Here is a 56,548-nt window from a genome sequence, read left to right as displayed (position 1 = left end):
GGCGTCCCGGTCGGCGTCCCACTCGCGGGGCCGGATGGTCACGTACGGGCCGACGGGGAGGCCGAAGGAGGTGAAGACCCGCTTCATGTACTCCTTGTCCTGGCCGACGGCCGAGGCGAGGACGCCCGAGCCGACGTACGGGATGCCGGAGAGCTCCAGGAGGCCCTGCAGGGTGCCGTCCTCGCCGTACGGGCCGTGCAGCATCGGGAAGACGACGTCGACCTCGCCCAGCGCCTTGGGGACGGCGCCCGGCTCGGTGTAGACGACCTCGCGGTTGGCCGGGTCGACGGAGAGCACGACGGCGCCGTCCTCGGAGTCCGCGAGCTCCTCGACGCTCGGGAGCTTGCGGTCGGCGATGGCCATCCGCGCGGGCTCGTCGGCGGTCAGCGCCCACCGGCCGTCCGTGGTGATGCCGATGGGCAGCACCTCGTACTTGGACCGGTCGATGGAGCGCAGCACGGCGCCCGCGGTGACGACCGAGATGGCGTGTTCCGAGCTGCGGCCGCCGAACACGACGGCCACGCGGGGCTTGCGGCCCTGCTGCTCAGGGGTCTGGGGGAGGTTCTCGCTGCTCATATCGCCACGACGATACCCGGTCATGCGTCCGGAAAGGAGTCAGCGGCGTTCCGGTTTGGCGCTGCGCCCCATGAGTTCCTTCAGCGCGACCAGCGGCGGCTTGCCGTGGTGGACGATGTCGACGACGGTGTCGGTGATCGGCATGTCCACCCCGTGGCGGCGGGCCAGATCGGCCACCGACTCGCAGGACTTGACGCCCTCGGCGGTCTGCTTGGTGACCGCGATGGTCTCCTCCAGCGTCATTCCGCGGCCGAGGTTGGTGCCGAAGGTGTGGTTGCGGGAGAGCGGCGAGGAGCAGGTGGCGACGAGGTCGCCGAGGCCCGCCAGGCCGGAGAAGGTGAGCGGGTCGGCGCCCATCGCCAGGCCCAGCCGGGTCGCTTCGGCCAGACCGCGGGTGATGAGGGAGCCCTTGGTGTTGTCGCCCAGGCCCATCCCGTCCGCGATGCCGACGGCGAGGCCGATGACGTTCTTGACGGCGCCGCCCAGCTCGCAGCCGATGACGTCGGTGCTCGTGTACGGGCGGAAGTACGGGGTGTGGCAGGCGGCCTGGAGGCGCTGCGCGACGGCCTCGTCGGAACAGGCGACGACGGCGGCGGCCGGCTGCCGGGCGGCGATCTCACGGGCCAGGTTGGGGCCGGTGACGACGGCGACGCGCTCGGCGGGGACCTTGGCCACCTCCTCGATGACCTCGCTCATGCGCTTGGCGCTGCCGAGTTCGATGCCCTTCATGAGGGAGACGAGCACGGCGTCGGCGGGCAGGAGCGGGGCCCATTCGGCGAGGTTGCCGCGCAGGGTCTGGGAGGGGATGGCGAGGACCGCGAAGTCGGCGCCGGCCGCGGCCTCGGCCGGGTCGGTGGTGGCGCGCATGTTCGCGGGGAGTTCGACGTCCGGGAAGTAGTCCGGGTTGGTCCGGCCGGTGTTGATGGCGTCGACGACCTCGCTGCGGCGGCCCCACAGGGTCACCTCGCAGCCTGCGTCGGCGAGCACCATGCCGAAGGCCGTGCCCCAGGAGCCGGTTCCGAAGACGGCTGCCTTCACGGGACGTGTCACTTCTGGTCCTCCCCCGCGGCCTTGCGCCGCTGTTCCAGCCTGGCCTTGCGATGGTCGTACAGCTGCTCGGGCGCCTTCTCGCCGCGCAGCTCCTCCAGCAGCTCCGTGATGGCCGCCATGATGGTCTCGGTGACCTCCTTGAGCACGTCCGGGGTGGGCTCCCGGTCGTGGAACTCGGAGAGGTCCACGGGGGGTCCGGCCAGCACCTGGAGGGTCTTGCGCGGGAACAGCCGGACCTTGTTCTCCCTGGCGTACGGCGGCATGGCGAGGTTCGCGCCCCACTGGGCCACCGGGATGACGGGCGCCTTGGTCATCAGCGCCACCCGCGCCGCGCCGGTCTTGCCGGCCATCGGCCACATGTCCGGATCGCGGGTGAGGGTGCCTTCCGGATAAAAGGCCACGCATTCGCCGCGCTCGATCGCGTCCACGGCGGCCCGGAATGCGTCCAGGGCGTTGGTGGTCTCGCGGTAGACGGGGATCTGGCCGGAGCCGCGCAGGATCGCGCCGACAATGGGGACCTTGAAGAGGGCCGCCTTCGCGAGCAATCGGGGCACCCGGCCGGTGTTGTACTGGAAGTGCGCGTAGGAGAGCGGGTCCAGATACGAGTTGTGATTGACGGCCGTGATAAACCCGCCGTCGGCCGGAATGTGATCCATTCCCCGCCAGTCCCGCTTGAAGAGCACCACCAGCGGCGGTTTTGCGATGACCGCCGCCAGGCGGTACCAGAAGCCGATTCTGCGGCGGGACACTCGGACACCTTCCTCTAGGACCGGTGCGCGGCTTGGGCACCCCTGGGCGGACAAGTGTGGCCTCAGGTCCGGTCTCTGTCGAGAACACCGTACGCCCCGCCCGGAGCACCGGACCTCCGGGTCGACCGGGCGGAGGCGACAATGGGCCGACGCATGACCGGGCCATGACCCGGCCGTGGTCGACGCATGGACGGACGCGCACCGGAGGGAAGGGGGCCGCCACGAACGCGGTCTGGAGTCTGGTGGTCCCGCTGAAGCCCCTGGCGGTGGCCAAGAGCCGTCTGGCGGCGGCCGTGGGCGCGTCCCGCGCCGGTCTCGCGCTGGCGTTCGCGCAGGACACCGTGGCGGGGGCGCTGGCCTGCGCAGCGGTCGCGGATGTGGTGGTCGTCACGGACGACGCCGAGGCCGGAAAGGAACTGGCGCGGCTGGGGGCGCGGATCGTGCCGGACATCCCGGCCGCCGGGCTGAACGCGGCGCTGGCCCACGGGGCGCGCGAGATACGCCGGGCCCGGCCCGGGGCGGCGGTGGCCGCTATGAACGCGGATCTGCCCGCGCTGCGGCCGCCGGAATTGCTACGCGTGCTCGAAGCCGCATCCGTATTTCCGCGGGCATTTCTGGCGGACGCCGCGGGAATCGGCACGACCCTGCTTTCCGCTGCGCCGGACGTGGAATTGGCACCCTCGTTCGGGGGCCCGTCACGGGCTCGGCATTCGGCCTCGGGAGCCGCGGAAATAGCCCTCACGGGCGTCGAGAGCGTACGCCGGGACGTGGACACGGGAGCGGATCTGCGGACGGCCCTCGTCCTCGGTGTGGGCCGTCACACGGCCCGATACAGTGCCCGTATGCAGGCGACCGCGTACACGTACGACTCCCAGACCCGCAGCGGCAGTGTGCTGCTGGACGACGGCACCCCGGTGCCCTTCGAGGCCCCGGCCTTCGACGCGGGCGGCCTGAGGCTGCTGCGGCCCGGCCAGCGGGTCCGGATCGAGACGGACGGCGAGGGGCCGGCCCTGCGGATCACGCTGGTCACCCTGCAGACCTTCTGACCTGCACGAACAGCACCGCGGGCCGGCTTCCCCAGGAGGGGGAAGCCGGCCCGGCGTGTGTGACTCGTGGCCTTACTTCTTACGGGCCGTGGTCTTCTTCGCGGTGGTCTTGCGCGCCGTCGTCTTCTTGGCGGGCGCCGTGGTCTTCGCGGTGGCCTTCTTGGCCGCCGGAGCCGTCTTCTTGGCGGTGGTGGTGGTCTTCTTCGCCGTCGCCGCGGCCTTCTTGGCCGTGGCGGTGGCCTTCTTCGCCGTCGCCGTGGTCTTCTTCACGGCGGTCTTGGCGACCACCTTCTTCGCCACGACCTTCTTCGCGGTGGTCTTCTTGGCTACCGCGGTCTTCGCCGCCGCCTTCTTGGCGGTGGTGGCCTTCCTGGCCACGGCCTTCTTGACCGTCGCGGAAGCGCCGCCGGAAAGGCTGCCCTTGGGCGCCTTCTTCACCGACACCTCGCCGCCCTTGGGCAGCTTCTTGGTGCCCGCGACCAGGTCCTTGAAGCCCTGGCCCGCGCGGAAGCGGGGAACAGAGGTCTTCTTGACCCGGACGCGCTCACCCGTCTGCGGGTTGCGGGCGTAGCGGGCCGGGCGGTCGACCTTCTCGAACGAGCCGAAGCCCGTGACCGAGACCCGGTCGCCCGCGACCACGGCGCGGACCATCGCGTCCAGTACCGCGTCGACAGCGTCCGCGGCCTGCTGGCGGCCGCCCAGCTTGTCGGCAATCGCTTCTACGAGCTGCGCCTTGTTCACGTCTTCCCCTTCGGAGACTTCGCCAGAACGAATGTGTTCAAGCTTATTTCGCACGTTAGGCGGATATATACCGCAAATCAAACACGAAACGGGCTAATCACCCTAGTGCCGCAACGGTGTAGGTCGTTACGGAGTTCCTTCGCATCAGTCGCCTTCAGGGAATCGACCCTCGTCGAGGTCCTTCATCAACCTGTCCAGGCGCCTTGCCGCATCGGCGAGATCGTGCTTCGCCGCGGCCGTGACGACCAACAGCTTCCGGGACAGCGCCATCCTTACGCCCTCCGGGACTTGCAGTGTGCGCACCCTTGTGTGTGCTTCTTTCAGCCGGTCCGCGACGAGTTCGTAGAGCTCAAGTTGACTGTCGCGTTCCATGCACAGATTGTGCCATCTGGGGCGAGTTGTCGCCTCACGGGGCCTCAACACACGGCTGTGCCCCCCGCCGGAGGGCGGGGGGCACAGTGTTGTCGATGTGATCACCCGGAGGTGAATAAGCGCTGATCAGGCCGGAATCAGACCCTAATCGTGCGCGGCTTGAAGCTCGGTCGGGCGCTTTCGTACGTGTCGATGTCCGCTTCGTTCTGAAGGGTGAGCGAGATGTCGTCCAGACCCTCCAGCAGGCGCCAGCGGGCGTTGTCGTCAAGTTCGAACTCCGCCTCGATTCCCGCCGCGCGGACCTGGCGGGCGACCAGGTCGACCGTCACCTCGGCGGTCGGGTCGGCCTCGGTCAGCTCCCACAGCCGGTCGACGGCCTCCTGCGGCAGGACCACCGTCAGCAGACCGTTCTTCAGCGAGTTGCCGCGGAAGATGTCGGCGAAGCGGGAGGAGATGACCGTCTTGAACCCGAAGTTCTGCAGGGCCCAGACGGCGTGCTCGCGGGAGGAGCCGGTGCCGAAGTCGGGACCGGCGATCAGCACGGTCGCGCCCTGGCGCTCGGGGCGGTTCGTGACGAACTCGGGGTCCTTGCGCCAGGCCTCGAAGAGCCCGTCCTCGAACCCGTCGCGGGTGATCTTCTTCAGCCAGTGGGCCGGGATGATCTGGTCCGTGTCGACGTTGGAGCGGCGCAGCGGGACGGCCCGGCCGGTGTGGGTGGTGAAGGCTTCCATGGTTCAGACTCCGGCGGTCGCGGTGGCGTCGGACAGGTCGGCGGGCGAGGCCAGATGGCCCAGCACCGCGGTGGCGGCGGCCACCTGCGGGGAGACCAGGTGGGTCCGCCCGCCCTTGCCCTGCCGGCCCTCGAAGTTGCGGTTGGAGGTGGACGCGGAGCGCTCGCCGGGGGCCAGTTGGTCGGGGTTCATGCCCAGGCACATCGAGCAGCCCGCGTGCCGCCATTCGGCGCCGGCCTCCTTGAAGACCTTGTCCAGGCCCTCCTCCACGGCCTGCAGGGCGACCCGGACGGAGCCCGGGACGACCAGCATCCGTACGCCGTCGGCGACTTTGCGGCCCTCGACGATGGAGGCGACGGCACGCAGGTCCTCGATGCGGCCGTTGGTGCACGAACCTACGAAGACGGTGTCGACCTTGATCTCGCGCAGCGGCTGCCCGGCCGTCAACCCCATGTACTCCAGGGCCTTTTCGGCGGCGTGGCGCTCCGAAGCGTCCTCGTACGAAGCAGGGTCGGGGACGTTGGCCGACAGGGGCGCGCCCTGGCCCGGGTTGGTGCCCCAGGTGACGAACGGCGACAGCGTGGTGCCGTCGATGACGACCTCGGCGTCGAAGACCGCGTCCTCGTCGGTGCGCAGGGTCTGCCAGTACGCGACCGCCGCGTCCCAGTCCGCGCCCTCGGGGGCGTGGTCGCGGCCCTCCAGGTAGTCGAAGGTGGTCCGGTCGGGGGCGATCATGCCCGCGCGGGCGCCGGCCTCGATCGACATGTTGCAGATGGTCATGCGCGCTTCCATCGAGAGCTGCTCGATGGCCTCGCCGCGGTATTCCAGGATGTAGCCCTGCCCGCCGCCGGTGCCGATCTTCGCGATGATCGCCAGGATCAGGTCCTTGGCGGTGACGCCGTCGGCCAGCGCGCCGGTGACGGTGATCGCCATCGTCTTCGGGCGGGCCAGCGGCAGCGTCTGCGTGGCCAGCACGTGCTCGACCTGGCTGGTGCCGATGCCGAAGGCCAGAGCGCCGAAGGCGCCGTGCGTGGAGGTGTGCGAGTCGCCGCAGACCACGGTGGTGCCCGGCTGGGTCAGGCCCAGCTGCGGTCCCACCACGTGGACGACGCCCTGCTCGACATCGCCCAGGGAGTGCAGGCGCACGCCGAACTCGGCGCAGTTCGCCCGCAGCGTCTCCAGCTGGGCCCGGGAGACCGGGTCCGCGATCGGCTTGTCGATGTCGATGGTGGGGGTGTTGTGGTCCTCGGTGGCGATGGTGAGGTCCAGCCGCCGGACCTTGCGGCCGGCCTGGCGCAGGCCCTCGAAGGCCTGGGGGCTGGTCACCTCGTGCAGCAGGTGCAGATCAATGAAGAGGAGGTCGGGCTCGCCCTCGGCGCGCCGGACGACGTGGTCGTCCCAGACCTTCTCCGCGAGTGTCCTACCCATCGCTTTCCCTCCGGCTCACCGTCCCGGATCCAGTGGTTCGTGGACCCGTACATACAGACTCGCTGGTTCTTGGAAAAATTGAACTTGCGTTTCACAGTGTGAGACGCGAATATCGTTTCATGGACAACTCTAGCGGCGTCGGCGTTCTCGACAAGGCAGCTCTGGTACTGAGCGCACTGGAGTCCGGTCCGGCCACCCTCGCCGGGCTGGTCGCGGCGACAGGGCTCGCACGACCCACGGCACATCGCCTGGCCGTGGCACTGGAACACCACCGGATGGTGGCGAGGGACATGCAGGGCCGGTTCATCCTCGGACCGCGGCTGGCGGAGCTCGCCGCCGCGGCCGGCGAGGACCGCCTGCTGGCCACGGCGGGACCGGTACTCACCCACCTACGTGACGTGACGGGCGAGAGCGCGCAGCTCTACCGCCGTCAGGGAGACATGCGCATCTGCGTGGCGGCCGCCGAGCGGCTGTCGGGTCTGCGGGACACCGTCCCGGTGGGCTCGACGCTCCCGATGAAGGCGGGCTCGGCCGCGCAGATCCTGATGGCCTGGGAGGAGCCCGAGCGGCTTCACCGCGGGCTGCAGGGCGCGCGCTTCACGGCCACGGCCCTGTCGGGTGTACGGCGCCGCGGCTGGGCGCAGTCGATCGGCGAGCGGGAGCCCGGCGTGGCGTCCGTCTCCGCGCCGGTGCGCGGGCCGTCGAACCGCGTGGTGGCCTCCGTGTCGGTCTCCGGGCCGATCGAGCGCCTGACCCGCCACCCGGGCCGGATGCACGCCCAGGCCGTCATCGACGCGGCCGCCCGCCTGTCGGAGGCCCTGCGCCGCTCCGGCTGACGCCCTCCCGGCCGCAGGCCCCTCCCCCATCCCCCGGGTCCGGGGGCGCGTACGACGCCGCACACGTCCGAACACGCGCCTCCGGGCCCGCACTTGTACGGGGGCCCGGCGCCGACGCCGGAGGGGGTGCGGGAACAGCGAAGAGGCCCTCCGCGATGAACGCGGAGGGCCTCTTCCGTGCGTACCCCCGACCGGATTCGAACCGGCGCTACCGCCTTGAGAGGGCGGCGTGCTAGGCCGCTACACAACGGGGGCTTGCTCTGTACTGCGCTGGGCTACCAGGACTCGAACCTAGAACAAAGGAACCAGAAACCTTCGTGTTGCCAATTACACCATAGCCCAATGTGGTCTATACCAGACCAGTACCCCCGACCGGATTCGAACCGGCGCTACCGCCTTGAGAGGGCGGCGTGCTAGGCCGCTACACAACGGGGGCAAAGCACTGCGTTACTACTGCACTGCGCTGGGGTACCAGGACTCGAACCTAGAATAAGGGAACCAGAAACCCTCGTGTTGCCAATTACACTATACCCCACCGAAAGTCAACCCCTGAGGGGCTTTTCTTTCGAGTGGCGCCTCCGTCCGGCCTTTCGGCCCGCTCCGGCGGCGCAGAAAGAACATTACCGGATGCCTGACCGTGCTCCAAAACGGGTATCCGAGGCCAGCAGCTCCGGGAGCCGGACGAGACCGTCGATCCGGTGCACGCCGCCGGGGCCCGGCCCGCGCGCGCCGTCCCGGTCGAGCCAGACCGCGGTCAGCCCGGCGTCGCGGGCCCCGCGCGCATCGATCTCCGGCTGGTCCCCCACGTACGCGACCTCGCCCGGCGGCAGTCCGAGCGCCTCGCAGGCGGCGAGGAAGGCCTGGGCCTCGGGCTTGCTGACACCCAGTTCCGCGGCGCAGAGGAGCACCTCGAAGCGCTCGCGCAGGCCGAGATGGCGAAGCTTCGGGTCCTGGTTGGCCGTGGAGGAGTTGGAGAGCACCCCGTGCCGGTAGCCGCCCGCGAGGGCGTCCAGTACGGGCACGACGTCGGGGAACAGCGTCCAGGCGGCCTTGTAGTGCTCGACGTACCGGTCGAACCAGCCGTCGGCCTCGGCGGAGCTCATCCCGGGCTCGCGGAGGAAGTCCCGTACGCGGTCCCGGCGCTGCTCCTGGAAGCCCACCTCCCCGGCGGCGAAGCGGTCCCAGTGGCGGGTCGTGATCTCCCGCCACAGCGCAAGCGCCTGCGCGGGGGATCCGTAGCGCTGTGCGATGCCCTCCTCGGCGAGCCGGCGCGCGAGGCCGGCGCTGTCCGCCCCGGTGTAGTCGAACAGGGTGTCGTCGATGTCCCACAGCACGGCGCGGATCGGCATGCCTCCGACGCTACGACATCCGCGGGCGCCGTCTGAAGGGTTTGCCCAAGTCCGCGGCTCCGGCAGCGGGCGCCGGCGGACGTCCGCAGGCGCCCGGACAACGCGTCAGGGGGCGGCTGCCGGGATGTCCGGCTGCCGCCCCCTGGGGGACCTGCGTACGGGCTGCGCCTACGCGGCGAGCTTCGCCAGGGCCGCGTCGATGCGCGACAGCGAGCGCTCCTTGCCCAGGATCTGGAGGGACTCGAAGAGCGGCAGGCCGACCGTACGGCCGGTGACCGCCACGCGGACCGGGGCCTGCGCCTTGCCGAGCTTGAGGCCGTGGGCCTCGCCGGCGGTCAGGACGGCCTGCTTGAGGGACTCGGGGTCGCTCCAGTCGGCGGCGTCCAGGTTGGCGCGGGCGGTGGTCAGGAGGGCCGCGGGCTCGCCCTTCATCGCCTTGTCCCACGACGGCTGGTCCTCGACCGGCTCCTTCAGGAACAGGAAGTCGACGTTGGCCGTGATGTCGGACAGGACCGTCACGCGGGTCTGGGCGTACGGCGCGATGGCCGCCCAGGCCTCGGCGTCGAACTCCTCGGGCGCCCAGTTGGCGTGCGGGGCCCGGAGCCACGGGGTGCAGGCGTCCGCGAAGGCCTTCGGGTCGAGGAGGCGGATGTGGTCGCCGTTGATCGACTCGGCCTTCTTGAGGTCGAAGCGCGCCGGGTTGGCGTTCACGCCGTCGATGTCGAACTTGGCCACCATCTCCTCGATCGAGAAGACGTCCTGGTCCTTGGAGAAGGACCAGCCGAGGAGCGAGAGGTAGTTCAGCAGGCCCTCGGGGAGGAAGCCGCGCTCGCGGTACAGGTTGAGCGAGGACTCGGGGTCGCGCTTGGAGAGCTTCTTGTTGCCCTCGCCCATCACGTACGGCAGGTGGCCGAACCGCGGGACGTCCGTGGCGACGCCGATCTCGATCAGCGCCTTGTACAGCGCGATCTGGCGCGGGGTGGAGGACAGCAGGTCCTCGCCGCGGAGCACGTGCGTGATCTGCATCAGCGCGTCGTCGACCGGGTTGACGAGCGTGTAGAGCGGCGCGCCGTTGGCCCGCAGGATGCCGAAGTCCGGCACGTTCTCCGGGGTGAAGGTCAGCTCGCCGCGGACCAGGTCGGTGAAGGTGATCGGCTCGTCGGGCATCCGGAAGCGGACGATCGAGGGGCGGTGCTCGCCCTGGTACGCCTCCAGCTGCACCTGGGTCAGCTCGCGGCAGTGGCCGTCGTAGCCGGAGGGCTTGCCGGCGGCGCGGGCTGCGGCGCGGCGCGCGTCCAGCTCCTCGGTCGTGCAGTAGCAGTCGTACGCGTACCCGCCCTCGCGCAGGCGCTGGGCCACGTCCGCGTAGACGTCCATGCGCTCGGACTGGCGGTACGGGGCGTGCGGGCCGCCGACCTCGGGGCCCTCGTCCCAGGTGAAGCCGAGCCAGCGCAGCGAGTCGAGCAGCTGCTCGTACGACTCCTCGGAGTCGCGGGCCGCGTCGGTGTCCTCGATGCGGAAGACGAACGTACCGCCGTGGTGGCGGGCGAACGCCCAGTTGAAGAGGGCGGTCCGGACCAGGCCCACGTGGGGGTTGCCGGTCGGGGAGGGACAGAAACGTACGCGGACGTTCGCGTTAGCCACGCTTGATCACCTTGTTGGTGAGAGTGCCGATGCCTTCGATGGTGACGGCGACCTCGTCGCCGACGTTGAGGGGGCCGACTCCGGCCGGGGTCCCCGTGAGGATGACGTCGCCGGGGAGCAGCGTCATGGCCTCGGTGATGTGGACGATCAGGTCCTCGATGGAGCGGACCATGTCGCTGGTGCGGCCGAGCTGGCGCTGTTCGCCGTTGACGGTGCACTGGATGGTCAGGTCGGTCGGGTCGAGGTCGGTCTCGATCCAGGGGCCGAGGGGGCAGGAGCTGTCGAAGCCCTTGGCCCGGGCCCACTGCTTCTCGCGCTGCTGGACGTCGCGCGCGGTGACGTCGTTGGCGCAGGTGTAGCCGAGGATCACGTCCTTGACGCGCTCCTTCGGGACCTCGCGGCACATGCGGCCGATGACCACGGCGAGCTCCGCCTCGTGGTGGAGGTCCTGGGAGAAGGAGGGGTACGCGATCGGGTCGCCCGGGCCGACCACCGAGGTGGAGGGCTTGAAGAAGGTGATCGGCGCCTCGGGACGGCCTTGATCGTCGAAGATGGCGTTTCCGAGCTCTGCCGCGTGCTCCGCGTAGTTGCGGCCGATGGCCACGACCTTGTTCGGGAGCACGGGCGGCAGCAGCCGGACCTTGCTCAGCGGGACCTTCGTGCCCGAGAGCTCGAAGTCCGCGAACGGAATGCCCTTGATGATGTCGAGGACGAGCTCACCCTCGGCGCCGGGGGCAGTGCTGCCCTCGACCGCGCCGAACGCGACATTGCCGTCGATGGAGAACCTGGCGATGCGCACGTGTTGCGTCTGCCCCTCTGTATTTCCGCTGGCTGGAGTCTGCGTGTCCAGGCTAACGCGGCGGGCAGCGGCGCTTCGCGCTCCTTTTCCCGAGTGGCTTACCGCGCGGCGGCGACCGGCGCGTCCATCAGGATCGTGCGGCGCGGGTTCGCGGTCTGGGCGGGCAGCTCGACGGCGTGCTCCGGAGCCTCGATCGCCTGCAGCTCTTCGGCGTCCTTGAGGTGCGCGAGGGTGGTGCGGCGGGGGTTGGCTATGTTGCGGAACATCATCGTCGTCTTCACGGTGTTTCGGGCCCTCGGCTCGTGTTGTCGGGTGGGGGTTGTCGGATCCTTCAACCCTGTAAAGGGCAAGGCTAAACATCCGATTCCCCGGCCCAACCGGGAAGTAATGGCCACGGCTGTGTGAGTTTGCTCACCTGTGACCCGACAATACGGTCATACCAGGCAGTCAATTTCGGGTGGCGAAACGGACATTGCGCCACTGAATCAGCCATTCCGCTCCTGATCATCTCGACTGGGACACCTTGCCAGCCACTGCGTTTGGTCGGCGTAAGTCCGGTTCGCCCCGAAACGCGGCCCACACGGCGTGACATTCCCACTGCGGAACGTCACCACCACCCCAGGCCGACACGCGCACCTTGTTGGAGATCCGCCACTGTGCTGGAATTCGCGGGACCGCCGCGGGAACAGCCGGCGCGCAGGTGGCGCGACACAGCGCCGCGCGCGGCGGCAAGGAGAGGGAGACGCGCCGGTCACCGACGACCACCATGGGGCCGAAACGCCCCACGACTCGACACCGTCCCACCGGTCGCCCGGCGGGACGCCTGGTCCAGAGGTTGCGACGCTAGTGCAGGGACGATTCAAGAGGGATGGCAGCGCTGCGGCGGAGCAGGAGCCGCGCGGCGGGATCGACCGTGGCTCCTCGCCCCAGCACGCCCAGAACCGCGGGCCGGCTGCCGATGGCGCAGGCCCCGACTCCTCCACCACGGTGAACGCGGTGAAGGCGAAGGCGCGCCTCAAGCCCCGGGGCAAGACGAAGAGCGAAGAGCCGGCCGACAAGGACGTGGCGATACCGAAGGCCCCCAGCGGGCCCGGTTCGCGATTCGCCATGCAGAACTGGCGCATCAGCACGCGACTCGTGTCGCTGCTGACCCTGCCGGTCGTCGCCGCCACCACGCTCGGTGGCTTCCGCATCAACGACTCGCTGAACGACATCGCCCAGCTGGAGCACATGCAGCTGCTCACGACGATGACCCGGCAGGCCACCAACCTGGCCGCCATGCTTCAGGAGGAGCGGGACAAGTCGGCGGGTCCGCTGTCGGTCGACAGGTCGGGCAGGCCCAACAGCCTCGTCGCGGGCGTACGCGACCAGACCGACGCCGCCGCGAAGGCCTTCCAGGCCGCGACCGACAAGGTCGACACCGCGGAGGACAAGGACGAGACCCTCAAGTCGATCCGCAACAACATCCTGCAGATCGGCCGCCAGCTCACCGGCATCGAGGAAATCCGCAAGAAGGCGTACCAGAACGGCGCCCAGCAGACCGTCACCGAGTACAACGCGCTGATCGTCTCGCTGCTCTCGCTCTCCCAGGACATGGCGCAGGCCACCTCCAGCCCGGAGATGATCAAGCGTACGCGTGCCCTGGCGGCCTTCTCCTCCGCCAAGGAATACGCCTCGATCCAGCGCGCCGTCATCGCCGCCTCTCTCCCCGAGAGCAGCGAGAAGCCGGGCACGCTCACCGAGAACGACCGCCTGTACGCCCTCTCCGCGCTCCGCGGCGAGAGCCAGGCGAAGAAGACCTTCGAACTCGTCTACCAGGGCAAGCCCGAGGAACTCCTCGCGGCGCTCGGCGACGGCAACACGGAGATCGGCACCGCCGACCACTACGCGCGCCGCGTCCTGAGCACCCAGGGGCAGTTCGGCAAGGAGAAGAACCGGTCCTGGATGGACTGGTACGACGCGGACGACACCAAGCTCCAGGCCATGAAGGTCATCGAGCTGACCCTGCTCGAGGACATGGAGCAGAAGGCCCGCGAGCTGAAGAACTCCTCGCAGCAGGACGCCATCATCAACGGTGCCCTGATCCTGCTCGTCCTCGGCGTCTCCCTCGTCGGCGCGTTCGTCATGGCGCGGTCGATGATCCGCTCGCTGCGCCGCCTGCAGGACACCGCGACCCGGGTCGCCCAGGACCGACTGCCCGAGCTCGTCAAGCAGCTGTCCGAGTCCGACCCGCAGGACGTGGACACGTCCGTGGAGTCGGTCGGCCTGCACACCCGCGACGAGATCGGCCAGGTGGCCGCGGCCTTCGACGACGTGCACCGCGAGGCCGTCCGCCTCGCCGCCGAACAGGCCCTCCTCCGGGGCAACGTCAACGCGATGTTCACCAACCTCTCGCGCCGTTCGCAGGGCCTCATCCAGCGCCAGCTCTCGCTCATCTCCGAGCTGGAGTCGCGCGAGGCCGACCCGGACCAGCTGTCCTCGCTCTTCAAGCTCGACCACCTCGCGACCCGTATGCGCCGTAACGGCGAAAACCTCCTCGTCCTCGCGGGCGAGGAGCCGGGCCGCCGGTGGACCCGCCCCGTCCCGCTCGTCGACGTGCTCCGTGCCGCCGCGTCCGAGGTGGAGCAGTACGAGCGCATCGAACTGTCGTCGGTGCCCGGCACCGACGTCGCCGGCCGAGTCGTCAACGACCTCGTGCACCTCCTCGCCGAGCTGCTGGAGAACGCCACCTCGTTCTCCTCCCCGCAGACGAAGGTCAAGGTCACCGGTCACGCGCTGCCCGACGGGCGCGTGCTCGTCGAGATCCACGACACCGGCATCGGCCTCTCCCCCGAGGACCTCGCCGCGATCAACGAGCGGCTCGCCTCGCCGCCGACCGTGGACGTCTCCGTCTCCCGCCGCATGGGCCTGTTCGTGGTCGGCCGCCTGTCCCTGCGACACGGCATCCGCATCCAGCTCCGCCCGTCCGACTCGGGCGGTACGACGGCCCTCGTCATGCTGCCGGTGGACGTCGCCCAGGGCGGCAAGAAGCCGGGTCCGATGCCGGGCCAGGGCGGCCAGGGCGGTCCCGGCGGTGCGGGCTCCGGTGCCCCGCAGGGCATGCCGGGTGCTTCGGCTCAGGGTTCGGTCCCGGGCGGCGGCGCACGCCAGCCCGTCGGCACCGGCCAGCAGCGCGGCCAGGTCTCCGGCGGCGCCCAGCGTGCCGCGCTGCCGGGCCGCGACGGCGGTCCGGGCCAGCAGGGCCCGCAGGGCGGTCCCGGTACGCGTCCGCAGCAGGGCGGCCCGAGCGGCCGTCCGCAGGGCGGTCCGGGCATGACCGGCATGCCGGGTGCCCCGACCTCCCAGGGCCAGGGTGGCTTCCCTGACGGCGCGTTCGGCGGCGGTGCCCCGCTGCCGGGCCGCGGTCCGGCCGGCGGTCCCGGCTCCCGTCCGATGCCCGCGCCCGCGGCCCCCGGCCAGGGCGGGTTCCCGCAGGGCAACGGCTTCGAGCGTCCGCAGCCCCCGCAGCAGCAGCCCGCTCCGACGGGCCCGGTCCCCTCGGCCCCGGCGCCCGCCGCCCCGGCTCCGCGCGGCTCCCGGCCGCAGCTGCCGCCGCGCGGTGGCGCCTCGCGTCCGGAGCTTCCGGGTGCGGGCGGCGGTCCCGCCGGGATACCGCAGACCACCAGCTGGGGCGCCGACCAGGCGCGCCACGCCGGCCACGAGGTCCCGCGCGGCCACGACGAGCTCTCGGGCCCGGGTTCGACGGCGGAGTTCCCCCGTCCGGACTTCAACGCCCCGCGCCCGCCGGCCGGCAACAGCACCACCGGGCAGTTCGAGCGCCCGGACTTCCAGGCCCCGCGGCCCGGCGGTCCCGGTGTCGGCGGATTCGCCCCCCAGCAGCCGCAGGCTCCGCAGCTGCCGCAGGCTCACCAGCCGGAGGCGCTGCCGCCGGCCGCGAGCACCGGCAATGAGCGCAGCCCGATCTTCGATACGCTGGAGTCGAACTGGTTCCACCAGGAGGGCCCCCAGGCCCCCGGTCAGGCGCCCGTTCCCCAGCAGCCGCAGCAGTCCGCCCCGGCTCCGGCTCCCCAGCAGCGCCTGCAGCAGCCGCTGCCGCAGCGCGGCCAGGAGCCCGCGGCCGAGCCCGCGCCGACGACGGCCGGCAGCTCGCCGACCGTCAGCTGGCGGTCCTCGCCCAACGACGAGCTGATGCGGCAGGCCGAGCGCGTGCGCCAGCCCGCCGCCGGCGGCATCACCACCTCGGGGCTGCCCCGCCGAGTACCGCGGGCGAACCTCGTGGCCGGCACCGCGCAGCAGCAGTCCGACGAACAGTCGGGCCCGCAGGTCTCGCGATCACCGGACGACGTCCGCGGCCGTCTGACCAACCTCCGACGGGGTATCCAGCAGGGCCGTCAGGCCGGCAACAACGGCCCGGCGACCGGCAGTTACCACATCGACCCCACTTACCAGCAGGAGCGTTAGTTGAGTTCGATGAGCCAGGCGGCACAGAACCTGAACTGGTTGATCACCAACTTCGTGGACAACACCCCCGGGGTGTCCCACACGGTGGTGGTCTCCGCCGACGGCCTCCTTCTGGCGATGTCCGAAGGCTTTCCCCGGGACCGCGCCGATCAGCTGGCGGCCGTGGCCTCCGGTCTGACGTCGCTGACCGCAGGAGCCTCCCGCATCTTCGAGGGCGGCGCCGTCAACCAGACCGTGGTCGAGATGGACCGGGGATTCCTCTTCCTCATGTCCGTCTCGGACGGTTCCTCCCTGGCCGTGCTCGCGCACCCCGAGTGCGACATCGGCCTTGTCGGCTACGAGATGGCCCTCCTCGTGGACCGCGCCGGCAGCGTCCTCACCCCGGACCTGCGCGCGGAGCTGCAGGGAAGCCTGCTCATCTGACGCCACATCTCCCGGCCGGACGGTACTTCCGGCCGGGGGACCGGGGGCCAGCCCCGGAACCCAGTACCACCGTCAGGCCGTCATACCGTCCCCCCACCGGCCGCCCCGTCAGACGGCACGCTGACCACTGCTGTCCAGCCCGGAGGATCAATGACCCCGCCCCCCGCCTACTCCGATTCGTACGGTGATTCGTACTCGGAAGGCGACCAGCCGCTTGTTCGCCCGTACGCGATGACCGGCGGACGGACCCGGCCCCGCTACCAGCTCGCCATCGAGGCGCTGGTCAGCACCACGGCCGATCCGATGCACCTGTCCGGCCTGCTTCCCGAGCACCAGCGCATATGCACGCTGTGCCGTGAGGTCAAGTCGGTCGCGGAGGTCTCCGCACTGCTGTCGATGCCGCTCGGTGTCGCCCGGATCCTCGTCGCCGACCTGGCCGAGGCCGGAATGGTGGCCATCCACCAGCCGGGCAATGGAGAGGCCGGCGGCACGCCGGATGTAACGCTGCTCGAAAGGGTGCTCAGTGGACTTCGCAAGCTCTAATGGCGGAACCGCCCGCTCCACCACCTCCGCGAAGATCGTGGTGGCGGGCGGGTTCGGCGTGGGCAAGACCACGTTCGTCGGGGCCGTCTCGGAGATCAATCCGCTGCGCACCGAGGCCGTCATGACGTCCGCGTCCGCCGGCATCGACGATCTGACCCACACCGGGGACAAGACGACCACCACGGTCGCCATGGACTTCGGCCGCATCACCCTGGACCAGGACCTCATCCTGTACCTGTTCGGCACCCCCGGACAGGACCGCTTCTGGTTCATGTGGGACGACCTCGTCCGCGGCGCCATCGGTGCGATCGTGCTGGTCGACACCCGCCGGCTCGCCGACTGCTTCCCCGCGGTCGACTACTTCGAGAACAGCGGGCTGCCGTTCGTCGTGGCCCTCAACGGCTTCGAGGGACACCAGCCCTACACCCCCGAAGAAGTCCGCGAGGCCCTGCAGATCGGCCCGGACGCCCCGATCATCACCACCGACGCCCGCCACCGCGCGGACGCCAAGAGCGCGCTCATCACGCTCGTCGAGCACGCCCTCATGGCCCGACTCAAGTAACACGGTTCGGGGAACGGCGCTCAAGGGGCACCACTCAAGTACCACGGGTTCTTCACAACGTGAGAGGGCGGGCTGTGTCATAGGACACGGCCCGCCCTCTCTGTTCATAACGTTTCGACAGTGAATTGCCGCCACTTGGACACAGGGCGCGGTCGGGCGGTGCCGCTGCGCTCACAACTGGCTCCATTTTTGCCGCAGCTCGCTCTTTATGTCCGTTTTATGCGTGACATAAGGCTCTTGGAATGGCTGATTCCAACTGTTTGGAACACGGCCGTTAACCGTGCTGGAATTCAACTAACTAGCTAGTAGCACCGCCGGAAGGTTGTTGGTCGAGTGAGGCGAAGCAACTCAAGCCCCGCGGATGAACCCGCGCGCGGCAACTTCACCCCGCCGCAGCGTGCGGGTGCGTCGCCGGTCGACGTACCCGTCGACCCGCCGGCGAAGAGCGGCAGCACCAGCAGGTTCTCCCCCCGCAACTGGCGCGTGCCGACCAAGCTGAACGCCATCCTGCTCGTCCCCGTCCTCGTCGGACTGGTGATGGGCGGCTTCCAGGTGAAGGGCTCGGTCGACCGCTGGAACGAGGCCAAGGACGCCGAGAAGACGGCCCGCATCGTCCAGGCGGCGGCCGAATACGGCCAGGCCCTCCTCAACGAGCGCGACCTCACGGCCGAGCCGCTCCTCAGGGGCGACCGGAACAACGAGGCCGTCGCGAAGGCATGGGCGGCCACCGACGCGGCCAAGGAGAAGTTCGCCCAGGCCTCGAAGGACCTCCCCTCGAACTCGGGGCTGGAACGCCGCCTGGAGCTCTTCCACCAGGAGGAGCCCAAGCTCGCGGCCGTCCGGCAGACGGCGTACTCCTCGCAGGAGACGGCGAAGAAGAACCCGCCGAGCGCCAACGGCCCGATCCCGACCGAAGAGGGGTACGTGCTGGTCCAGCACTACCTCATGACGTTCTCCAACGAACTCGGTCTGGGCACCGGCAACGTCACCAGCTACGGCCGCATGGTCTACGCGGTCGAGCTGGCCAAGGCCGCCAACTCGCTCCAGCGTTCCGTCGGCACCCACCTGCTGGTGCGCCCGAACGAGAACGAGGACATACGCAAGGCCCAGCTCGTCGCCTTCTCCTCGTACGCCTACCTCGAGGACATCGCGATCGGCGAGTACGTCGCGGCCGGCACCGAGGAGGACGTGAAGCGCCTCCAGGACGTCATGGGCAAGAAGTCCCAGGAGGGCGCCGAGAAGCTCGCGCTGGCCAAGCGGGCGGCCGAGCAGGCCGGCACCCCCTTCAAGGCGCCGCCGATCGTGAACAACTCCGCCCTCACCGGTATGACCGAGGCGATCGCCAGCGGCGAGGGCAAGAGCAAGGTCATCGCGGGCGGCACCACGCCCCAGGCCTGGCAGGCCGGCGCCACCGCCAAGTTCGAGGGCTACGCCGAGATCGAGAAGGAACTCCTCGGCAAGGCCGTGACCGACTCGGTCGCCGTCTCCGACGAGGCGCGCAACGACGCCATCTTGACCGGCGCCATCGTGGTCGTGGCCCTGCTCGCCGCCTTCATCCTGGCCGCGATGATGGCCCGCCAGATGAGCAACTCGATGCGCCGTCTGCGCACCGCCGCCTTCGACGTCGCCGAGCAGCGCCTGCCGATGCTCGTCGACCAGCTCTCGCGCACCGACCCGGGCAAGGTCGACACCCGTGTCGCGCCGATCCCGATCAACTCCCAGGACGAGATCGGCGAGGTCGCCCGCGCCTTCGACCAGGTCCACCGGGAAGCGGTCCGGCTCGCCGCCGAGCAGGCGCTCCTGCGAGGGAACGTCAACGCGATCTTCACCAACCTCTCCATACGCAACCAGTCGCTGATCGAGGGCCAGCTGACCCTCATCACCGACCTGGAGAACAACGAGGCCGACCCGGACCAGCTGGAGAACCTCTTCCGCCTGGACCACCTGGCCACCCGTATGCGTCGCAACGGCGAGAACCTCCTCATCCTCGCGGGTGAGGAACCGGGCCGCCGCTGGGACCAGCCGGTCCCCCTCGTCGACGTCCTGCGCGCCGCCTCCTCCGAGGTGGAGCAGTACGAGCGCATCGAGCTCTCGGGCGTCTCCGAGGCCGAGATCCACGGCCAGGCCGTGACCGACCTCGTGCACCTGCTCGCCGAGCTCCTGGAGAACGCCACGACGTTCTCCTCCCCGCAGACCAAGGTCCGCGTCAACGCGACGCGTCTGCCCGACGGCCGCGTGATGGTCGAGATCCACGACAAGGGCATCGGCCTCACCGCCGAGGACTTCGCGGACATCAACCACAAGCTGGCGAACCCGCCCACCGTGGACGCCGCGATCTCCCAGCGCATGGGTCTGTTCGTGGTCGGCCGGCTGGCGGACCGCCACAGCATCCGCGTCCAGCTGCGCCCCTCGGGCGAGGCCGCCGGCACCACGTCGCTGGTCATGCTCCCGGACGCGATCACCCATGGTGGTGGTGGCGAGGGGATCCCGGACGACGACTTCACGGTGTCGTCGATGATCCCGCAGCAGCATTCGCAGCAGGCCGTCCCGATGCGTACGGCCGCCGAGCTGGGCTTCGACGACTCCCGTTACGAGGCCGGAGGCGCCGAGGAGCAGGGCGACGGCACCGGGCTCGACCCGGTCGGCCGCTCCCTGGCCCACCAGGAGCGCCGGGCCGCGCTCGAGGCCCAGGTGGGCTACGGGCAGGAGCAGCAGGGCGAGTTCGCCGAGCAGGAGTATGCGGAACCCCAGCCGGAGCACGGGTACCAGCCGTACCAAGGTTACGAGCAGCAGCCCGAACAGGGGTACGACACCTCGTACGACTCCCGGCAGGCTCAGGTGGCCCCGCAGGGCTACGAGGCCTACCCGCAGCAGGACTACGGATATCCGGAAGCCGGATACCAAGATCGCCAGCAGGACGCCCCGGCGTACGACGGCGGCTACGCATCCCAGTCCCCGCAGACGGAGTGGCCTGATCAGAACACCTACTCCGGCGGCTACCAGCAGGGCTACGGGACCGAATCGGAACCCCCGGCCGCTCCCGAACCCGCCCCGGACCGCGTAGGCTTCGACCGTCCGGGCGCCGCTGCCGACACCGGCCACGAAGTGACCGGAGCGGGCCTGCCGCGCCGCGGCAGCCAGCAGCAGTGGCAGCCGGCACAGAAGGAAGCGGAGTCCACCGGATCCCTCTTCGAGCAGCGGCCGCAGCGACAGCAGCAGCCCGCCGCCCCGGAGCGGGACGAGGATGGCGGTACCGACTGGCGCTCGAACAACGACGAGCGCTGGCAGCAGGCCTCCAAGCTCCGTGAGCCGAAGGCCGGCGGGGTCACCCCGTCCGGTCTCCCTCGGCGCGTGCCCAAGGCCAACCTGGTCGAGGGCGCGGCGGAGACGACCCCGCAGGGCGGCCCCCAGGTCTCCCGCGCACCGGAGGACGTCCGCGGCAGGTTGAGCAACCTGCGGCGCGGTGTCCAGCAGGGACGCAGCGCGGGTTCTGAGCAGTCAAGTAACAGCTATGACCAGGAGCGTTAGTGTGAGCCCGATGAGCCAGGCGGCACAGAACCTGAACTGGTTGATCACCAACTTCGTGGACAACACCCCCGGGGTGTCCCACACGGTGGTGGTCTCCGCCGACGGCCTTCTTCTGGCGATGTCCGACGGATTCCCGCGCGACCGCGCCGATCAGCTGGCGGCCGTGGCCTCCGGTCTGACGTCGCTGACCGCAGGAGCCTCCCGCATCTTCGAGGGTGGCGCCGTCAACCAGACCGTTGTGGAGATGGACCGCGGGTTCCTTTTCCTCATGTCCGTGTCCGATGGATCGTCCCTCGCGGTGCTCGCGCACCCCGAGTGCGACATCGGCCTCGTGGGCTACGAGATGGCCCTCCTCGTGGACCGAGCAGGCAGTGTTCTCACGCCGGAACTGCGTTCGGAGCTGCAGGGAAGTCTTCTCAACTAGCAGACAGGCAGTGCGTTTCGCGTCATCGCACCATAGGGTGCGGTGGCGCGGTTCCACAGGGAGTACTGCGTTCTTGGAGTCGGAGGAGGAAACGTGACAACACCCGGAGGACATCCTTATGGCGGCGCGCAGCAGCCGCAGGGTGGGCAGCACGACCAGAACCGCTTCAACTTCCCCTCCGCTCCCAGCCGGCAGGTTCCGGAGCACAATCCCTACCAGCAGCAGCCGTACGGCCAGCCCCAGCAGGCCCAGCCGCCCCACCGGCCCTCGCAGCAGCCCCTCCGGGGTCACCAGCAGCAGGCCCCCAAGGCGCACAACCCGCTGGTGCGCCCGTACGCGATGACCGGCGGCCGTACCCGGCCGCGCTACCAGCTCGCCATCGAGGCGCTGGTCAGTACCACGGCGGATCCCGCGCGGTTGCAAGGGCAGTTGCCCGAGCACCAGCGCATCTGCCGCCTGTGCCAGGAGATCAAATCCGTCGCGGAGATCTCGGCACTTCTCTCCATTCCTCTTGGTGTCGCCCGCATCCTCGTCGCCGACCTGGCGGAGGCGGGCCTTGTCGCCATTCACCAGCCCGGCGGCGACGAGTCTGCCGGCGGCCAGCCAGATGTGACACTGCTCGAAAGGGTGCTCAGTGGACTTCGCAAGCTCTAACGGCGGAGCGGCTCGCTCCACCACCTCCGCGAAGATCGTGGTGGCGGGCGGGTTCGGCGTGGGCAAGACCACGTTCGTCGGCGCGGTCTCCGAGATCAACCCGCTGCGCACCGAAGCCGTGATGACGTCCGCGTCCGCCGGCATCGACGATCTGACCCACACCGGGGACAAGACGACCACCACGGTCGCCATGGACTTCGGCCGCATCACCCTGGACCAGGACCTCATCCTGTACCTGTTCGGCACCCCCGGACAGGACCGCTTCTGGTTCATGTGGGACGACCTCGTCCGCGGCGCCATCGGTGCCGTCGTCCTCGTCGACACGCGGCGCCTGGCGGACTGCTTCCCGGCCGTGGACTACTTCGAGAACAGCGGGCTGCCGTTCGTCGTGGCCCTCAACGGCTTCGAGGGGCACCAGCCCTACACCCCCGAAGAAGTCCGCGAGGCCCTGCAGATCGGCCCGGACGCCCCGATCATCACCACCGACGCCCGCCACCGCGCGGACGCCAAGAGCGCGCTCATCACACTCGTCGAGCACGCCCTCATGGCCCGCCTGCGGTAGGCACCGCGGCAAGCAACGGCAAGCACGCGAAAGGCCCCCGCACTCCGAGGAGTGCGGGGGCCTTTCGGTGTGTTCCGGGAAGTGCCGGTGACTGCTAGCCCTGCCAGCTGTGCGGGGCGCGGAAGCCGGGGGTGCGCTCCAGGCGCCGCCAGCGGGCCTGGGAGCCGATGCGGTGCACCGTACGGCCCTCGGGGGCGGACGCGGCGCGGGCCAGCAGGATCGCGGTGATCGCGGCCAGCTCCTCGGGGGCGGCGTTGCCCTTTTCGACGCGCAGCAGGGTGTCGGCGGTCTTGGTCATGGGTGGCAGGTCTCCTTCGCTCTACTGCGGCGGGTTGCCGTGCTTGCGCGACGGCAGGTCGGCGTGCTTGCTGCGGAGCATCGCCAGCGAGCTGATCAGGGTTTCGCGGGTCTCCGCCGGGTCGATGACGTCGTCCACGAGACCGCGCTCGGCCGCGTAGTACGGGTGCATCAGCTCGGCCTTGTACTCCTTGACCATGCGCGCGCGCATCGCCTCGGGGTCCTCGGCCTCCGCGATCTGCTTGCGGAAGATGACGTTGGCGGCGCCCTCGGCGCCCATGACCGCGATCTCGTTCGTCGGCCAGGCGTACGTGATGTCCGCGCCGATGGACTGCGAGTCCATGACGATGTACGCGCCGCCGTAGGCCTTGCGCAGGATCAGCGAGATCCGCGGGACGGTGGCGTTGCAGTACGCGTACAGCAGCTTGGCGCCGTGGCGGATGATGCCGCCGTGCTCCTGGTCGACACCCGGCAGGAAGCCGGGGACGTCCAGCAGCGTGATGATCGGGATGTTGAAGGCGTCGCACATCTGGACGAAGCGCGCGGCCTTCTCGGAGGCCTCGATGTCGAGGACGCCGGCGAGGTGGGCGGGCTGGTTGGCGACGATGCCGACGACCTGGCCGTCGAGCCGGGCCAGGGCGCAGATGATGTTGCGGGCCCAGCGCTCGTGGATCTCCAGGAAGTCGCCTTCGTCGACGAGCTCCTCGATCACCTTGTGCATGTCGTACGGGCGGTTGCCGTCCGCGGGGACCAGGTCCAGCAGGACGTCCGAGCGCCGGTCGGCGGGGTCGGAGGTCTCGTGGACCGGCGGGTTCTCCCGGTTGTTGGAGGGCAGCATCGAGATGAGGTAGCGCACCTCGGAGATGCAGGTCTCCTCGTCGTCGTACGCGAAGTGCGCGACTCCGGAGGTCTCGGCGTGCACGTCGGCGCCGCCGAGGCCGTTCTGGGAGATCTCCTCGCCGGTGACGGCGCGGACGACGTCGGGGCCGGTGATGAACATCTGCGAGGTCTCGCGGACCATGAAGACGAAGTCCGTCAGGGCCGGGGAGTACGCGGCGCCGCCGGCGCACGGGCCCAGCATGACCGAGATCTGCGGGATGACGCCCGAGGCCCTGGTGTTGCGCTGGAAGATGCCGCCGTAGCCGGCGAGGGCGGAGACGCCCTCCTGGATACGGGCGCCGGCGCCGTCGTTCAGGGAGACCAGCGGGGCACCGGCCGCGATGGCCATGTCCATGATCTTGTGGATCTTCGTGGCGTGGGCCTCGCCCAGGGCGCCGCCGAAGATGCGGAAGTCGTGCGCGTAGACGAAGACCGTGCGGCCCTCGACCGTGCCCCAGCCGGTGATGACACCGTCGGTGTACGGCTTCTTGCTCTCGAGGCCGAAGCCGGTCGCGCGGTGGCGGCGCAGCTGCTCGACCTCCTTGAAGGAACCCTCGTCGAGCAGCAGCGCGATGCGCTCGCGCGCTGTCAGCTTGCCCTTGGCGTGCTGCGCCTCGGTCGCCCGGTCACTGGGTCCACGCCGCGCCTGCTCTCGCAGGGAATGCAGCTCGGCCACGCGCCCGCGGGCGTCCGTCGGCTCGCTCGGAGTCTGGTCCACAACGGTCATGTATCGACCTTACGAAGCGGTCGAAGAAAAACCTCCGTTGATTTCACACAGTCTCGGAAGTGTTCCGCTGTCCGGGCCAAACAGAACCGCCACGTGATGCGCGGACACCACCAGGCCGGACCCCCCTCCTTTGTGGGGGTCCAACAAAACGGCGACTCGCCGCCCCTAGATGTTGAAATTTGAACGGAATAGGTCTAGCGTCGTTCTCGTTGAAAGTTCAACCAATGCGGGGCGCTACAGCCCCACCAGCACCAGGGAGCACATCATGGGTCTCTTCAACCGCCGCAGCCAGGACACCACGGCCACCGCCGTCGCCACCCTCGACGTGGACCCGGCCCTCGCCGCCCTCACCGGCGACTACGTCATCGACGCCGCCCACAGCAGCATCGGCTTCACCGTCCGCCACGCGATGGTGACCAACGTCCGCGGCAGCTTCGCCGACTACTCGGGCACCCTGCAGCTCGACGGCGCCGACCCGGCCCGCTCCGCCGCCTCCATCGAGGTGAAGATCGCCTCCGTGGACACCGGCATCGACGACCGCGACGGCCACCTGCGCAGCGGCGACTTCTTCGACGCCGAGGCCTTCCCGCTGATGACCTTCCGCTCCACCGAGGCGGCCCAGCTCGGCGGCGAGGGGTACCGCATCACCGGCGAGCTGACGATCAAGGACGTCACCCGCCCGCTCTCCATCGACCTGGAGTTCAACGGCTCGGCCACCGACGTCTACGGCAACGAGCGCGTCGGCTTCGAGGGCTCCGCCGAGATCCTGCGCTCCGACTGGGGCCTGACGTGGAACGCCGCGCTGGAGGCCGGCGGCGTCATGGTCAGCGACAAGGTGAAGCTGACCTTCGACATCTCGGCCATCAAGCAGGCCTGAACCGCCTGACGCCGCCGGGTCCCGGGGGCGGTGCCGGGGGGTGACACCCCCTAGAAGCCGCCCCCGCCGTCGAACCCGCCGCCACCGTCGAACCCACCGCCGCCGCCGAAGTCCCCTCCCCCGAAGTCGGAGGAGTTGAAGTCGGCGCCGGAGTAGTCCCCGCCGTCGTAGCCGCCCATGTCGGAGGCGTAGGCGGGGCTCGACATCATCGAACCGAGCACCGTGCCCACGAGCAGGCCGGGCAGGATGCCGCCGCCGAAGTATCCGCCCGCCCAGGGGCCGTACGCCGGGCCCGCGTCGTAGTACGGACGCGGCCCGTACTCGGTGTCGACCGTACGGACCATCGGGTCCTTTCCGTCACGCAGCCGGACGGCGTCCGCCGCGCACACGGGGACGGTACGCGCCGCCCCGCCGGCCGGCGCCCACGCGGCGTCCTCCGTGCTCGGACCGTGCCGCGGGTCGAAGAAACAGGGCGAGCGGCGTTCCGGCAGCGGCCTGCCCTGACGGCGGGCGTCGAGGCCGGCCAGCGCGAACCGGCCGTCCTCCAGAGCCTGGGTGACGCCCTTGACCTCTTCGGGGTGCCGGACCGAGGCCATGATGTCCTTGGCCTTCTCGTACGAGTCGAGGCCCTTCTCGTAGTCCCCGCGCATCGCGTCGTCCGCGCCGGGCTCACCGGGGTGGAAGTCCAGCCGGTCGAGCTCCTCGCCGAAGGCCGTGATGTCCTCGTCCACGACCACGCGCAGCTTCTCGATGGCCTCGCGCTCCGCCTCTTCCTTCTTCTTCCGGTTCCTGCGCACCAGCGCGTACGCACCACCGCCGCCGATCACGGCCACCGCGCCGAGCGCGACCAGACCGCCGACCGGGACGCCGCCGTCGGCGCCGGTGTCACCCCAGGAGGCCGGGGCCCTGCCCTTGACCTGTGTCAGCGCCTGGTCCACGAAGTTGTTCAGCTCCGTGCTCGCGTTCACGGGCCCGCCGGCCTTCACGGCGTCCGTCAGGTTGCGGACGGCGCCCGGGGGCATGACCGCCCGGTCGGCGCCGGCGTTGAATCCGTCGCCGAGCCGGATCGCGTAGAGCCCGGTGATGCCGGTCTCGGTCCGGACCGTACGCAGCACGCTGTCGGCGGGGAACTCGGCGCCGGCCGGCAGCACGGCGACGAACACCGGCTTCCCGGCATCCTTGATCTTCTTCGCGAGCGCGTCCGCCTGGTCCTTCGGCAGCTGCGCCGCGGCGCGTGGATCCACATAGACGGGGCCCTGCTTGAGGGCCTCCGCCACGGCAGCGGGCCCGGTGGCCGCCGATGCCTGCGGGGCGGCCACGAGTGCGGTCGCGGACAGGGCCAGCAGCAGAGCGGCCAGCAGCCGGCCGGGTCGTACGGATATCAGCCTGGTCCTCATGCTCCAGACGCTACCGGAACCGGCACTTTTCTGTGTGAGCTGGACATAAACCCCGCCACCCCGGCCACGAGGGCGCGGGGCGGCGGGGCTCGCCCGCTATTCGGCGGGCTCGACGCCCACGTGCAGGAGGCCGTACGTGAAGGCGTCCTCCAGGGCCTGCCAGGACGCGGCGATCACATTGGGGGCGACGCCCACCGTCGACCACTCGCGGGTGCCGTCCGTCGTGGCGATCAGGACGCGCGTCGTGGACTCCGTGCCGTGCTTGCCCTCCAGGATGCGGACCTTGTAGTCCACCAGCTCGAACTTGGCCAGCTGGGGGTAGAAGCGCTCCAGGGCCACCCGCAGCGCCCGGTCCAGGGCGTTGACCGGGCCGTTGCCCTCCGCCGTCGCGACGATCCGCTCGCCCTTGGCCCACAGCTTGACCGTGGCCTCGTTGGCGTGGGTGCCGTCGGGGCGGTCCTCGACGATGGCCCGCCAGGACTCCGTACGGAAGTACTTGCGGGCGCGGCCCTCGACCTCGGCGCGCAGCAGCAGCTCGAAGGAGGCGTCGGCGGCCTCGTACGTGTAGCCCTGGAGCTCACGCTCCTTGACCCGCTCGACCACCCGCGAGATCAGCGCGCGGTCCCCGCCGAGGTCGACGCCGAGCTCCTTGCCCTTGAGCTCGATCGAGGCGCGGCCGGCCATGTCGGAGACCAGCATCCGCATCGTGTTGCCGACCCGCTCGGGGTCGATGTGCTGGTAGAGGTCCGGGTCGACCTTGATGGCCGAGGCGTGCAGGCCCGCCTTGTGCGCGAAGGCGGAGACGCCGACGTACGGCTGGTGCGTGGACGGCGTCAGGTTGACGACCTCGGCGATGGCGTGCGAGATGCGGGTCATCTCGGCGAGCGCGCCCTCGGGCAGGACCTGGCGCCCGTACTTGATCTCCAGCGCGGCGACGACCGGGAAGAGGTTGGCGTTGCCGACGCGCTCGCCGTAGCCGTTCGCGGTGCACTGGACGTGCGTGGCGCCCGCGTCGACGGCGGCCAGGGTGTTGGCGACGGCGCAGCCGGTGTCGTCCTGCGCGTGGATGCCCAGGCGGGCGCCGGTGTCGGCGAGCACGGTCGCGACGACCGCGGTCACCTGGGCGGGCAGCATGCCGCCGTTGGTGTCGCAGAGGATGACGACGTCGGCGCCGGCCTCGTGGGCCGCGCGCACGACCGACTTCGCGTACTCGGCGTTGGCCCGGTAGCCGTCGAAGAAGTGCTCGCAGTCGACGAAGACGCGGCGGCCTTGGGCGACCAGGTGGGAGACGGTGTCGCGGACCATCTCCAGGTTCTCGTCGAGCGTGGTGCGCAGGGCGAGCTCGACGTGCCGGTCGTGGGACTTGGCGACCAGGGTGATCACCGGGGCGCCCGACTCCAGCAGCGCCCGTACCTGCGGGTCCTCGGCGGCCGAGCCGCCCGCCCGCCGGGTGGCGCCGAAGGCGACCAGCTTGGCGTGCTTGAAGTCGATCTCGGCGCGGGCGCGGGAGAAGAACTCGGTGTCGCGGGGGTTGGCGCCCGGCCAGCCACCCTCGATGAAGCCCACTCCGAAGTCGTCCAGGTGCCGGGCGATCGCCAGCTTGTCGGCGACGGTGAGGTTGATGCCCTCACGCTGGGCGCCGTCGCGCAGGGTGGTGTCGAAGACGTGGAAGCCGTCCGCGTCGGCGGCGGGGTCCTGAGCCGCCGGCCCTGTCGCCTCTGTCGTCGTCATGCTGATCTGACTCCTGTCGGATGAGTGGATCCGGATACCCGCCCGAGGGCAGGCTGCCGCCACTGCCCCCATCATCGCGCGCGGCCCGCTCCCGGCAGGAATGGAGCCGGGAAACGAAAAGACCTCTCGCGGGTGCGAGAGGTCTGCGCGCGGGTCTGGGGCACTGTGGCCGCTTCCGCGAAGTTCTTCCACGGTTCAGCGGCCACTGCGGACCGGCGCGCTGCTGTCCATAATCATGAGCTGAGCAGGCACGCTCGCAGTGTGCCATAACGTCTCAGTGCAAGAGCAGCGCGTCTCACGATACGAGAGCCTCGTCGAGGAATTCCGAGACGTGGGCCAGGATGTCCGCCCGCCCTATGCCGGGCAGGCCGACGGCGACCTGGATGCTGAACCCGTCGAGCAGGGCCCGCAGCCGGGCGCCGAAGCGGTCGGGGTCCACGCGCCGGAACTCCCCGCGCGAGATGCCCTCGGCGAGCAGGGCCACCAGGTCGCGGTGCCAGGCGCCCTCGATGGCGGCCTGGCGCTCGCGTTCCTGCGGGCCGGCGTTCTGCGAGCGGTTCCAGACCTCCAGCCACAGGGTCCAGTGCGGATCCCGGGCCTCCTCGGGGACGTACAGGTCCACGTACGCCTGGAGCCGCTCGCGCGCCGAGCCGCTGCGGGCCAGCAGGGCACGGCGCCGGGTGCCCAGTGCCGCCTCGCTCCACTCCAGCGTCTGCAGCAGGAGCTCGTCCTTGCTGCCGAAGTAGTAGAGGAGGTGGCCGCTGCTCATGCCGACCTGGCGGCCGAGCCCGGCCATGGTCAGGCCCTCCAGGCCGCGCTCGGCGATCGTGGCCATGGCGGCGACGAGTACGTCCTCGCGCGGCGGCGCGTTCTTCCGCACCGCACGTACTCCACCCGCCGCCATGGGCCACTCCTTCGTAGATCCGCCGCAGGTCAGACCTTCGGCTGCTGCTGGGTGATGCAGTGGATGCCGCCACCCCCGGCGAAAATCGTACGTGCGTCGACCAGCGTCACGGTCCGCTCGGGGAACAGGCCGCGGAAGATCTCGGCGGCCTCCTCGTCGCGCGGGTCGTCGAAGGAGCACAGCACCACGCCGCCGTTGCACAGGTAGTGGTTGATGTAGGAGTAGTCCACCCACTCCCCGTCCTCTTCCAGCACGGTCGGCGCCGGGATCTCCACGACCTCCAGCTGCCGGCCCCGCGCGTCCGTGGAGGAGCGCAGGATGGCGGCGATGGTCTTGCAGCGCTCGTGGTCCGGGTGGGCCGGGTCGGGCTGGGTGTGGACCATCACCACGCCGGGGCGGGCGAAGGCGGCCACGATGTCCACGTGGCCCTGGGTGCCGTAGGTGCCGTAGTCGCCGGCCAGGCCGTACGGCAGCCAGATCGCCTCGGTGGTGCCGAGGTGGGCGTGGATCTCCTCCTCGACCTGCCGGCGGGTCCACTCGGGGTTGCGCCCGGCGCCCAGCTGCACGGTGTCGGTGAGGAGCACGGTGCCCTCGCCGTCCACGTGGATCGCGCCGCCCTCGTTGACCAGCGGGGTGCTGTACGTACGGGTGCCGGCCAGGTCCGAGACGTGCCGGGCGATCTTGGAGTCGTGCTCCCAGCGGGCCCACTCCTGGGCGCCCCAGCCGTTGAAGGTCCAGTCCACGGCGGCGATCTCGCCCGCTTCGTTCGTCACGAAGGTCGGGCCGATGTCGCGCATCCAGGCGTCGTCGAGCTCGCGCTCCACCAGCTGCACGTCCTCGCCGACGACCGCTCGGGCGCTCTCGGCGTCGCCGGGCGACACGACCAGGGTCACGGGCTCGTACGCGCGCACCGCGCGGGCGACGGCGCCCCAGGCCTCGCGGGCCTCGGCGAGCTCCTGCGCGTTGGTGAAGGTCGGGTTGGGGCTGGGCCAGGCCATCCAGGTGCGCTCGTGGGGCGTCCACTCGGCGGGCATCCTGAAGCCGTGGTCCGTGGGCTTTGCAGTCATGGCAGGGGTCCTTAAGAGCCGTGCGCCGTACGCGAAGTACGGGCGTTACAAGAAGTACAGGCGGTTGAGGGAGACCGAGTCGGCCGCTTCGGAGCGCAGCGGGTCGCCGTCGAGGGTGACGAGACCGCTGCGCGCGTCCACATCGACCGCGCCCACCCGGGAGTTGAGGAGGAGGTTCCCGGGGCCGATGCCGCGGGTGCCGCGGACGGCGACGCGGCGGCGGCGGGTCGGCATCTCGTCGCTGCCGAGGGTGGCGGCCGCGGCGGAGACGAAGGCGACGGAGATGTCGGCGGCGGTGGCCCCGTACGAGCCGAACTGCGGGCCGAGGACCAGTGGTTCGCAGGTGTCGGTGGCCGCGTTGGGATCGCCGGTGACCCCGTACGCGGGGAAGCCGGACTTGAGGACCAGCTGGGGCTTGGCGCCGAAGAACTGGGGGCGCCACAGCACGATGTCGGCGAGTTTGCCGACCTCGATGGAGCCGATCTCGTGGGCCAGGCCGTGGGCGATGGCCGGGTTGATGGTCAGTTTGGCCATGTAGCGCAGGACGCGGGCGTTGTCGTCGCCCTCGCCGTCGCCTTCGAGCGGGCCGAGCTCGCCCTTCATCTTGGCGGCCATGGCGAACGTGCGGCGGACGGTCTCGCCGGCGCGGCCCATGCCCTGGGCGTCGGAGGAGGTGATGCCGATCGCGCCCAGGTCGTGCAGGACGTCCTCGGCGCCCATGGTGCCCGCGCGGATCCGGTCGCGGGCCATGGCGGCGTCGCCGGGGAGGTCCGGCTTGAGGTCGTGGACGGAGACGATCATGCCGTAGTGCTCGGCGACCGCGTCCCGGCCGAAGGGGAGGGTGGGGTTGGTGGAGGAGCCGATGACGTTCGGCACGCCCGCCATCTTGAGCACGTTGGGCACGTGGCCGCCGCCGCACCCCTCGATGTGGAAGGCGTGGATCGTACGCCCGTCCAGAACGCGCAGGGTGTCCTCCACGGACAGGCACTCGTTGAGGCCGTCGCTGTGCAGGGCGACCTGGACGTCGTGCTCCTCGGCCACCCGCAGCGCGGTGTCCAGGGCGCGGGTGTGCGCGCCCATGTCCTCGTGCACCTTGAAGCCGGAGGCGCCGCCCTCGGCCAGGGCCTCGATCAGGGGCGCGGCGTCCGAGGACGAGCCGCGGGCCAGGAAGCCGATGTTGACGGGCCACGCGTCGAAGGCGTTGAAGGCGTGCTTGAGGGCCCATGGGGAGTTGACGCCGACGCCCCAGACCGGGCCGAACTCCTGGCCGATGATCGTGGTGACGCCCGCGGCGAGCGAGGCCTCCATGACGCGCGGGGACAGCAGGTGGACGTGGGTGTCGACGGCGCCGGCGGTGGCGATCATTCCCTCGCCGGAGACGATGCTCGTCCCGGTGCCGACGACGACGTCCACCCCGTCGAGGGTGTCCGGGTTGCCGGCCCGGCCGATCGCGTGGATCCGGCCCTCGCGGATGCCGACGGAGACCTTGCGGATGCCGAGGACGGCGTCGATGACCAGCACGTTGCTGATGACGACGTCGCAGGTCTCGCGGACGGCGGCGGCCTTCAGGTGCAGTCCGTCGCGGGCGGTCTTGCCGAAGCCGGCCAGGAACTCGTCGCCCGGCTTCTGGGAGTCGGACTCGACCCGGACGGTGAGCCCTGAGTCCCCGAGCCGGACCCGGTCGCCGGCGCGGGGGCCGAAGACGGAGGCGTACTCGTGGGGGTCGATGTGCCGGCTGCCCGGCGCACAGTGGTCGCTGTGCCTGGTCTGCTTGCTCACGCCTGCTCTCCCTCTGCCTCTGCCTCTGCCCCGTCGCCGGCGTCGCCGATTCCGGTGCCCAGGTAGCCACAGGCGGCGGCGCGGCGCAGGGCCTCGTCCTTCGCCCCCGGGGCGTCCAGGGGGCCGTCGACCAGTCCGGCGAAGCCGATCGCGATGCGGTCGCCGCCGATGGGGACGAGGCCGATCTCGGCCTCGCCGTGCGGGTCGAACCGTACGGAGGAGCCCGCGGGCACGCACAGCCGCATGCCGTAGGCCGCTGCGCGGTCGAAGTCGAGGCGGGGGTTCGCCTCGAAGAAGTGGAAGTGGGAGGTGACGCTCACCGGCACGGAGGCCGTGTTGCGCACGTGCAGGTGCAGCGCCGGCTCCGGCTGGGGGGCGCCGGGGCCCGGCACGACCGCGCCCGGGGCGCTCTCGCCGAGCGGCACCGCGCCCCGGATCGGGGCCGAGACCACCGCGAGGCGGGAGCCGTCGTCGAAGACGGCCTCCACGTGCACCTCGGTGACCACGTCGGAGACGCCGGGCAGCACATCGGCCGGGCCCAGCACGCTGCGGGCCTCCTCGATGGCCTCCGCGAGCCGCTTGCCGTCGCGCGCGGCCTCGCAGACCGTGTCCGCGATGAGCGCGGTGGCCTCCGGGACGTTGAGCTTGAGTCCGCGGGCCCTCCGGGCCCTGGCCAGTTCCGCCGCGCTGCGCAGCAGCAGCCGGTCGCGCTCCGTAGGGGTCAGCCGCACGCCGATCCACCACCTTTTGAGTCGATGGGTTAGAGCATCACTCTAACTCTTCATTTCCCAGCAATGAAGCATTGACCTGGGACCAGGGGTTAGGTCACATTGAGTGTCGCTCAAACACATGCGAACCACCCCCCGCCCTGCCAAGGGAGTCCCCCATGCCCATAGAACAGCGCGGAGTCGACACCATCCCCGAGGAGGAGCGGACGAGCGGTCCCCGTGACCTGATCTCGATCCTGCTCGGCTCCAACCTCTGCCTCGGCGTGATCGTGTTCGGCTGGCTGCCCCCGTCCTTCGGACTGGGTCTGTGGCCGTCGGTCACCGCCATCGTGACCGGCACGCTCGTCGGCATCGCCTTCACCGCGCCGCTGGCACTGGTCTCCCTGCGCACGGCGACCAACCTGTCCACCTCCAGCGGCGCCCAGTTCGGCGTCCGCGGCCGGCTCGTCGGTTCGGTGGTCGGCCTGCTGCTCTCGCTCGGCTACACCGCCCTCACCCTGTGGATCGGCGGCGACGTCATGGTCGGCGTCCTGTCCCGGCTGACCGGACTGCCGGACACCGGCGTCTCGCGGGCCGTGATGTACGGGGTGCTGGCCGCCTGTGCCGTCGTCGGGGCCGTCTTCGGCTACCGGCTGCTGCTGCGGATGAGCAAGGTGCTCTCCATCGGCATGGTGATCCTGCTCGCCGTCGGCTTCTTCGCCTACGCCCCCGACTTCACCACCGCCGCCCCGCCGCAGACCTCGTACCTGCTCGGCTCCTTCTGGCCGACCTGGCTGCTGGCCGCCGTCGCCGCCGGGCTCAGCGGGCCCGTCGCCTTCATCACCCTGCTCGGCGACTACACCCGCTACATCTCCCCCCGCGCGCACAGCTCCCGCAAGGTGTTCTGGTCCACGGCACTCGGCCTGCTGATCGGCCTGCTGATCCCGCAGCTGTTCGGCACCTACACCGCGCTCGCCGCCAAGGCCGGCGCCGAGTACGCCGGGCCCCTCGTCGAGACCGCGCCGTTCTGGTACCTGATCCCGCTGCTCGCCGCCGCCGCGGCCGGCTCGGTGGGCAACGCCGGGCTGATGCTCTACTCCATGGGCCTCGACCTCGACGCCATCGTGCCCAGGGCCACCCGCGCCAAGGCCACGCTGGTCGCGGCCGCCGTGGCCACCGCGTTCGTCTTCATCGGCTCCTTCGAGTGGGACGTGCAGTCCGCGATGACCTCGTTCGTCCTGCTGCTGACCGCGATCGGCACCCCGTGGGCCGTGATCACCCTGATCGGCTACGTCCGCTGCCGCGGGCAGTACGACGCCGATGCCCTCCAGGTGTTCAACCGCCGCTCGGTGGGCGGGATCTACTGGTACCGCGCCGGCTGGAACGTGGCCGCCACGGTCTCCTGGGCCGTCGGCGCCGGAGTCGGCCTGCTCGCGGTGACCACCCCCTTCTACGAGGGCCCGCTGCTCGCCCTGACCGGCGGCGTGGACTGCTCCTTCGTCCTCTCCGGCCTGGCCGGCGGCCTCGTCTACACGGCCCTGACCGCACGACGCTCCCCCGCCGCTGCCGAGACCGCGGAGCCGGCCGCACCGGCCGACAGGGTCGCGGTCGCCGCCGACTGACGGCGGGCGCCGGGACCGGTGCGCGGCGCGGGCCCCGGGAGGACGTCCTCCCGGGGCCCGCGCGGCTTTCGCCGTCGCGCGCTAACGGCAGTTGTTCGCGGTCGTCGCCTGGGTGGCCGCGCTGTCCAGCGCCTGGATCTGCGGCTGGAGCTGGGTGATCGCGTCCTTGCCCGTGGTGTCGCCCGGCAGGTCCTCGTAGGCCTTCTTGAGGTTCTCCGCGGCCGACGTCACGGCGTCCTTCTCGGCAGACTTCAGGGCCGAGGTGTGCTCCTTGACGTTCTTCCAGTCGGTCTGGACGGCGTCGTACGCCGACTTCAGCTGGTCCTTGGTGGCAGTGGCCGGATTCAGCGCCTTGAGCGCGGCGTTGTCCGACTTCAACTGGACGAGGCTGGTGCACAGCGCGGCACTGGCCGACGAGGCTGCCTCCGCCGGCGTCGTGTCGTCGCTGCTGGAGCATGCCGAGGCGCCGAGTACCGCGGCCGTGCACAGCAGGCCGGAGGCAACGAACCGCTTCATGGGGATCCGCCTTCCCGCCGGCCGCATCGGCCGACGCACGAGAGATTCACGGCACTGGGGCGTGCCGTGCCGCCCGTGACCGGTGTCCGGCACCGCATGGGCAGGCGCGATCAACGTCGCACGCCGGTACGTCCACCGCACTTCCGAACGGACCGGACCCATGCGCCCCGACGGAGCGGCGGGCGGGGCCGCAACACCGGCGGGCACGGGCGCGGGCGGCCCCCGCGCCCCCGGCGGGGCGACGCCGGACAACGGTGCCGGCGTACCCCCGTACGGGTGGCGCGCACGGGCGGCGCGGAGGGGCGCGGCGGCCCGCCCGCACCGTCCGGCGGACCGGGTCCCGGACACACGAAGAGGCCCCGGCCTCCCGGCCGGGACCTCTTCTTCGTGGCGGGCGCGCTGCGGTCCTAGCCGAGCGGGTGCATCCAGCCGTGGGTGTCGGCGGTGCGGCCGGTCTGGAGCTCCAGCAGCGCCTTGCGGAGCTTCATCGTGACCTCGCCGGGCTCGCCGGTGCCCTGGGTCCAGTTGGCGCGCTCGGACTTGACCGAGCCTACCGGGGTGATGACGGCGGCGGTGCCGCAGGCGAACACCTCGGTGAGGGTGCCGTTCTCGTTGTCGCGCTTCCAGTCCTCGGTGGAGATACGTCCCTCCTCGGCGGTGTAGCCGAGGTCGCGGGCGATGGTGAGGAGGGAGTCGCGGGTGATGCCCGGCAGGAGGGAGCCGGTGAGCTCCGGGGTGACGATGCGCTGCGTCCCGCCCTCTTCCCCGTACACGAAGTACAGGTTCATGCCGCCCATCTCCTCGATCCAGCGGTGCTCGACGGCGTCGAGCCAGACCACCTGGTCGCAGCCGTGCTCGGCGGCCTGGGCCTGGGCCACGAGGGAGGCCGCGTAGTTGCCGCCGGTCTTGGCCGCGCCCGTACCGCCCTTGACTGCGCGGACGTACTCCTCGGAGAGCCAGACGGAGACAGGCTTGACGCCGCCGGGGAAGTACGCGCCGGCGGGCGAGGCGATGACCATGAAGAGGAACTCGTTGGCCGGACGGACGCCGAGGCCGACCTCGGACGCGAACATGAACGGCCGCAGGTACAGGGAGGCCTCGCCGGAGTCCGGCACCCAGGCCCGGTCCTGCTTGATCAGCGCGTCGCAGGCCTCGATGAAGAGGTCGGCGGGCAGCTCCGGCATCGCCATGCGGCGGGCGGAGGCCTGGAAGCGCTCGGCGTTGGCCCGCGGCCGGAAGGTGGCGACGGTGCCGTCGGGCTGGCGGTAGGCCTTGAGGCCTTCGAAGATCGTCTGCGCGTAGTGCAGGGTCATGTTCGCCGGGTCCATCGACAGCGGCGCGTAAGGGACCAGCTCGGCGTCGTGCCAGCCGCGACCCTCGGTCCACTTGATCGTCACCATGTGGTCGGTGAAGTGGCGGCCGAAGCCGGGGCTGGCCAGGATCGCCTCGCGCTCCGCATCGGACAGCGGGTTCGAGGAGGGCTTGAGCTCGATCGTGGGCGTCGTCATGAGTGCTTGTCCTTCACCGGTTTCGTAGGGCGGACCGCGCTCACGGCGTACCAGGACGTCCGAGCTTCTCCGCATTCCGCGGTCTCGCGTTCGATTATCGCGCGCGAGGTGCCTTCGGAGAAGCAGGGTGAAGCGGAGTGAATGCGGCCCAGGGGAGATGGTGGCACCCGGGGCCGCACAGGAAAAGCCGCCGGGTGCGTCGTACGCGCGGCCCGGCGGCTTCCTGAGGTGGAGCTGCCGGGTCAGCCGGCTACTCGGGCGGCGAGGGCGTCGCCGATCTGCTCGGTGGAGCGGAAGGTGCCGTCGCGCTCCGCGAGGTCGGCGCAGACCGCGTCCTCGATGCGGACGGCGCGGTCCTCGTGGCCGAGGTGGCGCAGCAGGAGGGCGACCGAGAGGATCGTCGCGGTCGGGTCCGCCTTGCCGGTGCCGGCGATGTCCGGGGCCGAGCCGTGGACGGGCTCGAACATGGACGGGAAAGCGCCGGTCGGGTTGATGTTCCCGGAGGCGGCGAGGCCGATTCCGCCGGTCACGGCGGCGGCCAGGTCGGTGAGGATGTCACCGAAGAGGTTGTCGGTCACGATGACGTCGAAGCGCTCGGGCTGCGTGACGAAGAAGATCGTCGCGGCGTCGACGTGCAGGTAGTCGGTGGTGACCTCGGGGTACTCCTGGCCGACCTTGTCGAAGATGTTCTTCCACAGGTGGCCCGCGTACACGAGGACGTTGTTCTTGTGGACCAGCGTCAGCTTCTTGCGGGGGCGGGAGTCGGCCCGCTCGTACGCGTCGCGGACGACGCGCTCCACGCCGTACGCGGTGTTGACGCTGACCTCGGTGGCCACCTCGGCGGGCGTACCGGTGCGCAGGCTGCCGCCGTTGCCGGTGTACGGGCCCTCGGTGCCCTCGCGGACCACGACGAAGTCGATCTCCGGACGTCCGGCGAGCGGGGTCGCGGTGTTCGGGAAGAGCTTCGACGGGCGCAGGTTGATGAAGTGGTCGAAGGCGAAGCGGAGCTTCAGCAGCAGGCCGCGCTCCAGCACGCCGGACGGGACCGACGGGTCGCCGATGGCGCCCAGCAGGATCGCGTCGTGGTGCTTGAGGGCTTCGAGCTCCGCGTCCGGGAGGGTCTCACCGGTGCGGTGCCAGCGCTGAGCGCCGAGGTCGTACTCCTTGGTCTCCAGCTTCACATCCTGGGGCAGGACCGCGGTAAGGACCTTGAGGCCCTGAGCCACGACTTCCTGGCCGATGCCATCACCGGGGATCACTGCGAGATTGATGCTGGTCGACATGTCGGAACCGTACTCCCTGTCCCAGCCCTCGGGCATATCCCGTCCACCATGTGGACCAATACGCCCGAGGGGCGGGGCTGCTCAGTGGCCGGTCGAGCCGCCGTTGTCCCGGCGGTCGAGGGCGCGCTGGAGGGCGGCCGCGGCGTTCTTGCGGTCGGCGTCGGCGGTGGAGGAGTGGCGGACGCGGCGGGCTGCGGTGGATGCGGTCATGGTGATCGACTCCTTGAGATCACGGCGTGGCGGGGCCACGGATGAGGGGTTCCTTCAAGGCGCCGGAAGAGGCGGGGAGCGGTGCGCGGCAGGGGTTGCCTGCCCAGGGGCGCGCGCTCTCGACCGCCATTCGCCGGATCGGCGAGACGTTCGGCTTCTACAAAGCTAGGCCAGCTCCCGTTGTATGTCTCCGCAATTAGTCGGGCTTCCTACTATCTGAGACGGACAAGCCCTCGGAAGGCCCCTCCGCTGACCTCCGATTCAGTCCCTCTCGGAGCGAAGTTCCCTGATCAGAGCACGTACAGCGAGAGTCGAGGCGGATTCCGGCGTGGTGACGTATCCCACGCGTCTCACCGGCCCCGAAGGGCCCAGTCCGGTGATGTCCACGGCGTCCGAGGCCTCGCGGAGCGACAGCTCGGGCAGGATCGCCATGCCGAGCCCGCGCCCGACCATGGTCAGCACCATCGCGTCGTCCTCCGCCTTGACGGTGGCGCGCGGGATCCAGTCCTGGGCCCGCCACCAGTCGCGGGTGTACGAGCCGCAGTTCTCGTCCCAGTCCAGCAGGGGCAGCGCCTTCGGGTCCGGGTGTCCGGCGGGGTGGACCAGGGCGTACGCCTCCTCCCGGAGCACCCCCGTCAGCAGGCCGGCCGCCCCGCCGTCCCGCGCCGCGGGGCCGGTCCCGTTCAGCGTCGCGATGCCGAGGTCGGCCCGGCCCGCGGCCACCTCCCCGGCCGTGCCGGCGCCGAGCTCGCGCACCACCCGGACCTCGGGGCGGATGCCGGGGTGGCGGGCCGTGAGCCGCTCCAGGGCCGGGGGCAGCAGGTGCAGGGCCGCGCTGCGGAACGCCGCGATGCGCAGCACGCCCCCGACGGCGTCCCCGGCGTCCCGGCCGGCGCCGCGCACCTCCGCGCCCAGGACCTCGTACAGCCGCAGGATCCGGCGGGCGAGGCCGACGGCCCGCTCCCCCGCCGGGGTGGGCGAGGCTCCGGTGCGCCCGCGCTCGAAGAGGACCGCGCCGACCTTGGCCTCGCTGCCGCGCACCGAGTGCGACACGGCCGACTGGGTGAGGCCGAGACGGGCTGCCGCGGCGGAGAAGCCGCCGGTCTCGGCCACGGCCACCAGGACCCGGAGTTCGTGCGGAGCGAGCTCGGCCACAGCGGCTCTCACCTCGTTCTATGAGCGGTGTTCATGGATGTGCGGCTTCCATGAGCGCAACCCCCTGCCCGGGCCGGTGATTCCTTCCTAGCGTCCTCTCCATGACCACGAACCACACCGCCCACGCCGTCCACCTGATCGCCCGCCCCGCCGGCTTCCCCGTCGCGACCGACTTCGCGTACGTCGAGACCCCGCTCCCCTCCCCCGCCCCGGGCACCGCCCTGGTGCAGAACCTGCTGCTCTCGGTGGACCCGTACCACCGCGGGATGATGGACGGCGGCGAGGGCGGCTTCGAGCTGAACACCCCGTTGGAGGGGCGCTCGGTGGGCCGGGTGCTCGCCTCCCGCGACCCGGGGCTGCGCGAGGGCGACCTGGTCTTCCACCGCGAGGGCTGGCGCACGCACGCCCTCGTCACCCTCGGCGTGAACGGCACCCGCACCCTGCGCGGCCATGCGGGCGTCCCGCTGGAGGCGTACCTGGGCATCCTCGGCGGCACCGGTCTGACCGCGTACGCCGCCCTCACCCGGACCGCGGCGCTGCGCGAGGGCGAGGACCTGTTCGTCTCGGCCGCCGCGGGCGGTGTCGGCACCGCCACCGGGCACATCGCCCGGCTGCTGGGCGCCCGCCGGATCATCGGCAGCGCGGGCTCGGCGGCGAAGGTCCGCCACCTGACCGGGGTCCTCGGCTTCGACGCGGCGTTCGACTACCACGACGGGCCGGTCGGCGAGCAGCTCGCGCTGGCCGCACCGGACGGCATCGACGTGTACGTGGACAACGTGGGCGGGGACCATCTGGCGGGCGCGATCGACGTGCTGCGCGAGTACGGGCGGATCGCCTGGGTCGGCGGGATCTCGATGTACAACGGGGACCGCTCGCCGGCCGCGCCGCGCAACCTCTTCGAGATCGTCCACAAGTCGCTGCGCCTGGAAGGGGTATTGGTTCGCAATCACACCAATTTGCAGGACGAGATGGAGGACTTCCTGGTCCCGCACCTGCAGAGCGGCCGGATCGGCACGGACACCACCGTTGTCCAGGGAATTGATCACACGGTGGATGCCTTCCTGGGCATGCTTCGAGGGGACAATCTGGGCAAGATGCTGGTCCGTCTCGGGGACTGAATCCAGCCAACCGGATGTTCACCGACTTCTTACCGCACGGATGTAGACCTTTGGCCCGGGGCCCGCCACTCTTTCCGTCAATGTGCCAGCGGGGCACTTGAGTTGGAGGCGAGTAGCCAGTGACACCGATCAGCCGCAGAGGTTTCGTGGGTATCGGCGCCGGGCTGATGGCCGGGGCCGCCCTGCCGGTGATCGCGCCTGCGTCGGCGGCCGCCGCCGCCGCGACCGGCACGATCACCGACGTGAAGCACGTGGTGATCCTGATGCAGGAGAACCGCAGCTTCGACCACTACTTCGGCAGGCTGAAGGGTGTCCGCGGCTTCGGTGACCGCGCCGCCGGCAACATCCCGGGCGGCTGGGGCATGTTCAACCAGCCCAACTGGGGCGGCCGCCAGTACCCGTGGAAGCTCAGCTCCACCCCTGCGGCCGGCGGTGTCGACGGCGAGACCCTCGCCCAGTGCAACGGCGATCTCCCGCACAGCTGGACCTCGCAGCACGCCGCCTGGAACAAGGGCCGGATGGACAACTGGGTCCTCGGCGTGGGCAACACCCGCACCCTCGGCCACCTCGACCGCGGGGACATACCCTTCCACTACGGGCTCGCCGACAACTACACCGTCTGCGACGCGTACTTCTGCTCCACCCTGAGCGCGACCGGCCCCAACCGCACCTTCCTGTGGAGCGGCAAGGTCGACGCGGGCAGCAAGGACGGCGGCGACGAGTCCGGGCTGACCTGGGAGACGTACGCGGAGGCCCTCCAGCGGGCCGGCATGAGCTGGAAGGTCTACCAGAACGCCCAGGACAACTACGGCGACAACGCTCTGGCCTACTTCAAGAAGTTCACGGACGCGGCGCCCGGCAACCCGCTGTGGGACCGCGGCATGGCATCCGTCCCCAAGGTCACCGGCTCCACCCCCGACGACATCGCGGCCGCCATCCGCGCGGACGTCGTCGCCGGCACCCTGCCGCAGGTCTCCTGGGTCGTCGCGAACGAGGCCTTCTCGGAGCACCCGTACGCCCCGCCCGGCGACGGCGCGCACTTCGTGGACCTGGTCTACCGGGCGCTGTCCGCGAACCCCGAGGTCTTCGACTCCACCGTCCTCTTCCTCAACTACGACGAGAACGACGGCTTCTTCGACCACGTCCCGCCGCCCGTCGCCCCGCCCGGCACCCCGGGCGAGTACATCGACGGCACCCCGATCGGCCTCGGCTTCCGCGTCCCGATGATCGTCATGTCCCCGTGGACGCGCGGCGGCTGGGTGAGCTCGGAGGTCTTCGACCACACCTCGGTGCTCCGCTTCATGGAGAAGTGGACGGCAGCCCTCGGCACCCCGGCGAACTGCCCGAACATCAGCGCCTGGCGCCGCAGGGTGACCGGCGACCTGACCGGCGTCTTCGACTTCGCGCGCCCGGTGTACGGGGTGCCGGCCGGGCTGCCCTCGACCGCGAAGGTCATCGGCCAGTCGACCTGCGGCCCGCTCCCCAACCCGGCGCCGCAGGACAACGCGCTCCCCGCCCAGGAGGCCGGAACCCGCCTGGCGCGGGCCCTTCCGTACCAGGTCAACGGCAACCTGGACCGGTTCGAGTTCGGGGCGGCCGGCAAGATCCTGGCCTGGTTCTCGATGACCAACCAGGGCGCGCAGGCGAAGCAGGCGGCGCACTTCTCGATCCACCCGCACCAGTACCGGGACACGGCCGCCTGGCAGTACACGGTGGACCCGGGCGCGACGGGGACGGACTACTTCAACATCGGGCTCGGCAGCGGCTCCGGCAAGTACGACATCTCGATGTACGGGCCGAACCGCTTCCTGCGCCGGTTCATCGGCGACGCGTCGAAGGCGGGCAAGGCGGTCGAGGTGGCGGCCCGATTCGCGGTGGAGCCGGGCACGGGCAAGACGGCGGTCTGGTTCAAGATGACGAACGCGTCGGCCGCGCCCGTCACCTTCACGATCCGCTCGAACGCCTACCGCTCGGACGGCCCGTGGACGTACACCGTCCCGGCGAACTCCTCGCGCGAGGACTACTTCAACGCGGTCGCGTACAACGACGGCTGGTACGACTTCACGATCCTCGCGGACAACGACGGCACCTGGTCGCGCCGCTACACGGGCCACATCGAGACGGGCACGCCCAGCATCTCGGGCTGACGCGCTACAGCACGTCGCCGTCACGCCAGTCGAAGTCGAGCCGCCCGGCGGGATCCTCCAGCACCCCGCCGGGCGGGAGCCACACGTACGTCGACCCCTCCTCATCGGGGAGCCGCACCGGCCCGGCGGGTGACAGCGCCCCGATCCGCCCGCCCCACACGGCCCACCCCCGCCCCTCGTACAGCCGGGCCCCGTCGGCGGAGGCCGACAGCGCGCCGAGTACGTAGGCCCGCTCGATGATGCCCTCCAGCGCCTCCATGACCTGCCCGCCGAGTCCGCGCCGGCGCCGGTCCGCCCGTACGGCGACGGCCTCGACGTATCCGGTCCGCAGGGCCCGGCCCCGGTGAAGGACCCGCCGCTGCACCACGCTCCCGTGGGCCACGAGCTCCCCGCCCTCGCGGACGAGGGCGTGCATGCCACCGAGCGCGTGCTCGAAGTCCTCGTCGGCGAAGTCCCCGCCGAAGGCCCGGTCGAGCAGTTCCCGCAGCTCACGGAGCTCGCCGTCCCCCAGCCGGGAGGTGTGCTTCAGCAGTACGTCCATACGGCGAAGCTATCAACGGCCGCGGGAAAGGCCGGAAATCCGCGGGGGCGACCGGAACGGGCCGTGCCCCCGCGCAGCCGCACCCGTGAGGATCGGTGCATGCCTCCAGAGATCCGGCAGTGGGCCCCCGCCCACGGCGCGCCCTACCAGCCCGTCGCCTACCGGCCCGCGCGGATGCCGAGCGCGCAATCGCTCGCGCGGGCCGCGGAGTTGCGCCGGCGCATGGACGAGCGGCGGACCGTCCGCCACTTCTCCCCCGACCCCGTCCCGGAGCAGGCCGTACGCGACGCGATCGCCTGCGCGGCGACCGCCCCCTCCGGGGCCCACCAGCAGCCGTGGACCTTCGTCCTGGTCAAGGACCCGCAGGTGCGCCGGCGGATCCGCGACGCCGCCGAACAGGAGGAGCTGATCTCGTACGACGGCCGCCTCGGCGACGAGTGGCTGACCGCCCTGCGCCCGCTGGGCACGGACGCGGTCAAGACCCACCTCACCGACGCCCCCGCCCTGCTCGTCGTCTTCGGGCAGCGCTACTGGCTCGGCCCGGACGGCGCCAAGCGCAAGCACTACTACGTGGACGAATCGGTCGGCATCGCGGTCGGCATGCTCCTGACCGCCCTCCACCTCAGCGGCCTCGCGGCCCTGGTCCACACCCCGAGCCCGATGCGCTTCCTCTCCCACGTCCTGCACCGCCCGGAGAACGAGAAGGCCTTCGCGGTCATCCCCATCGGCTACCCGTCCGACGACTGCGAGGTCCCGGACCTCACCCGCAAGTCCCTCGGTCAGGTCATGACCGAGGTCTAGGGGGTGTCTTTCGGATCGCCCGGGGCTTCGTGGATGCGGGTCAGGAGGGCGGTCAGCTGGTCGCGTTCCGCCGGGGTCAGGGGGGACAGGAACGCGGCATTGGCCTGCTCGGCCAGGGTGGCGCAGCGGGTGAGGGCGGCCGCGCCCGCCGGGGTGGGGGTGACGGCGTTCTTGCGGCGGTCCGCCGGGTCCGGAGCGCGCAGGAGGAGGCCCGCGCCTTCGAGGTGGTTGAGGAGTCCGACCAGGTCCTTGGGGTCGATGCCGAGCCGGCGGCCGAGGTCGGCCTGGGCCACCGGGCCGTACTCGGCGGTCGCCGCCAGCACCGCGTGGTGGGCGAGCTTCAGCCCCTCCGCGGCGAGCGCCTCGGCGACCAGGCCGCGGCCGCGCGCCGCGACCCGCCCCACGAGCCAGCTCGGGAGGGCCTGGATGTGCGCGAGGGCCGAGGTCATGGGCCCAGCTTAACAATTCATTGGGATTCCCCACGATCTCCCATATCGTTGGGGCTCCCAACGAATCTGCCACGGTCCGGGAGGTCCTGTGCTGCGCATCCGCCATGAGGTCAACGGCGGTCCCGAAGTGCTGTTCGCCGAGGAGGTGGCCGCGCCCGTCCCCGGGCCCGGGGAGCTGCTCGTCGCGGTCGAGGCCGTCGGGGTCACGCTGCCCGTCGTGCGCAAGGTGCGGGAGGGCCGCGAGGCGGTACCGCTCGGCGGGGAGGTCGCGGGGACCGTGGCCGCGCTCGGCGAGGGGGTGCGGGGGTTCGCCGTAGGGGACCGGGTCACCGGGCTGTGCTTCGGCCACGGGTACGCCGAGTACGCGCTCCTCGCGGCCCCGTTCGCCTCCGCCGTCCCCGACGGGGCCGGCGCCGTGGACGCCGTCGCGCTCGTACGCAGCGGGCTCGTCGCCCGGGGCGCCTGGGAGGCCGGGCAGGTACGGCCCGGGGAGTCCGTGCTGGTCACGGCAGCCGCGAGCGGGGTCGGCAGCCTCGCGCTCCGACTGGCCCGGGCGGGCGGGGCCGGCCGGCTGGTCGCGGCCGTCTCCAGTCCCGGCAAGGCCGGGTTCGTACGCGGCCGGCGCCGACGAGGTGGTGCTGTACGACGACCCGGACGCCTGGGGCGATCCGTACGACGTGGTCCTCGACGGGGTCGGAGGCGAACTGCTCGGCCCCGCCGTGCGGGCCCTGGCCACGGGCGGCCGGCTGGTGGCGTACGGCTCCGGCGGCGGCACGGTGGAGGCCTACGAACTGCTGCTGCGGGGCGCCTCGGTGACCGGCTTCCAGATCCGGGCCGTCGCTCAGGGGCGGCCGGAGGTCCTGGAGGGCTGGCGGCGCGAGCTGTGGAAGGCGTACGCGGACGGCTCGCTGCGCCCCGCCGTGCACGGGGAGATCCCGCTGGCCGAGGCGGCCCGGGCGCACGCGCTGATCGAGGAACGGCGCAACCTCGGCAAGGTCGTCCTGATCCCCTGACGGCCCGGTCCCCTGACCGCAGGGGGTGGAACTGGGACCGCCCCCGATCCGGACTTGGGGGTACCGGAACGGGGGCGGGGTTCAGAAGGGGGCCGGATCAGCCCATGTGCGGGTAGCCGTACTCCGTCGGGGCGACCAGGGTCTCCTTGATGGAGCGGGTCGAGACCCAGCGCGTCAGGTTGCTCGCCGCGCCGGCCTTGTCGTTCGTGCCCGAGGCACGGCCGCCGCCGAAGGGCTGCTGGCCGACCACGGCACCGGTCGACTTGTCGTTGATGTAGAAGTTGCCCGCCGCGAAGCGGAGCTTCTCCATCGCGTCCGCGGCCGCGTAGCGGTCACCGGCGATGATCGAGCCGGTCAGCGCGTACGCCGACACGGACTCCATCTGGGCCAGCATCGCGTCGAACTCGGCGTCCTCGTACACGTGGATCGCCAGGATCGGGCCGAAGTACTCGGTCGTGAAGACCTCGTTCTCCGGGTCGGTGCACGCGATGACGGTCGGGCGGACGAAGTAGCCCTCCGAGTCGTCGTACGTGCCACCGGCGATGATCTCGCAGGTCGGGTCGGCGATCGCACGGTCGATCGCGGCCTTGTTCTTCGCGAACGACCGCTCGTCGATGACGGCGCCGATGAAGTTGGTCAGATCGCGGACGTCACCCATGGTGATGCCGTCGACCTCGGCCGCGAAGGCCTCCTTGAAGCCGTCGTTCCAGATCGAGGCCGGGACGTAGGCGCGCGAGGACGCCGAGCACTTCTGGCCCTGGAACTCGAAGGAACCGCGGGTCAGGGCGGTCTTCAGAACGGCGCGGTCCGCGGACGGGTGCGCGACGACGAAGTCCTTGCCGCCGGTCTCGCCGACCAGGCGCGGGTAGGACTTGTACTTCTCGATGTTGTTGCCGACCGTCTTCCACAGGTGCTGGAAGGTCTTGGTCGAGCCGGTGAAGTGGATGCCGGCCAGCTCGGGGTGGTTCAGGGCCACCTCGGACACGGCGATGCCGTCGCCCGTCACCAGGTTGATGACGCCCTTCGGCAGGCCGGCTTCCTCCAGGAGCTCCATCAGGAGGACCGCGGAGTGGGTCTGCGTCGGGGACGGCTTCCACACGACCACATTGCCCATCAGGGCGGGGGCGGTCGGCAGGTTGCCGGCGATGGCCGTGAAGTTGAACGGCGTGATCGCGTAGACGAAGCCCTCGAGCGGGCGGTGGTCGCTGCGGTTCCACACGCCGGCGGAGTTCGCGACCGGCTGCTCGGCCAGGATCTGGCGGGCGAAGTGGACGTTGAAGCGCCAGAAGTCGACGAGCTCGCACGGGGTGTCGATCTCGGCCTGCTGCGCGGTCTTCGACTGGCCCAGCATCGTCGAGGCGGCCAGCTTCTCGCGCCACGGGCCGGACAGCAGCTCGGCGGCGCGCAGGATGATCGCGGCGCGGTCGTCGAAGGCCATCGAGCGCCAGGCCGGGGCGGCGGCCAGGGCGGCGTCGACGGCCTCCTGGGCGTCGGCCCGGGTGGCGTTCGCGTACGTGCCGATGACCGACTTGTGGTCGTGCGGCTGCACGACGTCGAGGCGCTCGCCGCCGCCCATCCGCTTGACGCCGTTGATCGTCATGGGCAGGTCGATCGGGTTCTCGGACAGCTGCTTCAGCTGCGTTTCGAGGCGCGCGCGCTCCGGGGTGCCGGGGGCGTACGAGTGGACCGGCTCGTTGACCGGCACGGGGACCTGGGTCACAGCATCCATGGGGCTGGTAACTCCTTGACCTGGTTCTGGGCTAGTTCTTGGTGATCATCGAGCGGAGGAAGAACAGGAGGTTGGCGGGCTTCTCGGCGAGGCGCCGCATGAAGTAGCCGTACCAGTCCGTCCCGTACGCGGTGTAGACGCGCATGCGGTGGCCCTCGGCGGCGAGCCGCAGGTGCTCCTCGCTGCGGATGCCGTACAGCATCTGGAACTCGTACTCGTCCAGCTTGCGCCCGGCCTTGCGGCCGAGCTCCTGCGCGATGGCGATCAGGCGCGGGTCGTGCGACCCGATCATCGGGTAGCCCTCGCCGTCCATCAGCGTCTTCAGGATGCGGACGTACGCCTTGTCGATCTCGGCCTTGTCCTGGTACGCGACCTCGGCGGGCTCCTTGTAGGCGCCCTTCACGATCCGGACGCGGCTGCCGGCGGCGGCCAGGCGGCGGGCGTCGGCCTCGGTGCGGAAGAGGTACGCCTGGATCACGCAGCCGGTCTGCGGGAAGTCCCGGCGCAGCTCCTCGTGGATGGCGAACATCGAGTCGAGGGTGGTGTGGTCCTCGGCGTCCAGGGTGACGGTGGTGCCGATGGCCGCGGCGGCCTCGACGACCGGGCGGACGTTGGCGAGGGCGAGCTCGTGGCCGCCCTCCAGCGCCTGGCCGAACATCGACAGCTTGACCGACATCTCGGCCTTCTCACCGAGGCCCAGGCCCGCCAGGTGCTCGATGAGTTCGAGGTAGGCGTCACGCGCGGCGTGGGACTGCTCCACCGTGGTGATGTCCTCGCCCACCACGTCGAGCGTGAGCTCCAGGCCCTTCTCCGTGAGGTCCACGACGATCGGGATGACCTGGTCGACCGTCTCGCCGGGGATGAACCGGTTCACCACGGGCTTGGTCACCGGGGCGGCAGAGACGATTCGGCGCATCTTGTCGCTGCGCGAAGCGGCGAGGATCGCGGGACCCAGCACGGGGCACCTCCAACAGGTGGCAGAAGCAGGCATACGGTCCGCGAAGGGGTGGGCGGGGCCGTAAAGAAAACGCAAGTAAAACCACCGTGAAACCTAAGGATCGCTTCGATCCTCTGCCATCGACAGCTGTCACGCATCCGTGTCCCCGATCTCATACATCTGTCTGAAGACCGGCTTTCCGGGTGGGAGAATGGCCGGGTGAAGGGCGATTACCAGGACCTGGTGGATGAGATCTCGGCGCTCCTCGGCGCCCCGGCGACGCTGGAGAACCGGGATTTCCGTCTCATCGCCTTCGGCGCGCACGACAGCGAGGACGACCTCGCGATGGACCCCGTCCGCACCCGCTCGATCCTGACCCGGCAGTCGACGGCGGCCGTGCGGGCCTGGTTCGAGGGCTTCGGAATCGCGCGGGCGACCGGGCCGGTGCGGATCCCGGCGGCCCCGGACGCGGGGGTCTTCCGGGGGCGGATCTGCCTGCCGGTGCGGTACCGCGGGATCGTGCAGGGGTACGTGTGGCTCCTCGACCAGGAGCCCGGCCCCGGGCCGGACACCCTGACGGCGGCCATGGAGGTGGCCGAGCGCATCGGGATCCTGCTCGCCGAGGAGGCGAAGGCGGGGGCCGACCTGTCCCGGGAGTTCCGGGAGGTGCTCACGGCCGGACGGGGCTGGCAGCAGGACATGGCGGTGGCCGCGCTGCGGATGGCGCTGGGGCCGGGGGCCGACGGGCTGCACGCGGTGGTGTGCGTGCAGCCGTGGTCCGGCGAGGCCCCGGCGTCGGTGCCGGGCGCGGCCGCGGTGTGCACGGTTCCCCGGCCGGGGCGCGGGGACGGGAGCGGGCCGGGCGTCGACGCCGGGTCGCGCGACGTGGACGCCCGGCCCGGGCGGAAGGCCGGCCAGGCGCTCGCCGTGCTGGTCAGGCTCCGCTCGGCGGAGGCGCTCGCCCCCGCCGAGGGCGTCGCGACCCGGCTGCTGGCGGGCGGCGCGGCGACCGCCGGGATCGCGGAGCCCCGCCGGGGGCTCGCTGCGCTGGCCGACGCATGGTCGCAGGCCTCGGCGGCGGCTCAGGCGGCCGCGGCGCAGCCCCGGTTCGCTCCGGTGGCCCGGTGGTCGGCGATCGGCCCGTACCGGATGCTGGCGGCCCTGGCGGCGGCCGACCCCGCCGGCGACCCGGCGACCCGGGTCCTGCTCGGGCCCGCGCACCGGGAACTCGCCCGTACGGCCGAGCTGTTCCTGGACTGCGCGGGCCAGGCGGGCCGTGCGGCGGCGGCCCTGGGCATCCACCGCCAGACCCTGTACTACCGGCTCGCCCGGGTGGAGCATCTGACCGGACTGGACCTGGACGAGGGCGAGGACCGGCTGTTGCTCCACATGGCCCTCAAGGCGGCCCGCCTGTACGGCTGAACTACTTGACGCCTGAATGCCTGAGCGCCTGAGCCCCTGAGCGCCTGTACAGCTGACCGGCTGGCCGGCTCAGGCGGGCTCGTCGGCGGGCCCGCCGGCGCCCTCGCCGTTCACCATCATCCGCGCAGCGCGGCGCATGCCCTCGGTCAACTCCTCCGCGGTGAGGGCGTTCTCGGGGTTGTACAGCCACTGCACCATCATTCCGGCGACCAGCACCTGGTACAGCCCGCCCAGGGTCCGGACGTCCCGCTCTTCGAGCTGCTCCTCCGGGATGCCCGTGAACATCTCGGTCAGCCCCTTGCGCCCCTCGCCCTCCGAGGACACGACCATCTCCCGCAGCTCCGGCAGCCGGTCACGGTTCATCGCGATCTCCAGGCTGGCCGCCCACATCGGGGCCGCCCGGTCGCGCTGTCCGACCATGCCGTCCCAGACCGAGCGGAAGCGCTCGAGCGAGCCGCCTTCACCCGTGACGTCCGGTTTGAAGGAGTCACCCCACTCCTCGGCCATCGAGATGAACGCCTGCGACAGCAGCGCGTCCTTCGAGCCGTAGTGGTAGCCGATCGACGCCAGGTTCGCGCCGGAGGCATTGACGATGTCGCGCGCGGTCGTCCGCACGAAACCCTTCTCGGCCAGGCATTTCTTGGCGCCTTCGAGCAGATCTTCACGGTGTCCCATGTCATCACCGTATCAAGACAGCCGTCCTAGACGGCAGTTTCATACGCTCGTACTAGACAAGCGTTTATGACGCTTGTACATTGCTGCTCATGACGAACTCCGCCGCACGTCTCGCCGGCCGCCGGGAATGGATCGCCTTCACCGTCCTCCTGCTGCCGCTGCTCCTGGTCTCGATGGACGTCTCCGTCCTCTACTTCGCCATCCCGGCGATCACCCGCGAGCTCGACCCGAGCGCCACCCAGCAGCTCTGGATCTTCGACAGCTACGCCTTCGCCCTCGCCGGCCTGCTGATCACCATGGGCTCGCTCGGCGACCGGATCGGCCGCCGCAAGCTGCTGCTGGCGGGCGCGACCGCCTTCGGACTCGCCTCCGTCTGCGCCGCCTACGCCACCAGCGCCGAGATGCTGATCGCGGCCCGCGTGCTGCTCGGGATCGGCGGAGCGACCCTGATGCCCTCCACGCTGGCGCTCGTACGCAACCTCTTCCAGGACGCCGCCCAGCGCGGCCGGGCCATCGCCATCTGGTCCGGGGCCATGACCGGCGGCATCGCCCTCGGCTCGGTGATGAGCGGCGTGATGCTGAACCACTTCTGGTGGGGTTCGGTCTTCCTGGTCAACGTGCCCGCGATGCTGCTCCTGCTGGCCCTCGTCCCGGTGCTGGTACCGGAGTTCAAGGACCCGGCGCCCGGCCGATTCGACCTGCTGAGCGTGCCGCTGTCGACCGCCGCCGTGCTCCCGGTGGTGTACGGCCTCAAGGAGATCGCCGCCGAGGGCCCGGAGCCGCTCCACCTGGTCTCCGTCGCAGTGGGCCTGGCCTTCGGGTTCGTCTTCGTCCGCCGCCAGCGCACCCGTGACGACGCGCTGGTCGGCCGGGTCCTGTTCCGGGGCCGCGGATTCGGCGCCGGGATCGCGCTCAACGCCATCGCCGCCTTCGCCATGATGGGCTCGGCCTACTTCACCACCCAGTACCTGCAGTCGGTGCTCGGCATGGGAACACTGGAAGCCGCCCTGTGGAGCCTCGCACCCTCGCTCCTCATCGGAGCCGCCGCCCCGGTCGGCGCGGCCCTGGCGCAGAAGACCGACCGGGCGTACGTCATCGCCGGCGGATTCGTCCTCGCCGCGGCCGGGTTCGCCCTGATCGGGCTGGTCGGCAGCGACTCGCTGTGGCTGCTGCTGACCGGTGCGGGCGTGCTGGCCTGCGGCCTCGTCACCGTGATGTCCCTGGTCGCCGACATGGCGCTGGGCGCGGCCCCCGCGGAGAAGGCCGGCTCGGCCGCGTCCCTGCTGGAGACCGGACAGGAGTTCGGCGGCGCGCTCGGCATGGCGGTGCTGGGCAGCCTCGGCACCGCCGTCTACCGCTCCGACCTGGCGGGCGCCGAGCCCGCCGTCCGGGAGACCCTGGGCGGCGCGGTGGCCACCGCCCGGCAGCTCGGCGGCCCGGCCGGCGAGCAGGTGCTGACCCTGGCCCGTGAGGCCTTCGTCCACGGCATGCAGTACGCCGCCTGGGGCGGTACGGCCCTCCTGCTGGCGGCGGCCCTGCTCGCCGCGGCCCTGCTGCGGGGGCTCGGCGCCCCCGCGGCCCAGCCCGCCGGGGAGCCCGCCGCGCAGGCCCCGGCCCTGGCGGGCTGATCCCCGTACGGCCGAGGGGAACGGCGGCGGAACACGAAGAAGGGCCCGGGGAGTTCCCCGGGCCCTTCCCTGTGTCGTGCGGGTCAGTCGAGGCTGACCGTACGCGCCGAGACCGCACCGATCTCCGCGGAGATCTCCGCGAGGACGTTCACCGGCACCTCCGCGTCGACCGTGAGGACGCCGAGCGCCTCGCCGCCCTCCTCGGCGCGGGCGACCTGCATGCCCGCGATGTTCAGGCCGGCTTCGCCGAGGATGCGGCCGACGGTGCCGACCACGCCGGGGCGGTCGGTGTAGCGCAGGACGAGCATCTGCTCGGCGAGCGCCAGGTCCACGTCGTACTCGCCGATGCCGACGATCTTCTGCAGGTGCTTCGGGCCGGCGAGGGTGCCGGAGACCGACACCTCCTGACCGTCCGACAGGGTGCCGCGCACGGTCACCACGTTGCGGTGGTCCGGGGACTCCGAGCTGGTGGTCAGGCGTACTTCGACACCGCGCTCCTGCGCGAACAGCGGGGCGTTGACGTAGGAGACCGTCTCGTCGACGACGTCCTCGAAGACACCCTTGAGGGCGGAGAGTTCCAGCACCTTGACGTCGTGCTGAGTGATCTCGCCGCAGACCTCGACGTCGAGGCGGACCGCGACCTCGCCCGCGAGGGCGGTGAAGATGCGGCCGAGCTTCTCGGCGAGCGGCAGGCCGGGACGGACGTCCTCGGCGATGACGCCGCCCTGGACGTTGACCGCGTCCGGTACGAGCTCGCCCGCGAGCGCGAGGCGCACCGACTTGGCGACCGCGATGCCGGCCTTCTCCTGGGCCTCGTCCGTGGACGCGCCGAGGTGCGGGGTGCAGACGACCTGGTCGAGCTCGAAGAGCGGGGAGTCCGTGCAGGGCTCCTTCGCGTACACGTCGAGGCCTGCGCCGGCGACGCGGCCCTCCTTGATGGCCGAGTACAGCGCGGCCTCGTCCACGATCCCGCCGCGCGCGGCGTTGACGATGCGGACGGACGGCTTGACCTTGTGCAGGGCCTCGTCACCGATGAGACCGAGGGTCTCGGGGGTCTTGGGCAGGTGCACGGTGATGAAGTCGGCGACCTCGAGGAGCTCGTCGAGCGTCAGCATCTTGACGCCCATCTGGGCGGCGCGCGCGGGCTGTACATAGGGGTCGTACGCGACGATCTTCATGCCGAAGGCCGACATGCGCTGGGCGACCAGGACGCCGATGCGGCCGAGGCCGACGACGCCCAGGGTCTTCTCGCTGAGCTCGACGCCCGTGTACTTGTTCCGCTTCCACTCGCCGTTCTTCAGGGCGGTGTTGGCCTGCGGGATGTTGCGGGCCGAGGCGACGAGCAGGCCGCAGGCGAGCTCGGCGGCGGTGACGATGTTGGAGGTCGGGGCGTTCACGACCATCACGCCGGCCTTGGTGGCGGCGGAGACGTCGACGTTGTCGAGACCGACACCGGCGCGCGCGACGACCTTCAGCTTCTTGGCGGCGGCGATGGCCTCCGCGTCGACCTTGGTCGCGGAGCGCACCAGGATGGCGTCGACGTCCACGATCGCGGGGAGCAGCGCCGCGCGGTCGGCTCCGTTGACGTGCCGGATCTCGAAGTCCGGACCGAGCGCGTCGACGGTGGCGGGCGACAGCTCTTCGGCGATGAGTACGACAGGTTTCGAGCTCACGTGGGTCATCCTCACAAGTCCAGTGCGGACGGCCGTCCCGACGGCCGCAGGCGGTGGAGGGGGTAGCCGCGTGGAAGACGCACGACACTGTGGGCCTGACGCGTTGTGTTGAGCAGTGTAGTGGCGGATTCCGCATGGAATTCCGCCTGTCCGGAAGGATCACCCGTCCGGGGTTGGCCAGGGTGGACAAGCCCCGCGTGCAGAACGGTCCGATCCGGCCTGTCCTGCGCGGCGGGGCCGGGACTCGTCATCCCGGCCCCGCCGCGTACGGATCAGCTCTCGTCGCTGTCGACCCAGCTCATGAGCTTGCGCAGCTTCTTGCCGGTGGTCTCCAGCAGGTGCGCCTCGTCGGCCTTCTTGTACTCGTTGTACTTCGGCAGACCGGCCTTGTACTCGGCCATCCAGGTGTTGGCGAACTCGCCGTTCTGGATCTCCGCGAGGACCTGCTTCATCTCGGCCTTGGTGGCGTCGGTGATGATGCGGGGGCCGGTGATGTAGTCGCCCCACTCGGCGGTCTCGGAGACCGACCAGCGCATCTTCTCCAGGCCGCCCTCGTACATGAGGTCGACGATGAGCTTCAGCTCGTGCAGGCACTCGAAGTACGCGATCTCCGGCTGGTAGCCGGCCTCGGTCAGGGTCTCGAAACCGGCCTTGACCAGGGCGGAAGCGCCACCGCAGAGGACGGCCTGCTCACCGAACAGGTCGGTCTCGGTCTCCTCGGTGAAGGTGGTCTTGATGACGCCGGCGCGGGTGCCGCCGATGCCGGCCGCGTACGAGAGCGCGAGGGCGAAGGCGCTGCCGGAGAAGTCCTGCTCGACGGCGGCGATGCAGGGCACGCCGCGGCCTTCCTCGTACTGGCGGCGCACCAGGTGGCCCGGGCCCTTCGGGGCGACCAGGGCGACGTCCACGTTGGCCGGGGGCTTGATGAAGCCGTAGCGGACGTTGAAGCCGTGGCCGAAGAAGAGCGCGTCGCCCTCTTCCAGGTGCTGCTTGATCGACTCTTCGTAGATCTCGGCCTGCAGCGGGTCCGGCGTCAGGATCATGATGACGTTGGCCCATGCGGCGGCCTCGGCCACGGGGACGACCTTCAGGCCCTGCTCCTCGGCCTTGGCCTTGGACTTCGAGCCCTCCTTCAGGCCGACGACGACGTCGACGCCGGAGTCACGGAGCGACAGCGCGTGGGCGTGGCCCTGGCTGCCGTAACCGATGACCGCGACCTTGCGGCCCTGGATGATGGACAGGTCGGCGTCGTTCTCGTAGAACAGCTCGGCCACTGGGATATCTCCTTGGTGCGCTGGTGTTGCACCCACCGTACGGCGGGGAACGTAGAGAAGTTTCTTGGTCTCGCTATGCGAGAGGCAACGTGGTGCGGGGGTGTCGCAGTGCTCAGGCGCTGCGGTCGAGCGCGCGCAGGCTGCGGTCCGTGATGGACCGTCCGCCACGCCCTATGGCGATCGTGCCGGACTGCACGAGCTCCTTGATGCCGAAGGGCTCCAGCATCTTGAGCATCGCGCCGAGCTTGTCCGCGCCGCCCGTCGCCTCGATGGTGACGGCCTCCGGGGAGACGTCGACCGTCTTGGCGCGGAACAGCTGGACGATCTCGACGATCTGGGAGCGGGTCTCGTTGTCGGCACGGACCTTCACCAGAACGAGTTCGCGCTCGATGGCGTTGTGCGGCTCCAGCTCGACGATCTTGAGCACGTTGACCAGCTTGTTCAGCTGCTTGGTCACCTGCTCCAGCGGGAGGTCCTCGACGTTCACGACGATCGTGATGCGCGAGATGTCGGGGTGCTCGGTGACGCCGACCGCGAGGGAGTCGATGTTGAACCCGCGGCGGGAGAACAGCGCGGCGATCCGGGCGAGGATGCCGGGCGTGTTCTCGACCAGGACGGAGAGCGTGTGCTTGGACATGTGAGTCGTTCTCTCTCTCAGGCTCTCTCGGCTCAGTCGTCTTCGTTGTCGCCGAAGTCGGGACGGACGCCCCGGGCTGCCATGACCTCGTCGTTGGAGGTGCCGGCGGCGACCATCGGCCACACCATGGCGTCCTCGTGGACGATGAAGTCGATCACGACGGTACGGTCGTTGATCGCGTTGGCCTCGGCGATGACCTTGTCCAGGTCGGCCGGGTCCTCGCAGCGCAGCGCCACGCAGCCCATGGCCTCGGACAGCTTGACGAAGTCCGGGACGCGGGTGCCCTTGCGGCGGGCGGTGGACTCGCCGACCTGGGAGCCGACGGTGTCGTGGCCCGTCTCGTCCGCGTGCAGGACGGTGTTGGAGTACCGCTGGTTGTAGAACAGGGTCTGCCACTGGCGGACCATGCCCAGCGCACCGTTGTTGATGATCGCGACCTTGATCGGGATGTTGTTCAGCGCGCAGGTGGCCAGTTCCTGATTGGTCATCTGGAAGCAGCCGTCGCCGTCGATCGCCCAGACCGTGCGGTCCGGCATGCCGACCTTGGCGCCCATGGCGGCCGGGACCGCGTAGCCCATGGTTCCGGCGCCGCCGGAGTTCAGCCAGGTGCGGGGCTCCTCGTAGTTGACGAAGTGCGAGGCCCACATCTGGTGCTGGCCGACGCCGGCCGCGTAGATGGTGTGTTCGGGGGCGAGCTCGCCGATGCGCTGGATGACCTGCTGCGGGGAGAGCATGCCGTCCCCGGGGGTCTCGTAGCCCAGCGGGTACGTCTCGCGCCAGCGGCTGAGGTCCTTCCACCAGGCGGTGTAGTCGCCGGCGTTGCCCTCGGTGTGCTCGGCCTGGACCGCCTGGATCAGGTCGGCGATGACCTCGCGGGCGTCGCCGACGATCGGGACGTCGACCTCGCGGTTCTTGCCGATCTCCGCCGGGTCGATGTCCGCGTGGATGACCTTGGCGAACGGGGCGAAGCTGTCCAGCTTGCCGGTGACGCGGTCGTCGAAGCGGGTGCCGAGCGCGATCAGCAGGTCCGACTTCTGCAGGGCGGTGACGGCGGTGACCGCGCCGTGCATGCCCGGCATGCCCACGTGCAGCGGGTGGCTGTCGGGGAACGAGCCCAGCGCCATCAGCGTGGTGGTGACCGGGACACCGGTCAGCTCGGCCAGGACCTTCAGTTCGGCGGTCGCGCCGGACTTCATGACGCCGCCGCCGACGTACAGGACCGGGCGCTTGGCCTGGCAGATGAGCTTGGCGGCCTCGCGGATCTGCTTGGCGTGCGGCTTGGTGACCGGCCGGTAGCCCGGGAGGTCCTGCGACGGCGGCCACGAGAAGGTGGTCTTCGACTGCAGGGCGTCCTTGGCGATGTCGAC

Annotated in this window: 49 protein-coding genes, 4 tRNA genes and 2 pseudogenes (2 of these 55 only partly in view); 18 read left to right on the top strand and 37 right to left on the bottom strand. The window is 70.8% G+C overall.

Annotation, left to right across the window (positions count from 1 at the left end; genetic code table 11):
* The 3 genes in view from ACFXGI_RS18425 to ACFXGI_RS18415 are tightly spaced (at most 39 nt apart) and all read right to left on the bottom strand, a layout consistent with a single transcriptional unit that may run on beyond the window.
* Nucleotides 1-576: the start of a D-alanine--D-alanine ligase family protein gene (locus ACFXGI_RS18425; RefSeq protein WP_384707343.1), read on the bottom strand. The gene continues 582 nt to the left of window position 1, outside the view; the window shows 576 of its 1,158 coding nt (coding positions 1-576); the start codon lies at nt 574-576; the stop codon falls past the left edge of the window.
* A 39-nt stretch (nt 577-615) separates the two neighbouring features.
* A complete protein-coding gene (locus ACFXGI_RS18420) occupies nt 616-1,626 on the bottom strand; it encodes an NAD(P)H-dependent glycerol-3-phosphate dehydrogenase (RefSeq protein ID WP_384707340.1) in 1,011 nt (336 codons plus the stop codon).
* Entirely contained in the window at nt 1,623-2,375 is a 753-nt protein-coding gene (locus ACFXGI_RS18415; RefSeq protein WP_384707337.1) for a lysophospholipid acyltransferase family protein, read from the bottom strand. The genes ACFXGI_RS18420 and ACFXGI_RS18415 overlap by 4 nt, the downstream gene beginning before the upstream one ends.
* 164 nt (nt 2,376-2,539) lie before the next feature.
* Here ACFXGI_RS18415 and cofC point away from each other — a divergent pair.
* Nucleotides 2,540-3,220 (top strand): annotated as a pseudogene (gene cofC / locus ACFXGI_RS18410) (2-phospho-L-lactate guanylyltransferase); the annotation flags it as partial.
* A gap of 273 nt (nt 3,221-3,493) precedes the next feature.
* Here cofC and ACFXGI_RS18405 read toward each other — a convergent pair.
* From ACFXGI_RS18405 to leuC, 4 genes are all read right to left on the bottom strand, one after another.
* A complete protein-coding gene (locus ACFXGI_RS18405) occupies nt 3,494-4,162 on the bottom strand; it encodes an HU family DNA-binding protein (RefSeq protein ID WP_384707334.1) in 669 nt (222 codons plus the stop codon).
* Nucleotides 4,163-4,306: 144 nt separating this feature from the next.
* The gene (locus ACFXGI_RS18400; protein ID WP_008739877.1) at nt 4,307-4,534 is read right to left on the bottom strand and encodes a hypothetical protein; all 228 of its coding nucleotides are present in this window, start codon (nt 4,532-4,534) and stop codon (nt 4,307-4,309) included.
* A 137-nt stretch (nt 4,535-4,671) separates the two neighbouring features.
* Nucleotides 4,672-5,265 (bottom strand): 3-isopropylmalate dehydratase small subunit, encoded by a 594-nt coding sequence (gene leuD / locus ACFXGI_RS18395; RefSeq protein ID WP_384707330.1) that lies wholly within the window; start codon nt 5,263-5,265, stop codon nt 4,672-4,674.
* Between the two features lie 3 nt (nt 5,266-5,268).
* Entirely contained in the window at nt 5,269-6,693 is a 1,425-nt protein-coding gene (gene leuC, locus ACFXGI_RS18390; RefSeq protein ID WP_384707327.1) for a 3-isopropylmalate dehydratase large subunit, read from the bottom strand.
* A 119-nt stretch (nt 6,694-6,812) separates the two neighbouring features.
* Here leuC and ndgR point away from each other — a divergent pair, with 119 nt between their 5' ends.
* Nucleotides 6,813-7,529: an IclR family transcriptional regulator NdgR gene (gene ndgR, locus ACFXGI_RS18385; RefSeq protein WP_073911130.1), complete on the top strand. Its 717-nt coding sequence runs from the start codon at nt 6,813-6,815 to the stop codon at nt 7,527-7,529.
* A 182-nt stretch (nt 7,530-7,711) separates the two neighbouring features.
* Here ndgR and ACFXGI_RS18380 read toward each other — a convergent pair.
* From ACFXGI_RS18380 to ACFXGI_RS18345, 8 genes are all read right to left on the bottom strand, one after another.
* Nucleotides 7,712-7,784 (bottom strand) — tRNA-Glu (locus tag ACFXGI_RS18380).
* Nucleotides 7,785-7,799: 15 nt separating this feature from the next.
* Nucleotides 7,800-7,871, bottom strand: a tRNA-Gln gene (locus ACFXGI_RS18375).
* Nucleotides 7,872-7,892: 21 nt separating this feature from the next.
* Nucleotides 7,893-7,965 (bottom strand) — tRNA-Glu (locus ACFXGI_RS18370).
* Nucleotides 7,966-7,992: 27 nt separating this feature from the next.
* Nucleotides 7,993-8,064, bottom strand: a tRNA-Gln gene (locus tag ACFXGI_RS18365).
* An 85-nt stretch (nt 8,065-8,149) separates the two neighbouring features.
* Nucleotides 8,150-8,878, bottom strand: a complete 729-nt coding sequence (locus tag ACFXGI_RS18360) for an HAD family hydrolase (protein WP_384707324.1) — start codon at nt 8,876-8,878, stop codon at nt 8,150-8,152.
* A gap of 168 nt (nt 8,879-9,046) precedes the next feature.
* On the bottom strand, nt 9,047-10,522 hold the full coding sequence (gene gltX / locus ACFXGI_RS18355) for a glutamate--tRNA ligase (protein ID WP_384707321.1): 1,476 nt from the start codon (nt 10,520-10,522) through the stop codon (nt 9,047-9,049).
* Nucleotides 10,515-11,321, bottom strand: coding sequence for a fumarylacetoacetate hydrolase family protein (locus tag ACFXGI_RS18350; RefSeq protein ID WP_384707318.1), 807 nt, complete (start codon nt 11,319-11,321; stop codon nt 10,515-10,517). The genes gltX and ACFXGI_RS18350 overlap by 8 nt, the downstream gene beginning before the upstream one ends.
* A gap of 98 nt (nt 11,322-11,419) precedes the next feature.
* Nucleotides 11,420-11,602 (bottom strand): hypothetical protein, encoded by a 183-nt coding sequence (locus tag ACFXGI_RS18345; protein ID WP_384707315.1) that lies wholly within the window; start codon nt 11,600-11,602, stop codon nt 11,420-11,422.
* Between the two features lie 565 nt (nt 11,603-12,167).
* On the opposite strand from ACFXGI_RS18345, the gene ACFXGI_RS18340 reads away from it, so the two are divergent.
* The 8 genes from ACFXGI_RS18340 (at nt 12,168) to ACFXGI_RS18305 (ending at nt 22,478) form a co-directional block, all read left to right on the top strand.
* Nucleotides 12,168-15,782: a nitrate- and nitrite sensing domain-containing protein gene (locus ACFXGI_RS18340; protein WP_384707312.1), complete on the top strand. Its 3,615-nt coding sequence runs from the start codon at nt 12,168-12,170 to the stop codon at nt 15,780-15,782.
* A 9-nt stretch (nt 15,783-15,791) separates the two neighbouring features.
* A complete protein-coding gene (locus tag ACFXGI_RS18335) occupies nt 15,792-16,205 on the top strand; it encodes a roadblock/LC7 domain-containing protein (RefSeq protein ID WP_008739864.1) in 414 nt (137 codons plus the stop codon).
* 150 nt (nt 16,206-16,355) lie between these two features.
* Nucleotides 16,356-16,748: a DUF742 domain-containing protein gene (locus tag ACFXGI_RS18330; protein ID WP_030859942.1), complete on the top strand. Its 393-nt coding sequence runs from the start codon at nt 16,356-16,358 to the stop codon at nt 16,746-16,748.
* Complete coding sequence (locus ACFXGI_RS18325; RefSeq protein WP_048475966.1) at nt 16,729-17,310, top strand: ATP/GTP-binding protein; 582 nt, start codon at nt 16,729-16,731, stop codon at nt 17,308-17,310. The genes ACFXGI_RS18330 and ACFXGI_RS18325 overlap by 20 nt, the downstream gene beginning before the upstream one ends.
* Before the next feature lie 333 nt (nt 17,311-17,643).
* Nucleotides 17,644-20,838, top strand: a complete 3,195-nt coding sequence (locus ACFXGI_RS18320; RefSeq protein WP_384707308.1) for a nitrate- and nitrite sensing domain-containing protein — start codon at nt 17,644-17,646, stop codon at nt 20,836-20,838.
* A 10-nt stretch (nt 20,839-20,848) separates the two neighbouring features.
* Nucleotides 20,849-21,262, top strand: coding sequence for a roadblock/LC7 domain-containing protein (locus ACFXGI_RS18315; protein ID WP_008739857.1), 414 nt, complete (start codon nt 20,849-20,851; stop codon nt 21,260-21,262).
* Nucleotides 21,263-21,355: 93 nt separating this feature from the next.
* Entirely contained in the window at nt 21,356-21,916 is a 561-nt protein-coding gene (locus ACFXGI_RS18310; RefSeq protein ID WP_384707304.1) for a DUF742 domain-containing protein, read from the top strand.
* Nucleotides 21,897-22,478, top strand: coding sequence for an ATP/GTP-binding protein (locus ACFXGI_RS18305; RefSeq protein WP_327278743.1), 582 nt, complete (start codon nt 21,897-21,899; stop codon nt 22,476-22,478). Before ACFXGI_RS18310 ends, ACFXGI_RS18305 begins: the two co-directional genes overlap by 20 nt.
* A 94-nt stretch (nt 22,479-22,572) precedes the next feature.
* Here ACFXGI_RS18305 and ACFXGI_RS18300 read toward each other — a convergent pair whose 3' ends face one another.
* Both ACFXGI_RS18300 and ACFXGI_RS18295 read right to left on the bottom strand, forming a co-directional pair.
* Entirely contained in the window at nt 22,573-22,776 is a 204-nt protein-coding gene (locus tag ACFXGI_RS18300) for an acyl-CoA carboxylase subunit epsilon (protein WP_384707300.1), read from the bottom strand.
* Nucleotides 22,777-22,797: 21 nt separating this feature from the next.
* Nucleotides 22,798-24,381: an acyl-CoA carboxylase subunit beta gene (locus ACFXGI_RS18295; protein WP_030857468.1), complete on the bottom strand. Its 1,584-nt coding sequence runs from the start codon at nt 24,379-24,381 to the stop codon at nt 22,798-22,800.
* Between the two features lie 265 nt (nt 24,382-24,646).
* Between ACFXGI_RS18295 and ACFXGI_RS18290 the strand changes: the two genes are divergently transcribed.
* On the top strand, nt 24,647-25,258 hold the full coding sequence (locus tag ACFXGI_RS18290; RefSeq protein ID WP_384707297.1) for a YceI family protein: 612 nt from the start codon (nt 24,647-24,649) through the stop codon (nt 25,256-25,258).
* 50 nt (nt 25,259-25,308) lie between these two features.
* Here ACFXGI_RS18290 and ACFXGI_RS18285 read toward each other — a convergent pair whose 3' ends face one another.
* From ACFXGI_RS18285 to ureA, 6 genes are all read right to left on the bottom strand, one after another.
* Complete coding sequence (locus tag ACFXGI_RS18285) at nt 25,309-26,655, bottom strand: hypothetical protein (RefSeq protein ID WP_384707294.1); 1,347 nt, start codon at nt 26,653-26,655, stop codon at nt 25,309-25,311.
* A gap of 96 nt (nt 26,656-26,751) precedes the next feature.
* On the bottom strand, nt 26,752-28,386 hold the full coding sequence (gene cimA / locus ACFXGI_RS18280; RefSeq protein ID WP_384707291.1) for a citramalate synthase: 1,635 nt from the start codon (nt 28,384-28,386) through the stop codon (nt 26,752-26,754).
* Nucleotides 28,387-28,681: 295 nt separating this feature from the next.
* Entirely contained in the window at nt 28,682-29,290 is a 609-nt protein-coding gene (locus ACFXGI_RS18275) for a TetR/AcrR family transcriptional regulator (protein WP_384707288.1), read from the bottom strand.
* Nucleotides 29,291-29,319: 29 nt separating this feature from the next.
* Nucleotides 29,320-30,357 (bottom strand): agmatine/peptidylarginine deiminase, encoded by a 1,038-nt coding sequence (locus ACFXGI_RS18270; protein WP_384707285.1) that lies wholly within the window; start codon nt 30,355-30,357, stop codon nt 29,320-29,322.
* A gap of 45 nt (nt 30,358-30,402) precedes the next feature.
* A complete protein-coding gene (locus tag ACFXGI_RS18265) occupies nt 30,403-32,136 on the bottom strand; it encodes an urease subunit alpha (protein ID WP_384707282.1) in 1,734 nt (577 codons plus the stop codon).
* A complete protein-coding gene (gene ureA / locus ACFXGI_RS18260; protein ID WP_384707279.1) occupies nt 32,133-32,867 on the bottom strand; it encodes an urease subunit gamma in 735 nt (244 codons plus the stop codon). The genes ACFXGI_RS18265 and ureA overlap by 4 nt, the downstream gene beginning before the upstream one ends.
* Before the next feature lie 155 nt (nt 32,868-33,022).
* Between ureA and ACFXGI_RS18255 the strand changes: the two genes are divergently transcribed.
* Nucleotides 33,023-34,465: a cytosine permease gene (locus tag ACFXGI_RS18255; protein WP_384707276.1), complete on the top strand. Its 1,443-nt coding sequence runs from the start codon at nt 33,023-33,025 to the stop codon at nt 34,463-34,465.
* Nucleotides 34,466-34,546: 81 nt separating this feature from the next.
* Here ACFXGI_RS18255 and ACFXGI_RS18250 read toward each other — a convergent pair whose 3' ends face one another.
* From ACFXGI_RS18250 to ACFXGI_RS18230, 5 genes are all read right to left on the bottom strand, one after another.
* Complete coding sequence (locus ACFXGI_RS18250) at nt 34,547-34,981, bottom strand: hypothetical protein (RefSeq protein ID WP_384707273.1); 435 nt, start codon at nt 34,979-34,981, stop codon at nt 34,547-34,549.
* Between the two features lie 407 nt (nt 34,982-35,388).
* Entirely contained in the window at nt 35,389-36,489 is a 1,101-nt protein-coding gene (locus ACFXGI_RS18245) for a branched-chain amino acid aminotransferase (RefSeq protein ID WP_384707270.1), read from the bottom strand.
* A 242-nt stretch (nt 36,490-36,731) separates the two neighbouring features.
* Nucleotides 36,732-37,772, bottom strand: coding sequence for a 3-isopropylmalate dehydrogenase (locus tag ACFXGI_RS18240; RefSeq protein WP_384707267.1), 1,041 nt, complete (start codon nt 37,770-37,772; stop codon nt 36,732-36,734).
* Nucleotides 37,773-37,853: 81 nt separating this feature from the next.
* Entirely contained in the window at nt 37,854-37,982 is a 129-nt protein-coding gene (locus ACFXGI_RS18235; protein ID WP_266625109.1) for a hypothetical protein, read from the bottom strand.
* A 261-nt stretch (nt 37,983-38,243) separates the two neighbouring features.
* Complete coding sequence (locus ACFXGI_RS18230) at nt 38,244-39,137, bottom strand: LysR family transcriptional regulator (protein ID WP_384707263.1); 894 nt, start codon at nt 39,135-39,137, stop codon at nt 38,244-38,246.
* A 101-nt stretch (nt 39,138-39,238) separates the two neighbouring features.
* Between ACFXGI_RS18230 and ACFXGI_RS18225 the strand changes: the two genes are divergently transcribed.
* The gene (locus tag ACFXGI_RS18225; protein WP_384707260.1) at nt 39,239-40,255 is read left to right on the top strand and encodes an NADP-dependent oxidoreductase; all 1,017 of its coding nucleotides are present in this window, start codon (nt 39,239-39,241) and stop codon (nt 40,253-40,255) included.
* Nucleotides 40,256-40,374: 119 nt separating this feature from the next.
* On the top strand, nt 40,375-42,402 hold the full coding sequence (locus ACFXGI_RS18220) for a phosphocholine-specific phospholipase C (RefSeq protein WP_384707257.1): 2,028 nt from the start codon (nt 40,375-40,377) through the stop codon (nt 42,400-42,402).
* 4 nt (nt 42,403-42,406) lie between these two features.
* Here the strand turns inward: ACFXGI_RS18220 and ACFXGI_RS18215 are convergent, their stop codons facing one another.
* On the bottom strand, nt 42,407-42,943 hold the full coding sequence (locus ACFXGI_RS18215) for a GNAT family N-acetyltransferase (protein ID WP_384707254.1): 537 nt from the start codon (nt 42,941-42,943) through the stop codon (nt 42,407-42,409).
* A gap of 99 nt (nt 42,944-43,042) precedes the next feature.
* Here ACFXGI_RS18215 and ACFXGI_RS18210 point away from each other — a divergent pair, with 99 nt between their 5' ends.
* Complete coding sequence (locus tag ACFXGI_RS18210) at nt 43,043-43,744, top strand: nitroreductase family protein (protein ID WP_384707251.1); 702 nt, start codon at nt 43,043-43,045, stop codon at nt 43,742-43,744.
* Here the strand turns inward: ACFXGI_RS18210 and ACFXGI_RS18205 are convergent.
* Complete coding sequence (locus tag ACFXGI_RS18205; protein WP_384707248.1) at nt 43,741-44,193, bottom strand: MarR family winged helix-turn-helix transcriptional regulator; 453 nt, start codon at nt 44,191-44,193, stop codon at nt 43,741-43,743. The genes ACFXGI_RS18210 and ACFXGI_RS18205 overlap by 4 nt on opposite strands.
* A gap of 88 nt (nt 44,194-44,281) precedes the next feature.
* Between ACFXGI_RS18205 and ACFXGI_RS18200 the strand changes: the two are divergent.
* Nucleotides 44,282-45,206: pseudogene (locus tag ACFXGI_RS18200) on the top strand (zinc-binding alcohol dehydrogenase family protein).
* 97 nt (nt 45,207-45,303) lie between these two features.
* Here the strand turns inward: ACFXGI_RS18200 and pruA are convergent.
* Nucleotides 45,304-46,935, bottom strand: coding sequence for an L-glutamate gamma-semialdehyde dehydrogenase (pruA, locus tag ACFXGI_RS18195; RefSeq protein WP_384707245.1), 1,632 nt, complete (start codon nt 46,933-46,935; stop codon nt 45,304-45,306).
* A 31-nt stretch (nt 46,936-46,966) separates the two neighbouring features.
* The gene (locus tag ACFXGI_RS18190) at nt 46,967-47,893 is read right to left on the bottom strand and encodes a proline dehydrogenase family protein (RefSeq protein WP_030857436.1); all 927 of its coding nucleotides are present in this window, start codon (nt 47,891-47,893) and stop codon (nt 46,967-46,969) included.
* Nucleotides 47,894-48,091: 198 nt separating this feature from the next.
* On the opposite strand from ACFXGI_RS18190, the gene ACFXGI_RS18185 reads away from it, so the two are divergent.
* Nucleotides 48,092-49,294: a helix-turn-helix domain-containing protein gene (locus tag ACFXGI_RS18185; RefSeq protein ID WP_384707242.1), complete on the top strand. Its 1,203-nt coding sequence runs from the start codon at nt 48,092-48,094 to the stop codon at nt 49,292-49,294.
* A 69-nt stretch (nt 49,295-49,363) separates the two neighbouring features.
* On the opposite strand, the gene ACFXGI_RS18180 is transcribed toward ACFXGI_RS18185, so the two are convergent.
* Entirely contained in the window at nt 49,364-49,969 is a 606-nt protein-coding gene (locus tag ACFXGI_RS18180) for a TetR/AcrR family transcriptional regulator (RefSeq protein ID WP_384707239.1), read from the bottom strand.
* A gap of 89 nt (nt 49,970-50,058) precedes the next feature.
* Between ACFXGI_RS18180 and ACFXGI_RS18175 the strand changes: the two genes are divergently transcribed.
* Complete coding sequence (locus ACFXGI_RS18175; protein ID WP_384707236.1) at nt 50,059-51,597, top strand: MFS transporter; 1,539 nt, start codon at nt 50,059-50,061, stop codon at nt 51,595-51,597.
* A gap of 83 nt (nt 51,598-51,680) precedes the next feature.
* On the opposite strand, the gene serA is transcribed toward ACFXGI_RS18175, so the two are convergent.
* The 4 genes from serA to ACFXGI_RS18155 all read right to left on the bottom strand — a co-directional run.
* The gene (gene serA, locus ACFXGI_RS18170) at nt 51,681-53,270 is read right to left on the bottom strand and encodes a phosphoglycerate dehydrogenase (protein WP_384707233.1); all 1,590 of its coding nucleotides are present in this window, start codon (nt 53,268-53,270) and stop codon (nt 51,681-51,683) included.
* 272 nt (nt 53,271-53,542) lie between these two features.
* A complete protein-coding gene (gene ilvC / locus ACFXGI_RS18165) occupies nt 53,543-54,544 on the bottom strand; it encodes a ketol-acid reductoisomerase (protein ID WP_384707230.1) in 1,002 nt (333 codons plus the stop codon).
* Nucleotides 54,545-54,656: 112 nt separating this feature from the next.
* A complete protein-coding gene (gene ilvN / locus ACFXGI_RS18160) occupies nt 54,657-55,181 on the bottom strand; it encodes an acetolactate synthase small subunit (protein WP_030857425.1) in 525 nt (174 codons plus the stop codon).
* Between the two features lie 32 nt (nt 55,182-55,213).
* Nucleotides 55,214-56,548, bottom strand: partial view of an acetolactate synthase large subunit gene (locus tag ACFXGI_RS18155; protein ID WP_384707227.1) — the 3' portion only. The gene runs 552 nt beyond the window's last position; 1,335 of the gene's 1,887 nt are visible here — the last part of the coding sequence; its start codon lies off the right edge, out of view; its stop codon occupies nt 55,214-55,216.

This window comes from Streptomyces sp. NPDC059355 (assembly GCF_042752335.1).
Classification (GTDB): domain Bacteria; phylum Actinomycetota; class Actinomycetes; order Streptomycetales; family Streptomycetaceae; genus Streptomyces.
Note: the sequence above shows the minus strand (reverse complement) of the source record. Positions and strands in the feature narration are given on the sequence as shown.

What these genes read in the sequence shown, in the direction of transcription:
- ACFXGI_RS18400 (WP_008739877.1), bottom strand. Translation starts at nt 4,534, where the DNA reads ATGGAACGCGACAGTCAACTTGAGCTCTACGAACTCGTCGCGGACCGG.
- leuD (WP_384707330.1), bottom strand. Translation starts at nt 5,265, where the DNA reads ATGGAAGCCTTCACCACCCACACCGGCCGGGCCGTCCCGCTGCGCCGC.
- leuC (WP_384707327.1), bottom strand. Translation starts at nt 6,693, where the DNA reads ATGGGTAGGACACTCGCGGAGAAGGTCTGGGACGACCACGTCGTCCGG.
- ndgR (WP_073911130.1), top strand. Translation starts at nt 6,813, where the DNA reads ATGGACAACTCTAGCGGCGTCGGCGTTCTCGACAAGGCAGCTCTGGTA.
- ACFXGI_RS18360 (WP_384707324.1), bottom strand. Translation starts at nt 8,878, where the DNA reads ATGCCGATCCGCGCCGTGCTGTGGGACATCGACGACACCCTGTTCGAC.
- ACFXGI_RS18335 (WP_008739864.1), top strand. Translation starts at nt 15,792, where the DNA reads ATGAGCCAGGCGGCACAGAACCTGAACTGGTTGATCACCAACTTCGTG.
- ACFXGI_RS18330 (WP_030859942.1), top strand. Translation starts at nt 16,356, where the DNA reads ATGACCCCGCCCCCCGCCTACTCCGATTCGTACGGTGATTCGTACTCG.
- ACFXGI_RS18315 (WP_008739857.1), top strand. Translation starts at nt 20,849, where the DNA reads ATGAGCCAGGCGGCACAGAACCTGAACTGGTTGATCACCAACTTCGTG.
- ACFXGI_RS18300 (WP_384707300.1), bottom strand. Translation starts at nt 22,776, where the DNA reads ATGACCAAGACCGCCGACACCCTGCTGCGCGTCGAAAAGGGCAACGCC.
- ACFXGI_RS18295 (WP_030857468.1), bottom strand. Translation starts at nt 24,381, where the DNA reads ATGACCGTTGTGGACCAGACTCCGAGCGAGCCGACGGACGCCCGCGGG.
- ACFXGI_RS18290 (WP_384707297.1), top strand. Translation starts at nt 24,647, where the DNA reads ATGGGTCTCTTCAACCGCCGCAGCCAGGACACCACGGCCACCGCCGTC.
- ACFXGI_RS18285 (WP_384707294.1), bottom strand. Translation starts at nt 26,655, where the DNA reads ATGAGGACCAGGCTGATATCCGTACGACCCGGCCGGCTGCTGGCCGCT.
- cimA (WP_384707291.1), bottom strand. Translation starts at nt 28,386, where the DNA reads ATGACGACGACAGAGGCGACAGGGCCGGCGGCTCAGGACCCCGCCGCC.
- ACFXGI_RS18275 (WP_384707288.1), bottom strand. Translation starts at nt 29,290, where the DNA reads ATGGCGGCGGGTGGAGTACGTGCGGTGCGGAAGAACGCGCCGCCGCGC.
- ACFXGI_RS18270 (WP_384707285.1), bottom strand. Translation starts at nt 30,357, where the DNA reads ATGACTGCAAAGCCCACGGACCACGGCTTCAGGATGCCCGCCGAGTGG.
- ACFXGI_RS18255 (WP_384707276.1), top strand. Translation starts at nt 33,023, where the DNA reads ATGCCCATAGAACAGCGCGGAGTCGACACCATCCCCGAGGAGGAGCGG.
- ACFXGI_RS18250 (WP_384707273.1), bottom strand. Translation starts at nt 34,981, where the DNA reads ATGAAGCGGTTCGTTGCCTCCGGCCTGCTGTGCACGGCCGCGGTACTC.
- ACFXGI_RS18245 (WP_384707270.1), bottom strand. Translation starts at nt 36,489, where the DNA reads ATGACGACGCCCACGATCGAGCTCAAGCCCTCCTCGAACCCGCTGTCC.
- ACFXGI_RS18240 (WP_384707267.1), bottom strand. Translation starts at nt 37,772, where the DNA reads ATGTCGACCAGCATCAATCTCGCAGTGATCCCCGGTGATGGCATCGGC.
- ACFXGI_RS18235 (WP_266625109.1), bottom strand. Translation starts at nt 37,982, where the DNA reads ATGACCGCATCCACCGCAGCCCGCCGCGTCCGCCACTCCTCCACCGCC.
- ACFXGI_RS18225 (WP_384707260.1), top strand. Translation starts at nt 39,239, where the DNA reads ATGACCACGAACCACACCGCCCACGCCGTCCACCTGATCGCCCGCCCC.
- ACFXGI_RS18215 (WP_384707254.1), bottom strand. Translation starts at nt 42,943, where the DNA reads ATGGACGTACTGCTGAAGCACACCTCCCGGCTGGGGGACGGCGAGCTC.
- ACFXGI_RS18210 (WP_384707251.1), top strand. Translation starts at nt 43,043, where the DNA reads ATGCCTCCAGAGATCCGGCAGTGGGCCCCCGCCCACGGCGCGCCCTAC.
- ACFXGI_RS18205 (WP_384707248.1), bottom strand. Translation starts at nt 44,193, where the DNA reads ATGACCTCGGCCCTCGCGCACATCCAGGCCCTCCCGAGCTGGCTCGTG.
- pruA (WP_384707245.1), bottom strand. Translation starts at nt 46,935, where the DNA reads ATGGATGCTGTGACCCAGGTCCCCGTGCCGGTCAACGAGCCGGTCCAC.
- ACFXGI_RS18180 (WP_384707239.1), bottom strand. Translation starts at nt 49,969, where the DNA reads ATGGGACACCGTGAAGATCTGCTCGAAGGCGCCAAGAAATGCCTGGCC.
- ACFXGI_RS18175 (WP_384707236.1), top strand. Translation starts at nt 50,059, where the DNA reads ATGACGAACTCCGCCGCACGTCTCGCCGGCCGCCGGGAATGGATCGCC.
- ilvN (WP_030857425.1), bottom strand. Translation starts at nt 55,181, where the DNA reads ATGTCCAAGCACACGCTCTCCGTCCTGGTCGAGAACACGCCCGGCATC.